Source organism: Rhizobium sp. BK602 (assembly GCF_014195095.1).
In the GTDB taxonomy this organism is placed as follows: Bacteria; Pseudomonadota; Alphaproteobacteria; order Rhizobiales; family Rhizobiaceae; genus Rhizobium.
This window is the reverse complement of sequence record NZ_JACIBC010000006.1, coordinates 1-53,797: the sequence shown is the minus strand read 5'-3', so window position 1 is coordinate 53,797 and position 53,797 is coordinate 1. Positions and strand designations below refer to the sequence as shown.

Sequence of the window (53,797 nt, the reverse complement as noted above, 5' to 3'; positions counted from 1 at the left end):
GCAACAGGAGGTCATTGATCAGCGTGTAACGCTTCGCGTCGACCTGCTCGACACAGTCGCAAAGATTATGCCCCATCTCGACGCTTCGAAGATGAGCGATGACGATATCCGGCGCGCTGTTGTCAGAGATCGGTTTGGCGCGGGCGCCGTCGAAGGCAAGCCGCAGGCGTATGTCGACGCCAGGTTCGACATCGTAGCCGACAGTCTCAAGATCGATCCGTTCCGCGAGGTTATGAGGGGTGGCTTGCGAACGCAGACCGACGGCAAGGCCGCAGCCGACAAGGCGTATGAGGACATGGTGCGGAGCCTGAACGACGCACACAAAACGAGACACTGAACTAGGCGGTCTGGCCTAGTCTTGGGTGGCGGGAAGAGGGCTTCTCCTTTCCTAGCTTCCCGCCACCCCAGCAAGAGGAACGAGACCATGCACCTTCAAGACCGGCTTACAATCGACGAGAAACGCCGCACGCGTGACGGCTACATGACCGTGAATGCACGTGTCGCCAAAGCCGGCAACGTCCAGCTTTACAGCGGCGCGGAAGTCGATCCGGACAATTCCCACGGTATGCGCGACAAGGCCGTCGTTCGCGTCTCGATGCTGCTCGCCGACGCTGGCGCCATTCAGGCTGTTGAAGACGGAACGCGCGAGCTTTCCATGGGTTACGATTGTCAGCTTGATTTCACGGCCGGCACCTCGCCATCAGGTGAAGCCTATGACGCCGTTCAGCGCAATATCCGATCCAACCATATCGCCGTTGTGCCCCGCGCTCGTGGTGGCTCTGATCTACGCATAGGCGACAGCATGCCGGATAAGACCTTGGAGACGATGAACGACGCGGAGATCACCGCCATGCGGGATAGCGTCCGTGGGATGCCGCTTTCCACGGCCAAGGATCTGCCGATCTACGACGCCTTCAAGGGATTTTGGACCGATGGCCGGCCGGCGAATGAGATGCGAGCTCTATACGACGGCGCCGTTGATGGTGTTTCGCCTGGTTCTGATCAGGTTAGCCGCGTCGAAGCCACTCGGGACCACATGATCGACAGCATGCGCAACGAGCATCGCCGGCCGGTGAATGACAATAATCCGCATGGCGATGTCGCCTGATCGGTAGCGATAAACGGGTTTCTCGGGAGCGAAACTATGACGACTGCTCAACTCGGTTTTGCCATCGATTCCTCACAAGCCGCCGGCGCCGCTTCTGATCTCGACAGGCTCATTGCGTCTTCTGGCAAGGCAGAACAGGCCGCGACTAAGGTCAGCCTCGCCGCCACCAAGGCAAGCCGTAGTTTCGCTGATGTTTCTCCGGCGCTCGACAAGATCGTCGCATCGCTGTCTCGACTGGAGGTGACGGCAAGCGCCATAGATCAGCGCCTTGCGGCTATGGCAAAGGGTGCCATGACCGCGGCATCCGCCAATCGCGCGCTAGCGGAATCCACAAACATCGTGCTGGCTGCTCAGTCAAAGGGAAACAGCGCTGCTGCCCAAGCGACTATCGCGATCGATCGCCAGCGTGCCGCCGTCGAGCGGCTGGCTACTGCCAATCAACGCGCCGCGCGTGCACCGTCTCCCGCCAATCAGAATCGCGGTGGCAACGGTTTTCAGACCGCAAACATTGCGGCGCAGTTCCAGGATATCGGCGTCACTGCTGCAATGGGCTCGTCTCCCCTACAAATCGCGCTCCAGCAGGGTACTCAGCTTTCCGCTGCCCTCGGCGGTGGTGGCATAAAGCAGACTGTTTCCTCCCTCGGAGCCGCATTTGCCGCGGTTTTCAACTGGCAGTCTCTATTGGTCACCGGCGCCGTCGCCGCCACAGCCGCCGGCATCCAGTATTTCATGAAGGCAAAAGACGGTGCGCTTTCGCTCGAGGACGCTCTGAAGGCCAATGCCGAAACACTTGACCTCATCAAAGACCGATATGGGGAATTGGCAAAGGTCTCCGCCAGTGTGACCAGCGTTGCAGGCGATTCATTTGTCCTTTCGGATGCGCGGACGCAGCAGATCGCGCTCAATGCGACCCTTCGCCAGCAGTTGGGCGGTTTCCTCGGCGCCACCAATGACACATCCCTGACTGGCTATGCGTTCAGCTCCAACAGCATGGAGAACGTCAAGAGCCTGCAGAACCTTTCTGGAAGCCTGAAGCAGTTTTCCGGCCCGGTCCAAGCTCTGCTCAACACCGTAAAGACCGGCACGACGCCGCTTGACGAGTTCAACCAGCAGGTCGAAGATCTCTATACCAATCTGGTGAAGACCTCGAGCGATCCTCAAGGATTGCGCGGCGCGGCCGATGCGGTCGAATCCTTGGCGGACGCTGCGTTTTCTGTCACCGGCAAATTCAAGCCTTTTCAGGATGCAATCAATGTCCTGAAAGTTCAGGGTGTTGATGGGCTCGCTGCATTCGCCGACCAGGTTCATCGTATCGGCGAAGAGAAGGGTATTTCCAAGCTCGCCGATGAACTGATCTCAAAGGGTGGCGATATCGTCAAGCTTGCCCAGCAAGCCGAAACGCTGCGCCGCACGCTGCAAGCGATTGATCGAGAAGATACTCGGCCGGGACTGCGAGACCGAAATGACCTCAATGCATATTTGAACCGTAGGAGCGCGTCTCTAAGCGTGACGAATGGGCAATTTTTGGCTGATCAACAGCTTGCGAGTGCCCGAACGTATGCTGAGCGTAATGCCGCGATCGAGGCTCAAGTTAGAGCTAGGGCGACGATCGACGGCGATAAAGATGGTGGCCTGCAAGCGCGTGTTGAGCGAGCTCTGGAAGCCGAGCGTAACCGACAAGCTATTGAACAACGAGACGCAAGTCTTCAGCGCTCGCAAGGCTTGGACAAGGCTCTTTCTGATCAGCAAAACGAAATTGACCTTATCGGCAAGACTGGCGGGGCTGCCACCGCGTTGCGTCGCGAGTACGAACTGACTTCTGAGATACGGCTGGAGGCGGCGCGCAATGGCACGACGGTAGACCAAACCGAGCTCAATCTCATTCAAGAAAAAACAAAAGCCCTGGCGCCGCTGTGTGAGCCCTACGACCAAGCGGCGTTTGCCACAGGTTTCGAAACCGAAAGAAAGGATTGACCTATGAGCGCTGTCGTATCTATCGAAACGCCCTCTGCAGTATTCATTGTGACCGATGGGGCGATTTATAACGCTGACAACGTACTGCTCTCTGTGAGACGCAAGGTGGATTTCTCCGAAAATGTGCCCGTTGCCGTCGCCACACGCGGCAATCAGGGTGTCGGAGACTACGCCGCGAAGCTGATCATTGATGCGGTCGAGCGTCTCGGCTTTGATGAAGCGATGACGAGCCTTGCGGAGGTTGCTCATAAGTTTGGTGGGTCGGACCGGCACACGAGACTCGAAGTAACAATTGCCGGCATTTCTGAACAGCATGGCCCGAGGCGCCTTGTTTTCCGGACCGATGCTGACCCGGTGGCGCTGGAATATCCCGGCGTTGCCAGTTCCTGCGCCACTTCATCGGCAGGCCTCTCAGAAATGGGAATTCGCCTGCGGGGCCAGTTCGAGGGATGGGAGAGCTATCTGCGCCAAATAGCCGTTCCGATGATGGAGCACTACCGCCGGACGGCGATCGATGCAAATGCTGGAGAGAAGTTCGGACAGCCCGCGCACTTGGTCGGCGGCCAGGTCGATTTCACCATCTTGAGTCATGAAGGTGTCACGGTGGAAACAATTCACCGCTGGGACGACAAGATCGGCGAGCGCATCGATCCATTCACCGAGCGCCGGACAGTCCAACAATTCCCCAGATTGAATCGCCAGCAGCGGCGGGCCGCCCAGCGCGAACAGCGTCGGGGGGCTGCATGAGCATTCATCATCAACTGATACTGCAGCGATATGGTCTGGGACGGTCGTTCTCGTTGCCCGCGGCCGTGAACCACGATCCAATCTTTACGACCGTCTTCACGTCCATGTTTGCCTCCCTTGGGCTTAGCACCGGGGCGGCTGCAACGGCCGGCTCGATCGCCAGCGCGCTTACCGTCACCAGCTTCACCGCAGGAGTGCAGTATCTTGACCGCGATTAATATCCTCGTCCGGCCAGACAGCGTGTCTATCATTACGGACACAAAGGCCATGACGCCCGACGGTCATTTCCATGTCGTGAAATTTCAGGCCATCCCTCACCAGCGCATTGTCGTCGCCACCCAGGGCGACATGAAAGCGCTCGGGATAGTCGTGACGGCCCTTGCGGTTTCCGCCGTCGATTACGACAGCGCACGCGCCTATCTGGCGGATCATTTTGCGGACCTCGGTCTGTCGGAGGTGGATGTCTACGTCGCCGGATGGTCGGGACGCGGTCCCGCAGCTTTCCACGTTTCCGACGTGAAGACGGATGGTCAGGTGCGCGACATCGAGCACGTCTCCATCACGCCGCCTGTATCGGACGAGGCATTAAGGCGCCTCCAATGGGATGGACCGACCAACGGTATGCTCGCGCTCATGAAGGAGCAAGCCATGTCGGGAACCGTCGGCGGTTTCATGAATGTGGCGCAAGTTCATCATGATCATATTGCGGTCTACACGGCCGGCATCATTGATGATGTGGTCGAAGCGCGGCCGCGGGTAACAGCGGAGCTTTGAACGATGGCTAGCGATAACGGGATTTCTCAACAGCAGAAATGGCCCGGAAAATCGGGCGTTTTTCGGGGTCTAGGCGCCATCGGCATGAGAGGAAATGAGCGGATTCTCGTTGATCTCATCAGTTGCAGAGAGGCTCGGCAACCGCACGATATACGGACATCGCAACGGACGAGGCGGATTTGACAACGGACAGTGATAACGGTTCGCGCGACCGCAAAGGCAGGTTCACGAAGGGCAATCCCGGCAAGCCCAAGGGTGCCAGATCCCAAACAACGCTGGCGATCGAAAAGTTGCTTGGCGATGAAGCGACCAAGTTGACGCGCAAAGCCATCAAGGCAGCACTTGCTGGCGACAGCACGGCGCTTAAGCTCTGCATGGAGCGGATCGCGCCGGTGCGCCGGGGAAGGGTCGTCACCGTGGAGAACTTCCCGAAGGTCGCCAGCGCCGCCGACGTTCCAGGTGCACTCTCAGCGCTCCTCCAGGCCGTCGCCAGGGGCGATCTCACCACTGACGAAGCAGACGCTATCGCCAGCCTTTGCAGCCGCTACGTGACAGCAGTAGAGGCTGTGGAACACGAGGTACGATTGAAGGCTCTTGAGGAGAGGATTGGCAAATGAAGAACGCGCACGCACGGCTTTCTCGATTGGAGCTTTCGATAAAGCGGGCCACGCCTGAGGTCGATTGGACAGCGACCCCGGCTTACCTAGCCCTCTCAGATGAAGATAGGCGAGCACTGCATAGTTATGTCGATCGGTTCCACGCTAACGGTCTACAGCCTTTCACAGACGACGAGCTGCAAGACTTCGAGCGCATTCTAATACCGCTGGCACAAGAGGAAAAAGGCGATGTCGCGCGCCTTTGATACTCGCTCGCCAAATAGCTGCAGGCAAAGGACTCCGGCGAAAGCGATCTATAACAGAACAAAAATAGATGGGATTGCCTGAATTCATCAATATCGTTTATACATTCCAATGCGACCACGGATGAACTGGCGCGAAGGATCGGCCGGCCTTTCGAGGTTCGGCCTTTTCTTTTTCCAGGAGTTTTCGAATGGTTTCAGAGATAGAAGTCACGGTGCGGGCGATCTGCGCCGAATACGAGGTCGAAATCGTTCCCGGCAATGTTTTCCCCATGCCTGGTCAGACACGCGCTATCGCGACGATGTGTCAAATCCTGGCCAAGCATGGCGAAGGCCATTTCCGGCTCGTCATGACGACGCTGAGCGAAACTAGGGGCAACAACGCGCTGATAGATCAAGCGAGCCTGTGGGCCGTCTCCGACCTCATACGGGCGTGTCCGGAATGGGTGGATCAGCGCACGTCGGAATGGTTGGAATGGTGGGACCGGATACCTCTCGGGCCGATTATGGCAACCATCAACCAGCTCCGCGGTTTCAGCCACCAGCGTCATGCTCTTGCCGGCGCGATCTATTATCGGCTTTGCACCTTCAGCGATGAACGGCTGGCAGCACAGGACACGGCTAGCACGATCAAAAACAAGGTTCCAGAGGTTGGACAAGCTCGCCGGCGCGCCAATGCCGAGCGAGCGATCGAACTCGGCAAGCAGCTGATTGCGATAAGAGACGAACTCCCGCACGGGCACTGGCTGCCATGGGTGGAAAAATCCGGGCTGAGCTATGGCACCGTTCAACGGTATATGAAGATGGCGAGAGCAGCATGACCATTTATTCCCGCTCTAAGCCCCTCCGCGCCTGGCTGGTATCGATCGACGATGCCGCAAAGGCTCTTGGCCTCACTGTTGCCGCCGTGCACCGCCTACGCGATGAAGGTTATCTCCGGCCAGCTGCTCGGAAAGGCTTCTTCCGGCTTGGCAATCTGATCGACGACTACGGTGCCGCAATCCAGGCTGGTGTAATTGATCCCCGACCATCGACGGCGGCCGAAGATTAACGGCACTTGCCGCCTACGCGAGTTCATGGTTGTCTCTTGCAATCATAGTAAGGGGATCTCCGGGGGGCAAATGAAGCGAATTTTGATGGGCGCACTCATGGTCACCTTGGCCGGATGTTCAAACAACCCAGACAGCCTCGCGCAGAACAAGTCCAGCGCGACCACTGCAAAATCCTTCCCAGAAAACTATCAGGCCCTGTATCGAAAGATCCATGACCCGGCTTCTCGCTGCCTAGTCGGAAGCCCTGGTGTGGCAACGCAGCTCATTTTGGACGCTCAACTCTATCCCGATCTCGGTTTCGGCGAAATCTCGTATTCGATGAGCAGCATCTACGGCCGCCATTTCTTTTGGAAAGCCAAGATTGAGCGCCAAGGCACCGGCAGCAAGATCAGCGTCGTGTCTGGGAATTCCTTATCCAGGGACAAGGATATTCGCAGCGTCCTTCGTTGGGCCGGTGGCGACACGAGTTGCTGATAGAGCCTGCGGTCCTACTTCTCGCCAGTGGCTAATCGCTAGCGAGAAAAACGGTTATCGCTGTGGGTAACTCTCGCGACCTTGCCGAATCAGGCGCGTGCATGCTCCGCTTGATACTCAACCATAAGGGCGCTATCAGCGGAGTGAAGAAATGCATGGTGGAGCAGTGAATAGGCATCATCTCGAACTTTCAGCGGAAGAGCAGGCGCTTGTTGAGAAAATCGATCTGCGACTCGATATTCCTTATCAAGAAGATGGACACGCAATCTATTTGTCTAATCAGGAGCCCATCATGGCGCTCCTCAGACTGCTTACCGATCGATCAGCTATCCCAGCACACCGCCTGGCTTATTGGACCGATCCGAAGTACCAGTCAGGTCGCATGAAAGGCTCCCATCGGGATATTTTTGCCAGAAACGGATCGCGCGGCAGAGATGCTTATACCCATCCCCATTTCATTCCTTTTCTCCGCTATTTCCTTTTCGGCGCAGATCTTCCGGCTGCGGTGATCAAGGAATTCGAGGACAAGATCGGCGATCCACGATGGTTTAGCGGCAGTGATATCCTCGGGCTCACCAAAGAGACGCGCGCGATCGTGAGACGGTATAATCTCAAGGACTATCGTTATTCTAACGAGTTTCACAAATTGGCGATAGACAATGGACTCAATCATTATAATGCTGAATCGGTCAGGAAGGCCGCCGTTGAGGCAGCAAGAAGATAGTCTCTATCATTGATGATGTCGGCCAATCACAGAAAACCATCGCCAGCGTGATCCTTAAACCGATCGGCGCGTCGGACATAGGTCTCGACCGTCCTCGGATCTCGATGCCTCGTCACCTCCATGATGCGCGATATGCTGGCCCTGTTCTCCGCTGCCGACGTGACGAACCCGGCGCGTAGCGAGTGGCCGGACAGCTTCTCTACATCGAGGCCTGCCGCATCGGCATACTTCTTCACGATCAGCGCCACCGATTGGGCCGATAGCGGATCGTCCGTCAGATGGTCGCCACGGTTGATGCGCAGGAAGATCGGCCCGGATGATATGCCGGCGGCTGAAAGCCACTCCTGGAGCCTGTCTGCCGGCCGCAGTGCCTTTCCATTAAGCACCGCGACCGATTGGCCCTTCGCCTCCTGGTCGGTCTTGGACTTCGGCAGGAAGACGTCCACGCCCTTATCGGAGAAGGTCAGATCCTCGACGGTGATCGCTACCAGCTCGGAGCGGCGGAACGCGCCGGCAAACCCCAGCAGCAACAGTGCCCGGTCGCGCTTCCCCTGCAGCGTACGGGCATCGACGTGGGCAAGAAGCGCATGGATCACGTCGACGGTCGCGGGCGCCTTCTGACGGCTTGCTGTGCCCACGGTGCGCCGGATGCCCTTGAGGATGGCGGCCACGCCGGCGTTATCCGTCGGATTGTCCTCACCGGCGCCGCGGTGGAAGAACCGAATAGCGGCAAGCTTGCGGGCGATGGTCGGAACCTTCTTCCCTGCCGATGCAAGAGAGGAAGCATAGTTCGCCACGGTCGCAGGCGAGGCCGGTAGCGAGCTTTTGCCCCTTACCGCTGTCCATGACTGGAAATCATCCCAATCGCTCCTGTAGGCCCGCATGGTGTTTTCTGACAGGGCTGCACGGCCATAGTCCAACGCATCGGCGCTGAGATCGGAACCAGCCTCTAAGCCAGGCTGCGGGCTCACCAACGTCAATGCGGACATACTCTGATCCTCGGTTGATAGGTAGTGATAAGAGTTCTTCTCGTGACTCAAATTTTGCTTTTGATGATCAGTCGCTTTGGTTTTTTTCTACCGAAGATGTGAAGATCCAGGCAGAGATTGCGCCCCTTTTGGACCTTCCATCCCCACTCGAATTGATCCTCACCGCCGAACAAGAGAGTGTGCGAAGAATGTCCGTCGATCTTGAAGCCACCGACCTTGTACCGCTCCGGGGTTACATCCTTCCGTTTGGTCTTCCAGCGAAAGACCTTCGGTTCGTAAGCCAGCGTCCATGACGATACCTGCACTGGAACGGAAGACAGATTCGCCACCGTAATCTCGTGCTCGCCGCCGGTCTCACCCGTCAGCAGGTAGCTCTTGTCCAAGCGAAGCCGGTCTTTGAAGAACGTTTCCCAGATCTTGATTACTGCTAATCCACTGGAGATAAAGGCTCCCCACATAGCGAGCAGAACTGTCACAGTCATTTGCCCATAGTCACGCCTGGGCCGCCGGTGATTTCCGTCATCGCCAAGCGAAGGGCGACCACGGCTGTCTCTGGCGGAACCTTGAACCATTCGCCGAAAACGCGTGCGCCCTTCAGAAGCTCCATAGTTCGAGCCTTGACCTTGTTGGCAGTGGCAAGGGGAACTTTCACCGTCTCGACTACGGTGAGGGCATAGTCGCTCGAAGACTGGAGGCTATTCAATTGCGCTCCTGGACCCGTCGAGGCGCTCACGCGGCAGATGCCGGCTTCGCTCGCCATCACGTAAAGGTATCGCTTGCCGTAGATTCCCATCGGTCAGTCCTTCTTCAGCTTCAGACGAGCGCCCGTATATTCGCCGTTGGTGATCTCGACGTTATGAGCTGCGTAAGCCGCCTTGATCTTCTCTTTGGTGGCCTCGGTTGCCGTCCCGCTGTTTTCGAAACGGTGGACGGTGGAGAAGGCGATTCCGGCATTATCAGCGAGATCGCGCACCGACCATTTCAGGATCGCTCGCGCTGCTCTGTTCGCCTCCGGAGTAAGCTCAGCCATGAAAATCCTCAATTTTGAATACAAGTGTATCGAACGCGTTTGACAATGCCTACGCTTGTAGTTATGAATACACCTGTAAGCAAAACACAGCAAGGGAAAAAGGCAATGACACAGAACATCGTTAATGCTGCTCCGGCTCGCCTCTCAAGCCTCTTCACCGACCCAGCCGTTAAGGTAGCTTTCGAGCGTGCCGAGCGCGACAATGGCGCTGCCTTGGTGGTACCGGCTCAGCGTCCGCCCCGTTTTGTCGGTGGCGCGGGCGCATCATTGCAGTGGCGCCGCAACCTCGAAGCTCTTGAGCTGGCTTGAGGCTCAACCGATGGCAACCGACCATACCCCAATCCTCACGCCTACGGGGCGCGGTAGCTATGTCGATGTCAGTCAAGTCAGCCTCGACGATATCCTGTTTTCCTATGACCGTTGCCCGACTGAATTTATCGATCAGCCGCGCGACTCCGTAATTGCCGCCTACCACGAGGCATGGCGGCAAATCGAAGATTGGTTGAACTCCTAAGCAACCCGAAAATTTGGAGATCCATCATGCCGAATACGACCGTTCCGGCCACCGGCGGAGCCATGCCGAATCCACAAGGGCCCAAACTCGACGAGAGCCGAGATCCGACGCTTCTCGTTCTGGATGCCCAAAACCTCCTCTCGGAGATCAAACACCTCAACGAGGCGATTTTTCTCGCTGCGCACGGGCTTGGTGTTCGTCACCACATGAACGCGATAACGACGGTCGCGGACATCATTGAAGATAAGCTTCTGAAAGTCGAGGAAATCCTCGACGCGGCACGTGCGGCGCGGGAGGTATCGCTATGAACCTGTCTCGCAGACAATCACTTGGGCTCCTCGCCGGCTCGGTTATCTCCACGACAGGGGTCGCCGGCGCCGCACCCTTGGTCGTTGCCGCCACGAAGATGACGGTCCAAGAGCGTTATGACTTCCACCTCGCGGAACTGCAGAAGGCTGCGGCCGAAATCAACCCGATGATAAGCTACTGGCGCGTCGACCAGCCGGATGAAGATAGCCAAAATCGCGCAATTGTTTTGATCGCTTATCAGGATACAGGCCGGTACGATGGCGACGGCCGATACGAGGCCGCAAATCCCAATTGGAACGGCAAACGCTCGATCTACAACGTAAAACTGATGGATTACCGCATCGACGGCGAGCGCGTTTTCCATGTCTCAACGCCCATGGAAAGTAGATGGCTTACCGAACCTTGCTTTAAGACGTTCGTGGGCAGGAAAATTGGAGGATTGCTATGACTCGACGTCAATTCGACCTCCATCCCGATGAACTTCCCGATACCTACGTCATGACCGGCGACGGCACCTGCATGGAGCCGGAAATCATGGACGGCACTAAACTGTTGTTTAGCCGTACTGAACGCTATAAGCATGGCGATGCCGTTGCATTGTTCCGGCGCCGGGAGTTTACGGCCCCCGGCGAGCATCAGATCCTCATCAAAAAGCTGATCTATGCGCCCAGGTCCGAATATTGGACCGATCCAGCGAATTTTCGTGGTGGGAATATCGTGCCTATGGTCCTCGTGGAAATGCTCAACCCGCGAGCAATCCTGCAGTTTCATCCGGATTCCCTGCTCGGCATTCACAAGTGCCTCGGGCCGGTGCCGGTAGGGCATAAAACCCATAAGATCAGCGATGACGAGCTGCGGCAATTGGCAGCGGGGAAACGCAACCGCATCCATGAACCATCCCTGTGAAAATCTTGGAAAACCGGATTTGTGATTCGCTCCCGCTCTCCTCTTGAGGCCCAATGCCGCCAGGAGGTGCGCCATGTCGCTTGCCTATTACGCCCGAAATGCCGCCACGGCGGAACGAAACCGACGTCGGATGCGAAGGGAAGGTGTTAATATGAGAGGGGACAGGCTCTGGACTGAGGAGGAACGCCAAATCATCCTAGCAATTGGACCCGATTTCGATGCGATCCGTAAGAAACTCCCAAACCGAACACGGATCGCAATCGCAAGTCAGTGCCGTAAGATGGGGCTGAAGCAGCAGCAACAGCATATCTGGTCTGCGGCTGAGATTTCAAAGCTTCGAAAGCTATACCCTTCCGCTTCTCGGGAAGAAATCTGCCAGGAATTCACGCACTCCACCTGGGTCAACATAATGCAAACCGCGAGATATCACGGCTTCCGACGCAAGAAACGTCCATTTAAGCCCATAGGAAATCCATCCGTGGACGAGATGTTGGTGAAGCTCTTCGAATCAAATTTCAGCTTTCCGGATCTGGATAAGGAATGCCGCACCAAGCGTTACTTTCAGAAGGCTAAGTGGCGCTACATGCGCCCGAACTACAATCATATCGCCCGAGCGTTGGACGTTCTCGACGGGGAGTTCCGCGTAGAATGGCACAATGACTAAAATCGTTCGTGCGCGCCGGACTAGGAAGTCGCCTGATTTAGAGATTCGATAATGTCTTTAGCAGGCAGAATAAGACGCCGCTCCATATTCCTAGTTTCTTGAAAATGAAACTTTTTGTAAAAGGACATGGCATCATCGTCGAGTGCGTTTACTACGACCCCACGGAAAGCTACTAATTGGGCGGCCGACACTATGCTTATCAGAGCATTTTTTAGGAGCGCTTTGCCCAAGCCGTTTCCCTGATGTTCAGTTGCAACAGCCAGACGCGCCAAAACTGCTACTGGAATTTCCGTTGGAGCTTTGGCCCCCTTAACCGAACGGGAAACGTCATTTCGATGTATCATGCCGGCGCAGACAGAATGATAGCCAACAACTCGATAAGCCTCGTCTGTAATAACAAACGTTCGAGTATATCCCTGCTCTTGGTTATAGAGCGCCATTTCTTTGAGCCAGTCATCCAACGAGGGCTTCCCTGATGAGAAACCCTCGAGGATATGCTGACTGCTAATTGGGCAAGGCTTTCTATAAGGCAAAAGTCAATCCATCCATTCCATTTTGGTCTGGAACAGTTTGACAAGGTTGTCCCTGGCGACGCCCGGCGCTGCAAGCTGATCGCTCACAGCCTCAAAAACATCTGCAGATACCCCTATGAATCGTTGATCCAGCAGCTCTTCTTGAGCGGAGTATACAGATGCCTCAGTCATAAACGCAGTAATGCTCTTTCCGCAAACTTCAGCAGCTCGCGCAATGAGGTCATGCGTCTCCGGCTCAATCCGTAGATTGACGGTTTTGGTTTTCTTAAGGGCGGACATCTCATTTCTCCATTCAATCGCACGTTCACTGATTTGTGCGACGTACTCTTACTAGCGATCGAATACGACCATGTGTTGGCAATGTAAATACGCCGGAATAAATTTCAATTAACAAAAAGGTTACATCTCGACTAATGCTCTGAAACCATTTCAGGATTTTTTTAGTCATAAAATCATGTCGCATCGCATGTCGCATGGATTTGCCGACATCTGCGGGAAATGCCTGAAAATCAAGGGAAACAGTGCGCAACAAGGCGCAACACGAAATGACAAAAATTTGTTACGCTAGAAAGAACTAAATATCTGATTTTATTGATGATTGCGATGGTGCCCAGAGCCGGAATCGAACCAGCGACACGCGGATTTTCAATCCGCTGCTCTACCAACTGAGCTATCTGGGCATCCGTGCTTCGCGTAAGACAAAAGGCCTTGGAAGACCCTGGGCGGTTGGTTCGCCCCGGAAGCGAGCGGGGTTATAGCATCTTGTTCGCCCATGTCCAGCCGCAAATGACTCTTTTTTGACAGGAAATGGATTTTTGATAATTCGCAAACAAAATGAAGGGCTTCACCCACTCGAAGGTGGGGATGGGCACGCGGCTACTCCTCTTCGGAGCCGTCGGCCTTGGTCTCGTCATCGGCAACGGGAATGGCGTAGGAGCCCTTGAGCCAGCGCGACAGATCGACCGAGCGGCACCGATCCGAGCAAAAGGGATAATGTTCGCGCACCGAAGGCCGGCCGCATTCGGCGCAAGGCCGCGTCTTGCGCAGCGGCTCCACCTTCGCCCCGAGCTTGATCTTGTCGTCGTCCGCCATCGCGCTCAGCCTTCCTGCCAGGCGGCATGGACGTCGAAGCCCTCGCCGGCGAGCAGAAGCATGGTTTCATAAAGCGGCAATCCGACGACATTGGTGTAGGAGCCGATCAGCTTCTGCGCGAAGGAGCCGGCAAGCCCCTGGATGCCATAGGCGCCGGCCTTGCCGCGCCACTGGCCGGAAGCAAGGTACATATCGATATCCTTGCCCGACAGGCGCTTGAAGCGGACCTTGGTCTCCACCACCTTCTGGCGCAGCTTGCGGTCGGGCGTGATCAGGCAGACGCCGGTATAGACGACATGGCTGCGGCCGGAGAGCAGATGCAGCGCCGACGACGCCTCGTCGACGAATTCCGCCTTCGGCAGGATGCGCCGGCCGACGGCCACGACCGTATCGGCGGACAGAATATAGCTTCCCTGCCAGGCGACATCGCCCTTCAGCGCAGCAAAGGCCGCCTCGCCCTTTTCCGTCGAAAGCCGGCGCGCCAGCGAGCGCGGATGTTCCGACTTCTTCGGCGTCTCGTCGATGTCCATGGGCATCAGACGCGCCGGCTCGATGCCTGCCTGATGCAGGAGCTCGACGCGACGCGGCGATCCCGACGCCAGTATCAACTTGTGTTTCAGCGCCATAAGACCTCGACCATCAGGCGGGAGACGGAACGCCGGCTCGTAGCGAGCTGCGGACTACTTGAAACGATAGGTGATACGGCCCTTGGTAAGGTCATAAGGGGTCATTTCCACCAGCACCTTGTCGCCGGCGAGAACGCGGATGCGGTTCTTGCGCATGCGGCCGGCGGTGTGGGCGATGATCTCGTGCTCGTTTTCCAGCTTCACGCGGAAGGTCGCGTTCGGCAGCAATTCGGTGACGACACCCGGAAATTCAAGGACTTCTTCTTTCGGCATTAAAGCTTCTTTTCCTGTAGGTTGAGGCCGGCGCCCATGGCAAAATGCGGGGGTCACCGGAAATTTGCGCGGAAACTACACAATCGCCGCGGTTTTGTGAACCTCGTTGATAAGGCTTTCTGCATTTGTTTCACGCAAGCCGTCAAAGCGAGCCGCTATGCTCCACCAGCCGGGTCTCGATCAGACCGAGAAGATGGTCCCGCACCTCGCGATAGGCACTGAGGATCTGCTCGCGCGTATCGCCCGCCACGGTGGGATCCATGGTCGGCCAGTAGATGACCTCGACCGCATTGGCCCGCGTCAGCTCCAGCGCCGCGTGATGCGCTTCCGGAGACAGGGTGATGATGACATCGAAGAAATCATCCTCCAGGTCCTCCAGCGTCTGCGGCTGCCGGCGCCCGAGCGAAAGGCCGATCTCCTCGAGCACGGCATCGACGAAGGCGTTGCGCTCGCCGGCGCGCACCCCGGCCGAGGCGATATAGGTGCCCTGCGGCAGCATGTGGCGCGCGATCACTTCGGCCATCGGTGAACGGATGGCATTGAGCCCGCACATGAAGAGGATGGCGCCGGGCGCTTTGCCGCTATGCTCGATCGCCGACCCCTGCTCCATGGCCGTCACCCGCGCCAATAGAGCACGCAGACGAGCGTGAACAGCCGCCGCGCCGTGTCGAAATCCACGACGATCTTGCCCTGCAGCCGCTCCATCAGCGTCCGCGAGCCCTCGTTGTGGATGCCACGGCGGCCCATGTCGATCGCCTCGATGCGGCTGGGCGTGGCCGAGCGGATCGCCTCGTAATAGCTCTCGCAGATCATGAAATAGTCCTTCACGATCCGGCGAAACGGCGTCAGCGACAGGATATGGGTGGCAACGATGCCGCCCTCTTCCGTCCGGATGTCGAAGACAAGCTTGTGATCGACCAGCGACAGGTTGAGCCGGTAGGGTCCGCCGCCATGCCCCACGGGCTCGAAGCAGTTCTCCTCGATGAGATCGAAGATGGCGACGGCGCGCTCGTGCTCGACATCGGGCGTCGAACGGCCGATCGTGTCGTCCAGGACCACATCGCTCAGCCGGAAGACGCCCACAGCCATGCCTTACCTCTCGAGATTGAGACGGATCGCCACCGATCGCGCATGGGCGTCGAGCCCCTCGGATTCGGCAAGGGCGATCGCCGCCGGGCCGAGGGCACGGAGCTGTTCCGGACCGAGCCGCAGGATCGACGTGCGCTTGACGAAATCGAGCACCGACAGGCCGGAGGAGAACCGGGCCGAGCGCGCCGTCGGCAGCACGTGATTGGAGCCGCCAACATAATCGCCGATCACTTCCGGCGTATGACGGCCGACGAAGATGGCGCCGGCATTGCGGATGCCCGAAAGCAGCACGTCGGGATCATCGACCGCGAGCTCGACATGCTCGGCGGCGATGCGGTTGGCAAGCGGGATCGCCTGCTTCAGGTCGGAGACCAGGATGATGGCGCCGAAATCCCGCCAGCTTGCTGCGGCCGTCTGCGCGCGGCTGAGCCGCTTGAGCTGACGCTCGACGGCACCTTCGACAGCCTTGCCGAAGTCGGCGTCGTCGGTGATCAGGATCGACTGCGCGCCCTCGTCATGCTCGGCCTGCGCCAGCAGATCGGCGGCCAGCCAGTCCGGATCGTTGTTCTTGTCGGCTATGACGAGCACTTCCGACGGACCGGCGATCATGTCGATGCCGACCGTGCCGAAGACCTGGCGCTTGGCGGCGGCGACATAGGCATTGCCGGGGCCGGTGATCTTGGCGACCGGAGCGATCGTCTCGGTGCCGTAGGCGAGGGCTGCGATCGCCTGCGCGCCGCCGATGCGGTAGATTTCCTCGACGCCGGCCATGCGGGCGGCGGCCAGGACGGCCGGATTGACGGCGCCCTTCATTGTCGGAACGGCGATGACGACCCGGTCGACGCCGGCGACCTTGGCCGGCACGGCATTCATCAGCACCGAGCTCGGATAGCTCGCCGTGCCGCCGGGCACATAGAGACCGACCGCCTCGATCGCCGTCCAGCGCGAGCCGAGACCGACGCCGAGATCGTCCTCGTAGAGATCGTCCTTCGGCAATTGCCGGCGGTGATGCGATTCGATACGGGTGGCGGCAACCTTGAGCGCACCCAGCACTTCGGCCGGAACGGCGGCGACCGCCGCGTCGATCTCCGCCTCGCTGACGCGCATCGGCGTCGTGGCGAAATCGATTCCCTCGAATTTTTTGGAATAGTCTGATAGAGCCGCGTCACCGCGCGCGCGCACGTCATCGATGATGCCTCGCACGACGGCATTCACGTCCTCGGACACTTCCCGCTTGGTCGTGAGAAACGCGGCGAACTGCTCTTCGAACCCTTTCGACGCCTGATCCAGCCAGATAGCCAAAACCGATAATCCTTTTACATCTCACATCGAGGCCGCCGCCGGCGGTCGAAACCCGTATCCGCCCGGCTAGCGGGCTTCATCCGGATGATTGGGCCTGTTAGCCGTTTCCCACGCGCCGCCGATATCCGCAAGCTGAACTTCGATACATTCGACATCGAGCGCGATCGTCGCCTTGCCTGCCAGCGTCAGCTCGATGGTGCCATCCGGCCCCTCGCCCTTCTGCTCGAAGCGGATGGCGAGCAGCGACAGCACCTCGTCGCGACGGCGTTGGTCGATGCCGCTGGAGCGCACCGCCTGCACCCGCTTGAACACCAGCGCGGCGCGGCGGCGCTCGAAGGCCTTGCTCTTCCTGTCCGACGATTCCCAGACGAAGCGGTTGGCGGCAAGCGAAAATTGCCCGATCTTCGGCGCATAGGACAGGTCGCCGACCTTGAAGACGCTGTCCTGCATATGGGCGGAGACAACGCCCAGATCTTCGTTGTCGAGTGCCAGTAGCTTGAGATTGGTCATTCGCCTGCTATCCCCGGTCGCCACGGACATGCCGGTGGCGCCATGTCCTCACGATGGAAATAAGGCGCGGCCGCGAAAGACGCAACCGGAGAAAACGGGCTTCTCCGGTCTGTTCACGGCTACAGCGGGAATTAGTCGCTGATGCGCTCGACGATCGCGCCGCAGCGCGTCAGCTTGTCTTCCAGCCGCTCGAAGCCGCGGTCGAGGTGATAGATGCGCGACACCAGCGTTTCGCCCTCGGCGGCAAGGCCAGCGATGACGAGCGAGACGGAAGCGCGCAGGTCCGTCGCCATGACGGGGGCGCCCTTCAGCCGCTCGACGCCCTCGATCTTGGCCGTCTGGCCGGAGAGCGAGATCTTCGCGCCGAGGCGGGCCAGCTCCTGCACATGCATGAAGCGGTTTTCGAAGATGGTTTCGGTGATATGGGCGGTGCCGGTCGAGCGCGTCATCAGCGCCATGAACTGCGCCTGCAGGTCGGTCGGGAAGCCGGGGAAGGGATCGGTGACGATATCGACCGGCTGGATGCCGCCGCCGTTGCGGCGGATGCGGATGCCGTTATTGGTCCCCGAGACGTCGGCGCCGGCGCGGCGCAGGCTTTCCAGCGCCGTGTCGAGCAGCGCCATGTCGGTGTTCTCAAGCGTGACGTCGCCGCCGGCCATGGCGACGGCCATGGCATAGGTGCCGGTCTCGATACGATCAGGCAGGACGCGATGGCGGGCGCCGGAGAGCGAGGTGACGCCCTCGATGGTGATCGTGCTGGTACCGGCGCCGGAGATCTTGGCGCCCATGGCGATGAGGCAATTGGCGAGATCGACCACTTCCGGCTCGCGCGCCGCATTGCCGATGACCGTCGTGCCGCGGGCGAGCGTCGCCGCCATCATCAGCACATGCGTCGCGCCGACCGAAACCTTCGGGAAAACGTAGCGCGCGCCGATGAGGCCGCCCTTGGGCGCGGTGGCGTTGATATAGCCGCCGTCGATCTCCATGGTGGCGCCGAGCGCCGTCAGGCCCTCGATGAACAGATCGACCGGACGCGTGCCGATGGCGCAGCCGCCGGGCAGCGACACGCGCGCCTGGCCCTCGCGGGCGAGCAGCGGGCCGATGACCCAGAAGCTGGCGCGCATCTTGGCGACCAGCTCATAGGGCGCGGTCGTGTCGACGATGGTGCGGCAGGTGAAATGGATGGTGCGGGAATAGCCGTCTTCCTGGCGCTCGCGCCGGCCATTGACGGCGACGTCGACGCCGTGATTGCCGAGAATGCGCATCAGGAGCTCGACATCGGCCAGATGCGGCACGTTTTCGAGCGTCAGCGTATCGCTTGTCAGCAGCGATGCGATCATCAGAGGCAGGGCGGCATTCTTGGCGCCGGAGATCGGTATGATACCGTTGAGCTCGTTGCCGCCGACAATCCTGATACGATCCATATATGATTACGGGCCGAGCCCGCCTTTCCTGAAGTTCCGTGCCACCTGGGAGAAGGCGCTCTTTAGACGAAATAGATCAAAGCTTCAATTCGTTTGATGGCTGTTTGATGATGGGCGACATGAATCATTACGATTCGTCCATTTTTGCGGCGGCATCTCAGCCCCGTCGCCTCAGTCCCCGCTTTTTTCCGGCGTCGAAGCATTGGCCGCCGGCAGGCCATCGGTCTCGTCAGCCTGTCCGGCGCGGCGCGCCCTGACCTGCTGCTTGCGGCGACCGAGATTTTCCCGCAGCTTCTGCGCCGCCCGCTCGCGCCGCCGCTCCGCCTCGGTGACCTGCCTCGCAGCCACGCCCTCTTGCGCCCCGCCGGCGCTCAAACCGCCTTGCGAGAGAGGCTCCTCACCCGTTTTCGTCTTGTCCGCATCCATGCGCTTCCCATAGCCGAAATAGCCCGACTTCAAAAGGCCGACGCAATTTTTCCCGCGATCTTTTCACCGAAGTTGAAATTTGCGGCTTGCACTTACCGCCGACCTATGGCAATAGCCGCCTCGCCCAACAACGGCGCACCCACCGCGCCACGGTTTGCTGCTATAGCTCAGGGGTAGAGCACTCCCTTGGTAAGGGAGAGGCCGAGAGTTCAAATCTCTCTAGCAGCACCAGTTTTTTTCTCACGTAACTATAGCCGTGTTAAGTTTATAATTACAGCGGCTAGGCAGTATACGTGCATTGCTCCCTATGAGGGCTTCCTCCATTTTATGGATAAATGAGCAGAAACTTAAAACTTTCCACTCCACACATAGAGCTAATACAATTTTGGGGTGAGAGTTCTGCGCATTTTGCCTCTATTGCCGTCAAGCAAGCACCTTCCCACAAGAACACCTAAAGCAGGTAATTTACCTACAATTAATCCTTGAGTTGTATCAATGACTCGATCATTGGAGGTATTCATTTTGGCTAAATTTATAAGCATTTTCAACAACAAAGGTGGCGTAGGGAAAACCACATTAACCTGGAACATCGCAGACATGCTTGCGGAAATGGAAAAACGTGTTCTGCTCATTGACTTTGACCCGCAATGCAACCTTTCAATCGCTGTGCTCGGCGGCGATGAATTTAAGAGGCTGGTATCGAATACAGCATCACCCCAAACTGTCAGGGCCTTTCTACAAGGTTATTTACAAAACACAGGCCCAGGACCAGCGACCGTTCATAGTGGTGAATTCACCAATGCGAACGTCAAACTTTTGGCCGGAGACTTCTGGCTAAACGTCTACTCCGATTCATTAAGTGTTGGTAATGATTTGCTGACAGGCAATGGCATTGCGAAATTTACCGCTCTCCGAACATTGGAAGCCAAGTTAAGCGAACAAGGAGAACAGTTCGACTACGTTCTAATCGATCTGCCACCATCATTTGGCGGATTGGTACGATCTGCGTTGTACTCATCAGATTATTTGCTTGTACCATGCACATCAGATACTTTTAGTGAATACTGTATCGGCCTTATTTCTCAGATGCTGCCGCAGTTCGTTGCCGATTGGGACAACGGGCTTCAGCGCTTCAAGCAAAACAACTATGGTTCCAAAGAGTATGATGGCTTGGGAAAACCTCAGTATGCCGGTTGGATATTCAATGGATTCGACACTCGCTCAAACAAGATGCTCAGAGCAGACCAAGCCCACTACAAGAGCATTGAATCGGCAAATTTGGCCCTTGTATCGGATCTGAAGAACAATATCGGAACTTATAATGCCGTCTTGGACTTCGACCTCTCCGGCTACAATATTGGAAAGGTTGAAGATATGAATGTGATAATCCAGAATAGCCTTTGGCAAAGCATTCCTGCCCACAGAATGGATAGCCACCTACAAGTAAAAAACCTCACTGGCGACAAGCAGAAATGGTCTAAATCTCAAATGAAGCTGATCGGTGAAGTTCGCACTCAAATCCAAGGCATCGCAAAAAGCATTGTTGACAATTTATAATTATATTTTTCCGTTATCATTTAAAGACTGTCGATATTTTGATCGACAGTCTTTCTCGAAGGTTAAACGCAATACACCGGCGGCTTCATCGCCCACCCAAATCAAACCTCCTCCTTCTTCCTAACCTTCTTCTCCCCCACCCCCTCCGGCCCCGGCGCCAACAGCTTCCGCAGTGCCCCAATCTTGTCCTTCACCAGCGGGCGGAAGCGGCTGGCGCGGTAGGGCATGTCGGCGGCGCCGTAGCCTTCGGGGCCGTCGTCGTTGCCACGGTGGATCTCCGCGAGCTTCACGCCGATGAAGGTTCCGTCGACATAGTGGGTATATTCGCCGACCCAGCGGATGGTGTAGATCGTGCCCTTGCGGATCAGCTGGTCGATGCTGACATGCTTGAATTTGTCGTCGATGCAGACGACCTTCTGGCCCACATGGAAATCGTAGCTCACTCTCATCTCCTCGCGGCGGCGGTCCCCGCATCGCCCGATCATTGGACGGCCAGCATAGTCGCATAGGAGCCGGCTCGTAAATGCGGCGGCCGATTGCGCCGCCATCCGCCGTTACAGCTGCAAATGAAAGAGGCCCCGCCGGCGCTGGTCCGGCGAGGCCTCCGATCAACGAGCTGAGAAAGTCTTAGAACTTCACGCCGACGCCGACGGACAGGACGTGCTGGTCGAGATCGGTCTTGATGCCGAGAACGTCCTTGTCGCTGTAGTCGTTGAAGCGGTATTCGAGACGGCCGAAGATGTTGTTGGTGAAGGCGTAGTCGACGCCGCCACCGACGGTCCAGCCGTTGAAGGTTTCGGTTTCCTTCTCGCCCAGCGCCTTGATGTAGCCGCGCTGCGCCGTCCAGCCGGCGGTTGCGAAGATGAGGGCGCGGTCGACGGCATAGCCGACGCGGCCGCGAACGGAGCCGGCGACATCCGTGCCGACCTTCACGTCGGTGCCGAGAACGTCGTATTTATTGTCGTTCCAGTTGTAGTTGATATCGCCTTCGATGCCGAACACGACGTTGTTCACCTGGTAGTTCAGGCCGGCGAAGCCGCCGATGAAGGCGCCGTTGAAGTTGTCGGAGGCGCTGGCGCCCGGAACGCTGAAATCGCCCTTCAGCCAGCCGGCGCCGCCCTGCAGACCGACATAACCGCCTGTCCAGGAAAAGCTTTCCGCCGGCGGAGCAACAGGGGCGGCCTCAGCGGCAAGATCAGCAGCATGGGCGGAAACCGCGAATGTCGACGCAATCATCGCGACGGATAGGAACAGGGACTTCATGAGGGATTCTCCTTGCATCAGATTTCACTACGCTGAATCGCAGTAGCCATCTCCTACAACCTAAAGACAAACAATGCTGTGTTGATTTTGTCACATTCCCGTCACAATTAACGCGAGCACCCGCGCACTCCCTTATGTCCCCGCCCCTTTCGCCCGTTCCATCTCCGGTCGCAAGAAATTTTTCCACACCCCTGTCGGCCTTGCCCCTCTCCATCCGTCCTTCGAGCATCCCAACCGACGAGAGGAGCACCCCATGACCAAGATCGCCCCATGCCTGTGGTTCGAAAACGAGGCCGAGGAAGCGGCCAATTTCTACGTGTCGCTGTTTCCCGGCTCGCGCATCGAGCATGTGCAGAAGAATGTCGTCGAAACGCCCTCGGGGCCGGAAGGCAGCGTGCTGGTGGTGAGCTTCACGCTCGCCGGCCAGCGCTTCATGGCGCTGAATGGCGGTAGCCGTTTCGAATATACCCACGCGATCTCGCTGGAGGTGGATTGCGACGACCAGGCCGAGGTGGACCGGCTCTGGGACGGGCTTTCCGCCGGCGGCGGCATCGAGCAATGCGGCTGGCTGAAGGACCGCTACGGCGTGTCCTGGCAGATCGTCCCGAAAGTGGTCGCGCAGATGCTCGCCGATCCCGACGCGGCCAAAGCCGGCCGCGTGCTGCAGGCGATCATGGAGATGGTGAAGCTCGATATTGCCGGCCTGCAGGCGGCCTATGACGAGTAGCCGGCAGAGGGGAATCGCATGTGAGCACGCTGGCGCCGTAAACTCCTTCTCCCCTCGGGGAGAAGGTGGCCCGAAGGGTCGGATGAGGGGGTCTTCCCCCACAGCAAAAGTAACCTTTTGCTTGCGCTCAAGGTGCTCGTCGTTCCACTCCTCGCCCCCCTCATCCGCCTGTCGGCACCTTCTCCCCGCTGGGGAGAAGGGGTTGCGCGGCAACCACCTCATCTCATATGCAATTGCCCCGCTCCGGCGGGCGAGAGCACCGTGACGGCATCCGAGTCCCCAAATAGCCCTCAGCCCCGCTCCCCGCGCAGCCGCGCGATCGCCTGAAGCTGCAGCGCCTTTTCGCCGAGCTGCATCAGCTCGATGCGGTTGCCTTCGGGATCGGCTATCCAGGCCTGGAAATTATGGTCGACGCCGAGCGTCTTTCCGGAGGTGAGCGCGACGCCCTTGCCGGTGAGCTCGGCGATCGCGCCGTCGATATCGTCGACCTCAAGGCAGAGATGGTTGAAGCCGACATTGGCGAAGGGCGGCGCGCCGTCGCCGACGGCGTCGGGAAACAGCTCGAGATATTGCGTATCGGTGATGCGCAGATAGACGATCCAGAGGCGGTCGTCCCGCTCCAACCGGAACATTTCCTCGAATCCCAGCTTGTTGACGTAGAAATCGAGCGAACGCTCGATATCCTTGACGCTGAGCGCCACATGGCCGATCGATTTCACATGCTTCACGACAATCCCTCCGCTTTCGGTCGTCTCCTCCGCCGGAGCCATCGGCGGCCGGCACTCGCTTGCCCGCCATCGGGAGCAGAAGGCTATGAGAAGGTCAAGGCCGCCAAGCGCCGCGCATGGCCGGCGACAAGGCCCGCCGACAATCGCACAGGCCGGATTGACACAGGGCGACATGTATTGTCCGCCGTTTCTTGACCCTGAGCGCGCCTCGTCCGCCGATGCGCTTGCGCGGGGCCACAGGCTGAATTACCGTCGCGCTAACCATACGGAATTATTGGTATATTTTGAAAGCAATCGCGCCGCCGTCGCGGCGCTTGCGGATGTCGATGATGGAACTATTGTATCGGCTGTTCAGCAGCAGAACGGCAAAGCCCATGCAGCAGCCCCCGCGCATCCGTCTCGATCTCCCGGCGCAGGCCTATGCGGCCATCTATGCGCTCAGCGACATCCACGGCTGCCACCGCGCGCTGCTGGAGGCTGAAAAATACATCATCGAGGACGCGGCCAGGATTCCCGGCCGCAAACTCCTGATGCATCTCGGCGATTATGTCGATCGCGGGCCACGGTCGAGCGAGGTGCTGCAGCATCTCTGCGAACCGCCGCCCGACGGCTTCGACCGCTATTGCCTGCTCGGCAATCACGACGACGCCTTCCTGAAATTCCTGGACGATCCGCGCGCCAACGGCGGCTGGCTGGACTTCGGTGCCGGCCCGACACTCGCCTCCTACGGCATCGACATGACCTATCTGCTGCGGGAGGAAGGCAGGAGCGTCGAGGAACTCGGCGAGGCGGTGCGCGCCGCCATGCCGCCGGCGCATATCGAGCTGCTGCGGTCGCTGCCCGTCGCGGTCACCGTCGACTCGATCGTCTTCGTTCATGCCGGCCTCCGGCCGGGCATCGCGCTTGCCGAACAGACGGATGAGGATCTGATCTGGATTCGCGAACCCTTCCTCTCCGAGGGTCCGCGATTGCCCCTGCTGGTGATCCATGGCCACACGCCTGTCTCGCGCCCTTCCTTCGTCGACGGTCGCATCGGCATCGACACCGCCGTCTCCATGGGTGGCTATCTGACGGTCCTCAAGATCGCCGGCGGCCGGCCGACCATCCTGGCGACGGTTCCCGCCGACCCCTGAGCCGAGACGAAAAAGCCCCGGCGCGAACCGGGGCCTCGCCTCGTCATCTCCGTATGCTTCACTCCGCCGCCATGGCCGGCGGCAGATGATCGGCGGCATCGTTGCTTTCCGGCTGCGTGGCCGACGGCTCCGCCGCCTTCCGCTTCGGCTCGCGGCCGAAGAACAGGGCATAGCCGGCGGGCAGCACGAAGATGGTCAGCACGGTGGCCACCAGGATGCCGCCCATCATGGCATAGGCGAGCGGCCCCCAGAAGACGCCGCGCGAGATCGGAATCAGCGCCAGGACCGCCGTCAGCGCCGTCAGCGTGATCGGCCGGAAACGCCGGACGGCCGCGCCGATGATCGCCTCGCGCCGCTCCATGCCGGCCGCGATATCCTGGTCGATCTGGTCGACGAGGATGATCGAGTTGCGGATGATGATGCCCAGCAGCGCGATGACGCCGAGGATCGCCACGAAGCCGAAGGGCGCGCCGCTGATCAGGAGGGCGCCCGCCGCGCCGATGATGCCGAGCGGGCCGGTGGACAGGACCAGCATCGCCTTGCCGAAATGCTGCAGCTGCGCCATCAAGAGCACGACGATGATGATCAGCATGATCGGCGCCTTGGCGGCGATCGAGGCCTGGCTCTCGGCGCTGTCTTCGGCGCCGCCCTGGATCTCGATCTTGTAGCCGGCCGGCAGGCTGTTCCGCAGATCGGCCATGTCGTTATAGAGCTTGGCGGTCACGTCGTTCGACTGCACGTTGTCGGGCAGCGTCGCCCGGACCGTGATGGTCGGCAGGCGGTCGCGGCGCCACTCGATGCTCTGCTCCATCACCGGTTCGACCTTGGCGACCTGCGACAGCGGCACGAAACCGCCGGAATCGGTCGGGATATAGATCGAGTTGACCGAGGTCAGCAGATGACGGCTGGCCTCCGGCTCGCGGGCAACGATGCCGACGGTTTCCTCGCCCTCGCGATAATTGTCGAGCGTGGCGCCGGACATGGTGGCCTGTAGCATCTGGCGGATACGCTGCGAGGTGACGCCGAGCGCGCGGGCGCGGTCCTGATCGATCACCAGCTTCATCGCCGGCACCGGCTCCAGCCAGTCGTCATGGATGGCGCCCAGCAGCGGGTTCTGCGTGAAGCGTGCCTTTACCTCATCGGCGATATGGCGAACCTCCTGCCGGTCGGGACCCATGACGCGCAACTGCACCGGCCAGCCCGTGGGAGGGCCGAGGAACAGGCGGTCGACCTTGCCGCGCACGGCGGGGAAATCGGCCGCAAGGATACCGCGCAGCTTGACGATCAGCCGCTCGCGCGCCGGCTCGTCCTTCGCCATGATCAGCATCTGGGCGTAGTTCGGATTGGTGAGCTGCTGGTCGAGCGGCAGGAAGAAGCGCGGCGCGCCCTGGCCGACATAGGTGGCGACGAAGCGCTTGTCCTGATCGTCGGCGACGCGCGCCTGCAGCGCCTGCGCCTGCCGTTCCACTTCCTTGATGCTGGTGCCTTCCGGCAGCCAGAGATCGACCAGGATTTCCGGGCGTGACGACTGCGGGAAGAAGTTCTGCGGAATGAACTGGAAGGACCACAGGCTACCGACGAAGGCGGCGAGCGTCAGCAGCAGCACGATGACGCGATGGCGCACGGCCCAGGTGACCGAGGCGCGCAGGCGGCGGTAGAAGCGCGTGTCGAAGACATCGTGATGCTCGCCGGCGTGATGGCGCTGCTTGAGGATCATGTAGCCGAGCCAGGGCGTGAAATAGACCGCGACGAACCACGAGATCACCAGCGCGATGCCGACGACATAGAACAGCGTGCGGACATATTCGCCCGCCGTCGAGGCGGCAAAGCCGACCGGGATGAAGCCGGCGGTGGTGATCAGCGTGCCGGTCAGCATCGGGAAGGCGGTCGAGGAATAGGCGAAGCTCGCGGCATCGAGCTTGACCAGCCCCTCCTCCAGCTTGCGCTCCATCAGCTCGACCACGATCATCGCATCGTCGACCAGCAGACCGAGCGCGATGATCAGCGCGCCGAGCGAGATGCGCTGCAGGTCGATGCCGAGCTCGTACATGATGGCGAAGGTCGCGGCCAGCACCAGCGGGATGGCGATGGCGATCACCAGGCCGGAACGCCAGCCGATCGACAGGAAGGACACGATCAGCACGATTACCAGCGCTTCGCCGAGCGCATGCATGAACTCGCTGATCGCGTCGGTCACCACTTCGGGCTGGTTGGAAATCTGGTCCACCTGCACGCCCACAGGCAGCGAGGCGGCAAAGCGCTTGTAGGTCTCCTCGACCGCATGGCCGACATCGGTCACCTTGTTGCCATTGGCCATGACGACGCCGAGCTGGACGCTCTCGTGACCATTATAGAGGAACTTGGCCGTATAGGGGTCCTGCAGCCCGGCGGTGACGGTGGCGATATCGCCGAGACGGGTGATCTGACCGCCGGCCTTCAGCCGGAGGTTCTTGATATCCTCGATCCTGTTGACGTCGCCCTCGACCGAGATGCGCACCGAGCGCGTGCTGGTATCGACGTTGCCGGCCGCATCGACCTTGTTCTGGCCGACGATGGCATTCTGCAGGTCGGTCAGCGTCAGGCCGCGCTCGGCCAGCACCTTGGAGGAGACATCGATATAGATCTGCTCCGGCTGGTCGCCGATGATCACGGCCTTTTCCACGCCGGGCGTCGCCAGCAGCATGTCGCGGGCCTGGATCGCGAATTTCTTCAGTTCCGGATAGCTATAGCCGTTGCCGCTGATCGAATGCAGGGTGATGTAGGTATCGCCGAATTCATCGTTGAAATAAGGCCCCTGCAGACCAGACGGCAAGGTGCCGGCGATATCGCCGACCTTCTTGCGCACCTGATAGAAGGCATCCTTCACCTGTTCGGTGTTGGTGTCGCCCTTGATCTGGACGGTGGTGATGGCAAAACCGGCGCGGGTATAGGACTTGACCCAGTCGAGATGCGGCGTTTCCTGCAGCTTGCGCTCGATCTTGTTGACCACCTGGTCTTCCATGTCCTGCAGCGAGGCGCCAGGCCAGATGGTCTGCACGACCATGACGCGGAAGGTGAAATCCGGATCTTCCTTCTGACCCATATGGGTGAGGCCGAACGCGCCGGCGATGATGGTCAGCGCAAACAGGAAGCGCGCGATGCTCGGATGAGCGATCGCCCATCGCGACAGGTTGAAGGGCTTCTTGTCTTCGGACGTGCTGGTGCTGGACATGATATCCGTCCCCCTCGTTGCGATCAGCGCACGATATCGGCCGCCGGGGCGGCATTGGCGGCGGCCTGCTGCCCGACGGTATCCGGCAGCTTGACCTTCATGTTTTCGCTCATGAACTGCGTGCCGGCGGCAACGACGACGTCACCTGCCTTGAGGCCCTCGGCGACGCGAACTCCGTCATCGGCGAAATCGGCGACCTTGATGCCGCGGGCATGCACGGTGGCGGCGCCGCGGTCGACCAGCCAGACGATCTGCTGGCCGTCCTTCTGGGCAAGTGCGCTCAGCGGAATGGAAACATAGGGCTGGGTGTTGTCGGCCAAGGCCTCGATGGTCGCGGTCATGCCGAGCAGCACGCGCGGATCGTTCGGTACGCTGACGCGGACGGCAAAGGTGCGCGACTGCGTATCGGCGCTGCCCGAGACCTCGCGGACCTTGCCGTCGAGCACCAGGGCCGCGTCGGACCAGAAGCGCGCCTTGACGTCCTTGCCGACCTTGAATTGCGCGATATCCATTTCCGGCACGGCGATCAGCACTTCCTTCTCGCCGTCGACGGCGACCGTGATGACGGGTGTGCCGGAGCTGACCACCTGGCCGACATCGGCATTGACCGTCGTCACGATGCCGTTCATGTCCGACGTCAGGTCGGCATAGGCCACCTGGTTCTTGGCTTCCGCCAGGGCGGAGATCGCGGAATCCCGCGTCGCGACCGCCTGATCGTTGGACAGTTCGGCCTGTTCGAGCTGCGACTTCGATCCGACATTCTTGTCGAAGAGCTGCTGGGCGCGCGTACGGGCGAGCGCCGTCGTCTGCACCTGCTTCTCGGCCGAGTCGAGATCCGCCTGCGAGCGGCGCACCGCCAGCACATAGTCAGTCGCATCGATGCGGGAGAGCACGTCGCCGGGCTTGACCTTCTGGCCGATATCCACCTTGCGCTCGACGATCTTGCCGCTGACGCGGAAGCCGAGATTCATCTCGGTGCGTGCCCGGACCGCCCCGGAATAGTCGAGCTTGCGCGTCGTATCCGCCTGGGCGATCTCGACCACCTTGACCGGCCGGATCACTTCGGCCGTCTCTTCCTTTTTCTCGTTGCAACCGGAAAGCGTGAAGCCGATGGCGGCGAGGATCGCGGCGCCGGCAATGGATCGTATCGTGGTGGTCTTCAGCGAAACCATGTCGCTCTCCTCGGTCAAAACGGATGCACTGCGCGCCGGTCATTCGACGCGCGGACTGCTATTTCTTCAGCGCCCTGATGACGAATTCGATCAGATCCTCTGGCTCGGCACGGTTCGGCTTGGCAAGACACTGCGCCACCATCTGCGGATGACAGAGGTTGAGCGTCGCCGCGCCGAAGCATTTCGAGGCAACATAGGGATCTTGCTCCAGAAATTCTCCGGCAGCGATGCCCTCAGCGATAATCTCGGCAATCAAATCGTGAATGCGATCGATAAATTTCTCTATGACATGCCAGTCATCCTGGATGGCGACGACGACCATCTCATGCACCGTCTGCTGAACGAGCATGGTTTCGGTCGTCCGCTGATACTGGGCATGGAGATAGATACGCAGCCGCTCGGAAGCACTGATCGGGCGACGGGAAATCTCGAGCGCCATCTGATAGCTGGCCTCGAGCATCCGGCCGCAAACCGCCTGACGAATCTCGGTTTTCGACGCGAAGAAACGATAGATATTCGCCGTCGACATGCCGAGATCGCGGGCAATATCGGCCACCGTCGTCTTGCTGTAGCCGTAGTGGCGAAACAGCTTTTCAGCCGAATCGAGGATTTTCGTGATGTTTTCCTGACGCGCCGGATCGACGCTGACGTCGGAAAGAGCGAGCATGGCTTGCTTTCGGTTTACGAGTGACGATTTTCAATTTTCGTCACTCGTAAACCGAAAGCGGTCCTCTGTCAAGAAATTGTCCCAATCTGAAGCAATCGGAAACCGTGGATAGCGATCGCTCGCCGACGGCGGTCAACAGTCAGGCGCCGAGGATGTTCGGGCGGAAGCGGCGCAGGCTCAGCAAGCCGACGATCAGGAATGCGACGAGCAGAACGACCTGAACCGCCAGAAGCGACGGCTCGTTGCCGAGCGGCGCGATCGCATTGAGAGCCGGGATCTTCTGAAAGGACTGCACGACCAGCACGACGCAATTCAGGTAGAGCATGAACAGGCTGCCGGCGATGAAGACGAGCCGCCAGACGCCGGCCATCCGCAATCCATAGCGCGCAATCGCGGTCGGAATGAACACCAGGACGGTGACGATCCCGAACACGATACCCGGCGTCACGCCGTTGAAGGGAAAGAGAAATCCGGTCAGGCTCGTCAGCAGGATCGTGACCATGTAGACGAGCGTCGAGCGCGCATGACGGCGAACGGTAATCAATCCATGTATGACGACGATACCGGCAAGGATTGCAATCAGGCTGATGATGACGTGAATCAAGGTCAGTGTGGACATGCGAACAATCTCCCTCTGGCAGGACATGTTTCGCGGCGAGCCCCGTTCGGCGCCACCTTGAGGGATTGAAAATTCGCGCGCAAACCCGGCCCTTTGCGCGATCCCGCAGCCCCTCTTTATGGCCTGCATTATAGCCAATTCTTATGAGGTCGCCAGCCATTTGAATTGGCGCCCGGATGGCAGCCTCCCTACTCATTCAAGCGAGAATGGCCGGAATCGCGAGACGAATGTCGAGAGCGCAGTCCGTGACAGGACTGATGATCAGCCTGCGGCCCATCATCGGCCTTCGTCAGGTTTTTCGACGCACCTATTTGCCTTTCCGAGCCTTCCCGAGGAGGAGCATACCTGCGCCCGCAATCGCGCGGCCGCGCCGGAAATCGAGGCGGACGAACAGGGAGGAACATCGCGCATGAGCACCAATTACAGCAATATCAGCCGGAATGCGGGCCTGGGAACGAGCCGCGCCGATGGACCGGCCATCGCCTCGATCATAAAAGCAGGCCTGATCGGAGGAATTGCCGGCGGCGTCCTGATCTGGATATACGAAGCGATCGTCTGGGTCGGCATTCAGCATCTGATGCCGCTTGCCGGCATCCCCCGCAACGCGACCGGCCTCGTTTTCGGCAAGGGCGTTCAGGAATCCCTGGGATTGACGGCCTATTTTCTCGGCACGGCAATCCATTTCTTCTTCGTCTTCGTCTGGGGCATCGCCTTCGCCTACCTCTGGCCCTATTTCCGGCGCCGAGGCTATGAGGCGACCTTCGTGGCGCTTTTCTATGCCGTCCTGATCTGGGTCGTCATGCATGCGGCCATCATGGTCGCCACCACGGATCATCCGAACTATTTCGATCCGCTGGTCGTCATCGGCGGCTTCATGTCGCACTTTTTCTATACGGTGCCGCTCGCCCTGATCGTCAAGCGACGCCTCGAACCGGAAATCGCCGGCTCCTGAGGCGGCAAAGCATCCCTCGCCACGACATCCCGGCCTCAGCGCCTCCGGTATCAGGGAGGCGCTGAGCGCACCTGGCGCGATCAATGGCCTGGATCGATCTAAGCCAGACGAACGTCCAGCGAAATCGGCACCGAGGCCAGCGCCTTGGAGACCGGGCAGCCGGCCTTGGCCTTGTTGGCAAGCTCGGTGAACTTGGCTGCGTCGGCGCCGGGAACCTTGCCCGTCAACGTCAGGTGGATCGCGCTGATGGCGAAGCCGCCTTCGACGCTTTCGAGCGTCACCTTGGCCGTCGTCTCCATGCTCTCGGCGGTGAAGCCGGCCTCATTCAGGATCAGCGACAACGCCATGGTGAAGCAGCCGGCATGGGCCGCGCCGATCAATTCCTCTGGATTGGTGCCCGCAACGCCTTCGAAGCGGCTGGCGAAGCCGTAAGGATAATGGTTGAGCGCGCCGCTCTGGGTCGAGATCTGGCCCTTGCCATCCTTCAGACCGCCGGACCATTGGGCCGAACCTGTGCGATTGATCTGCATGTCGTCCTCCTCATTGTTAATTGGGGTTGATTGGGCACGGGAAAAGGCTTGCCTCCCGCAAGCATCGCTTGAGGCGCCGCCGGGCGGCCTCGAGCGGCAATATAGCGCTTTACCCGACGAAGGCGACAAGGCCGTTACAGTGGCTACCGCCGATCCGGGAAAAGAGGCGAAATTCCGCGATCACCACGGCAGCGCCCCTCACAACATTCACGCAACGGCAAATCATCATACCAAGGAATTGCCATTGTATGATGATTGTAGTAATATCCTTTTGAGCTTGAAACTGCGGCCAGCCGCACGAAGGCCTGCGCATGCTCCGAAAAGACATGCCGGATAGAGCGGGAAGAGAAACCCATTGGAAGCGCTTGAACGACAGGAGCACGGCTCGACCGGTCAGCCCGAACGCCGCCCGCGCGTGCGCCGAAACGTGACCGCATCGATCGCCCAAGACATCTGCTCCGAGCGCTATCCCGCCGGCTCGGCCCTGCCGCGCGAAAACGACCTCTGCGAAATCTATGGCGTCAGCCGCACCGTCATCCGCGAATCCCTGAAGATCCTGGAATCGAAGGGCCTGGTGCGCGGCAAGCCCCGCATCGGCACTACCGTCTGCGACAAGGACGACTGGAACATCCTCGATCAGGACGTGCTCGAATGGATGGGTCCCTATATCGCCGAATTCGATATTCTCGGCAGCATCCTCGAGGCACGGCGCACCATCGAGCCGGTGGCGGCCGAATATGCCGCCGAGCGCGCCACCGCGCAGGAAATCGCCGATCTCGACCAGGCCTGGCGGCAGATGCGCGACAGCGCCGACGATCCGGAAGGCTTCACCGAGGCTGACGTGCTGTTTCATACGTTGCTGTTGAGCGCCAGCCACAACCAGGTGTTCCGCCGCCTGTCGAGTGCCATCCATGCCGGCCTCAAATATGCCCTGCACGCCTCGAACGTCGCCGCCGACAGCCGTGACGAGGCGATTGCGGTGCATGGCCAACTGGTGGAGGCACTGCGCCTGCGCAACCGCGCCGCCGCCCGCGACTGCGCCCACCGCCTGCTCGATCTCGCCGCCCGCGACCTCGCCGCGGAAACGGCGGGCGGGCGAAAGGAAAAACATCGAACCTGAACCCCGAAATCCGCGGCCTGCCGCCGCTGATGTGACCAAAGCCGAAACGGAAGCATTCCCATGAAAATCACCAAACTGACGACCTATATCGTGCCGCCGCGCTGGATGTTCCTGAAGATCGAAACCGACGAGGGCATCACCGGCTGGGGTGAACCCGTGGTCGAGGGCCGCGCGCTCACCGTGCAGGCAGCCGTGCATGAGCTGGAAGACTATCTGATCGGCAAGGACCCCTTCCTGATCGAAGACCACTGGAATGTGATGTACCGCGCCGGCTTCTATCGCGGCGGCGCCGTCCACATGAGCGCTATCGCCGGCATCGACCAGGCGCTGTGGGACATCAAGGGCAAGGCGCTCGGCCAGTCGATCCATTCGCTGCTCGGCGGCCAGGTGCGCGATAAGATCAAGGTCTATTCCTGGATCGGCGGCGATCGCCCCTCCGACGTCGCCAACAATGCCAAGGACGTCGTCGCCCGCGGCTTCAAGGCGATCAAGCTCAATGGCTGCGAGGAAATGCAGATCGTCGACACCTATGACAAGGTGGAAAAGGCGGTCGAGACCATCGCCACCATCCGCGAGGCAATCGGCCCCTATGTCGGCATCGGCGTCGATTTCCACGGCCGCGTCCACCGCCCGATGGCCAAGGTTCTCGCCAAGGAACTGGAGCCCTACAAGCTGCTGTTCATCGAGGAGCCGGTACTCTCCGAAAACCGCGAGGCGCTGAAGGAAATCGCCAACCATTGCTCGACGCCGATTGCCTTGGGTGAACGCCTCTATTCGCGCTGGGACTTCAAGTCGGTGCTGTCGGACGGCTATGTCGACATTCTCCAGCCCGACCTCAGCCATGCCGGCGGCATCACCGAATGCCGCAAGATCGCGGCCATGGCCGAAGCCTATGACGTGGCGCTGGCCCCGCATTGCCCGCTCGGACCGATCGCGCTCGCCGCCTGCCTGCAGGTTGATGCCGTCAGCTACAACGCCTTCATCCAGGAACAGAGCCTCGGCATCCACTACAACAAGGGCAACGACATCCTCGACTACATCTCCAACAAGGAGGTCTTCCACTATGCCGACGGCTTCGTCTCGATCCCGCAAGGGCCCGGCCTCGGCATCGAAGTGGACGAAGCCTATGTCATCGAGCGCGCCAAGGAAGGCCATCGCTGGCGCAACCCGGTCTGGCGCCATGAGGATGGCAGCGTCGCCGAGTGGTAATATTTGATCGCCTCTCCAACGGAGCAGGGCAATCGCATATGAGCTGGATCAGCACCGAAAACCCTTCTCCCCAGCGGGGAGAAGGTGGCCCGAAGGATCGGATGAGGGGGATCGAAGCAAAGCTTCGAATGGCTTGAGCGCGAGCGAAAGGCAAATGTCCCGATGCCGCGCCACCCCCTCATCTGCCCTCCTGAGCTTGTCGAAGGGCGGGCATCTTCTCCCCGAGGGGAGAAGAAGGAACCAAGCCATCGACCATGAGCCGTTCCTTATGTGCGATCACCCTGCCTGCGGAGGGAGACGATCGCTGCGAAGGATGATCGATATTACGGCGCACCTTGCCGGCCGTTTCCGTTCTAGGATCAACGACCGCGAGAGCGCGGCCCATATCCTCAAAAAGGTTGCGCCCGCGGTATCGGCGCAGATACCGCAGGCGCTTCATGCGTCCCGACAAACCCCCAGGGGGACGCATTCCCGGAGCATGATCCCCGAAAGAGTGGAGTAACTTTCGGGGGATAGCATCATGTCCAAGCCGTGTTGACTGTTACTCCCGCTCGCCCGTGAAGTTCAGGAGGAGCTGGAAGATGTTGACGAAGTTCAGGTAGAGCGACAAGGCGCCGAAGACGGCGAGCTTCTGCGAGGTCTCCTGATCGTGGTTCTCGGCATACTGTTCCTTGATGTTCTGCGTATCCCAGGCAGTCAGGCCGACGAAGACCACGATGCCGATGATCGAGATGGCAAATTGCAGCGCGCTGGAACCGAGGAAGATGTTGACGACGCTGGCGATGATCACGCCGAACAGGCCCATCATCAGGAACGAGCCGATATTGGCAAGGTCACGCTTGGTCGTATAGCCGTAAAGGCTGGTCGCGCCGAACATGGTCGCGGCGATGAAGAAGGTCCGCGTGATGCTGGTGCCGGTGAAGACCAGGAACACCGAGGCAAGCGACAGGCCCATGACGGCGCAGAAGGCCCAGAACATCGTCTGTGCGCCGCTTGCCGACATCGACTGGATGCGGAACGAGAAGAACAGCACGAAGGCGAGCGGCGCCAGCATGACGACCCACTTCAGCGGCGACTGGAAGATCGGTACATACAGCGCCGGCGTCGTGCCGACGATCATCGCGACGATGCCGGTCACTACCAGGCCGATGCCCATGTAGTTGTAGACGCGCAGCATGTGCTTGCGCAGACCTTCGTCGAAGAGCGCCTGCGAGCCGGCGTCGGCGCCGTAGCCGTATCGCGGATTGGTCGGATTCATGGTCGTTCTCCTGTGATTCAGAACTAGTAAAGAGTACGGGCGAGCTTTTCGGCCTCGCCATCAAGTTGGGCCGCCTTGCCGTTGCCGATCAGCGCATAGGCAACCTCGCCGATCTGCCAATAGGCAGCCTGGACGTCGTCGCGCTTGACATGGCTGACCTTCTGGACGGCGAAACTGCCCGGACGGACCGCAAACAGCGACAAATGCCCGCCCTCGCCGGCATCGACTGTCATTTCGACGCTCGGACCGAATTCGGACGGATAGACCTGCGCATCGGTGACGCGCCAGCCTTCCGGCAGTTCCGGCAGGACGATCGCGGTTGCGGCGCGGATCTCTTCCGGATTGTAGCCCGCCTGCAGCGGCTGCGAGGTCATCGTTCCGCGCACCGTGGTTGCCTGATAGGCGCGCACCGCGTCGTCGATGAAGGCCGGCGCCGGGACCGAAGCATTGACCTCGCGCGCCGTGAAGGCGCCGAAGGACGTATGCGCGACCCAGCCGGTCGCCATCAGCATGGCGACGGCCGCGACCCTTTGAAAGGAACTCAGCACGCGGCCATAGGCGAGCCCCCGCTCGAGCCGGCGGGCCGCTTCCCGCGTTTCCGCCTTCGCCGCCAGTCCCTCGCCGGCCAGCGCCATGCGCAGCTCGCCGCGGATGCACATGTCGGCCATCACCTTGGCGGCGATCTCCGGATGCTCCGACAGATAGGATTCCACCTCGACGCGGCGGGCAACCGTCAGTTCGCCATCGACATAGGCATCCAGATCGCCATCGATGATCGGATCAATTGTTTTCATTGCCGCCTCCTTCGATGAGCCGAAGATGCGAAATCTTGGGCGCCGCCTCGAAATTGCGGAGGCTGGCGCGGGCCCGCGCAATGCGCGACATCAGCGTGCCCAGAGGAATACCAAGCGCGGCGGCCGCTTCCTGATAGGAAAGATCCTCGATCGCCACCAGATGCAGCGCCTCGCGCTGCTCTTCCGGCAGGCTGAAGAAAGCTTCACGAACCTGGCTCAAGCGCACCACATGATCCTGCGAGGCCGGAAGCGCGGGTTCGAACTCGGCGGCCGCCTCTTCATGGCGCCGGTCCAGCGAGCGCTTGTGGCGCAGGCGGTCGATATGGGCATTGTGCAGGATGGATAGCAGCCAGGTGCGCAGATTGGCGCCGCGCCGGAAGGACGCCTTGCGCTCATAGGCCCTGACCAGCGCATCATGCACCAGATCCTCGGCATCATCCGCATTGCGGACGAGCGAACGGGCGTAGCGTCTCAGCGAACCGAGCTGCCCCAAAACGTCGAATGTCCGTCCTTTGCGTTCCATACCCCAATATACGGACGCCGGGCCGATCTTATTCCATCGCCCCGAAAATTTTTTTGCCGGCCGCTCAGTAGTGCGGCGGCTTGGTGATGGCCGGCGCGTCGAGCGTCTGTTCTTCCAGCGTCAGAAAGCGTTCGGTCAGCCGGTCGAGCTTCTGCTGTGTCTGCTCGATCACCTTCCACTGCTCCGCCACCTGATCGGACAGTTCCTCGATTGTCTTTGCCTGATGGGCCACCATCTCCTCGAGCGCGATGATGCGGTTTTGTTCGTCTGACATCCTTGTTCCTTATCGGCAGCGATCCATATCACCGGCGCCGCGTGCCTATCACGTCCTGACCGGATATATAACAACCATCGACGTCATTTGACGATGATGTGACAAAACTGAAAAACAGCTGAAAAGACCCGTTACCTAACTGACATGGCCGCCTTCTAAAGAGAGCGCAGAGACGCGCCGGCTTTGGAGGCAATCCCTTTGCAGGCGCACCCTTCTGAAGACCTCGGAGACGCGCCTTGAAGATCATCCAGATCACCGACACCCATTTGAGCCCCAGCAAGCCGCATTTCAACGGCAATTGGGAGCCGCTGGCGAAATGGATCGAGGCAAGCGGCGCCGATCTTGTTGTTCACACTGGCGATCTTAGCATCGACGGCGCCGACAAGGACGCGGATCTCATCTTTTCCATGGAGCTGATGCGGCAGGTCTCCCTGCCGATGCTCATCGTGCCCGGCAATCACGATGTCGGCCACCTGCCCGGCTCCTATCAACCCGTCAATCCCGAGCGGCTGGAGCGCTGGCGCCGTCTCGTCGGTCCCGATTATTGGGCGAAGGACGTCGGCAACTGGCGGCTGCTCGGCCTCAACAGCCTGCTGATGGGCTTCGAGGACGCCGAGGAGCAGAAACAGTTCGACTGGTTGCGGGAGAAGCTCGAAAGCCGTGGCGAGCGCCGCATTGCCCTCTTTGCCCATAAGCCGCTCTTCGTCGATGCGCCGGATGAGGGCGATACCGGCTACTGGAGCGTGCGACCGGCACAGCGCCGCCGGCTCTACGATCTGATCGCGGCCCATGACGTCGCCCTGTTCGGCAGCGGCCACCTGCACTGGACCTGGGAAGGCCGCTTCAACGACACGAACCTGGTCTGGGCACCGCCCGGCGCCTTCATCCTCGACACGATGGAACGCGAAATGCCCGGCGAGCGGCTGATCGGCGCGGCCATCCACGAGCTTGGCGAGACCGTATCGACCGAACTCGTCGCCGTTCCCGGCATGACCGCCTATTTCCTCGACGACGTCGTCATGGAAGTCTATCCGCAGGCAGCTCCCAAGGCGAAGGAGCCGACCGAATGAGCGCGCTTTCGCTTCGCGGCATCGCCAAATCCTTCGGTGGCAACGCCATCCTCAAGGGCGTCGATCTCGACGTTCAGCCCGGCGAGTTCATCGCCCTCGTCGGCCCGTCCGGCTGCGGCAAGAGCACGCTGCTGCGCATTCTCGCCGGCCTCGACCACGCCGATAGCGGCGAAATCATCCTTGGCGGCAGCGACGTCTCGGGCGTTGCCGCGGCCGACCGCAATATCGCCATGGTCTTCCAGTCCTACGCGCTTTACCCGCACCTGACGGCCTCGGAAAACATTGCAGTGCCGCTCGCCATGCGCCGCCTGTCGCGCGTCCAGCGCCTGCCCTTCGTCGGCTCGCTCGTCCCCGGCCAGCGCGCCGCCCGCGCCGGCATCATCCGCGATGTTCGCGACATGGCCGTCTCGCTGAAGATCGACCATCTGCTCGACCGCAAGCCCGGCCAGATGTCCGGCGGCCAACGCCAGCGCGTGGCGCTCGCCCGCGCCATGGTCCGCCGTCCCGCCGTCTTCCTCATGGACGAGCCGCTCTCCAATCTCGACGCCAACCTGCGCGTCCACGCCCGCGGCGAAATCGTCGACCTGCATCGCCGCGCCGGTGTGCCGACAGTCTATGTCACCCACGACCAGGCCGAGGCGCTGTCGATGGCCGACCGCGTCGCCGTCATGATCGGCGGGCAGTTGCTACAGCTCGCTTCTCCTCAGACGATCTATGACGACCCCGCCCATGTCGAAGTCGCCCGCTTCGTCGGCCAGCCGCGCATCAACCTTTTGCCGGCACTGGCCGAAAACGGCATCGTCGCCTTCGGCGGCATCCGGCTGGCGCTCGAAGACGGCAGCGTTGCCGGCCACAACGTCACGCTCGGTATCCGCCCGGAATTCGTGCGTCTTACTCAAAATCGGCAGGATTCACTCGCCGCCCATATCGAACGCATGGAATTCCTTGGCTCCGAAGTCATCCTCTACGCCAAACTCGACGCCATCGGCGAAACCATGGTCGTCAAGCTCGCGCCGGTCGAGGTCGCCGGTCTTTCGGTCGGCATGCCGGTTGCGCTGACGCTCACGGCCGAACAGGCCCTGGTCTTCGCCGAAGACGGCCGCCGCCTGCGCGCGAGGCCCGCGACCGTCGACGCCACGCGGGAGAAGGCGCATGGCTAGCATTGCCGCCACCTCCCTGCCACTACAGCCGGCAGCGGCACGCGAACGCAGCGAGGCCCGTACGGCGTTGCTGTTCGCCCTGCCCGCCATCATCCTGATCGTGCTCTTCATCCTGGTGCCGATCGTCGCCGTCGTCGTGCTCGGCTTCACGGATTTCCAGCTCGGCGACAAGAGCCTGCGCTTCGTCGCTTTTGAGAACTACGCACATCTGCTGCGCGACCGCGCCTTCATAAAATCGCTGTGGAACACGGCGACCTATACGGCCATCGTCGCGCCGGTCTCGATCGTCCTCGGCCTCGGCGTCGCCTTGCTGATCGAGAGCGAAGGCATCGGCCGCAGCTTCTTCCGCACGGCCTATTTCCTGCCCGTCGCCTCGCTGATCGTCGCGATGGCGACCGTCTGGCAATATCTCTTCCATCCCACCATCGGCCCGATCAACGCGCTTCTGACCGAGATCGGCCTCAGCGGCCCGAACTGGCTCGGCTCCTCGGCGACCGCGCTCTACAGCCTGTCGATCATCGGCGTCTGGCAATCGGTCGGCTTCAACATGGTGCTGTTTCTCGCCGGCCTCACCGCCATCCCGCGCGAGCTCTATGCCGCGGCCGAAGTCGATGGCGCAAAGTCGTCCTTCGACCGCTTCTGGCTCGTCACCTGGCCGATGCTCGGACCGACGACGCTTTTCGTCACCACGATCAGCATCATCAACGCCGTGAAGGTCTTCGACACAGTGAAGGCCCTGACCGACGGCGGCCCGAACCATGCCTCCGAAGTGCTGCTCTTCACCATCTACCAGGAAGGCTTCGTCTATCTCCGCGTCGGCTATGCCTCGGCGATGACGACGGTCTTTCTCGCCATCCTCGTGCTGCTGACTTTCCTGCAATATCGCGTCCAAGACCGGCAGGTGCATTACACATGACCTCGACAGGCTTCACCCCCGGCCGCATCCTGCGCCTCGCAATCCTGATCCTCGGCTCGCTCGTCTTCCTGGCGCCCTACATCTTCATGATCTCGACCGCCGGCAAGGCGCAGGACGATATCTTCACCTCGGCGCTGAGGCTGATCCCGACGCATTTCTTCTACATCGAGAACATCACCAAGGCGCTGAGCAAGGTTGATATGGGCAGGCTGCTGATGAACGGCGTCCTCGTCTGCGGCCTGATCTTCTTCTTCCAGGTGCTGATTGCCATCCCCTGCGCCTATGCCATGGCGAAGTTGAAGTTTCCGGCGGCGCGCACCATGATGGTGCTGGTCATGCTCGGCCTGCTGATCCCGATCCATGCAACGGCGCTGCCGCTCTATGTCGGCTTCAACAGCCTGTCGCTCTTGAACAGCTATACGGCTCTCGTCGCACCCTTCTCGATCTCGGTCTTCGCGATCTTCATGTTCCTGCAGTTCTTCCGCGCCATGCCCGATGATCTGATCCACGCCGCCCGTCTCGACGGCATGTCGGAACTTGGGATCGTCGCCCGCGTCATCGTGCCGAATGCCTGGCCGGCGGTCACAGCCTTTGCGATCTTCTCGGTCGTCGCGCACTGGAACGACCTCTACTGGCCGCTGATCGTCATCAGCAAGCAGGATTACGCCACGCCGCCGCTCGGCCTCATGTATTTCCGTGCCGCCGAAGCCGGCGACGATTACGGCGCGCTGATGGCGGCGACCCTCATCATCACCCTTCCCCTCGTCGCGGCATTCCTTCTCGCGCAGAAGCGTTTCGTCGAGGGTATCACCATGACCGGTCTCAAGGGCTGACCGGTTCGAAATTCGAAAACGGAGAACGAGCGATGAAGCATATCACCCAGATTCTCGCCGCCGCGGCCATTTCCATGGTCGTGTCGGTCCCGGCCTACGCCGAAACCACCTTGACGGTTCACTATCCCATGCCCGGCTTCTTCAAGAACGTGATGGACACGATCTCGAAGAAGTTCATGGAAGAAAATCCTGATATCAAGATCCAGTTCGCCGCGCCTTCGGCCACCTATGAGGAAGGCATCCAGACCATCCTGCGCCAGGCCGGCACGAGCGAAATGCCCGATGTCACCTTCATCGGCCTCAACCGCCTGCGCATGATGGACGAGCGCAACGTCGCCGTCGATCTCGGCCCCCTCGTCAAGAAAGAGGGCAACATGGCCGAGCAGGGCTTTTCGGACACGATCCTGAAGCTCGCCCAGGTCAAGGGCAAGCAGGTCGGCCTCGCCTTCGCGACCTCCAACCCGATTATGTACTACAATGCCGACCTGGTGAAGGCTGCCGGCGGCAACCCGGACAACCCGCCGAAGACCTGGGATGAGGTCATCGCGCTCGCCGGCAAGATCAAGGCGCTCGGCAACGGCGTCGACGGCATGGACTTCCGCTGGCAGGGCGACGACTGGATGTTCTCCGCCCTCCTCTTCGGCGCCGGCGGCAAGATGCTGAGCGACGACGAGAGCAAGGTCGCCTTCAACGGTCCCGAGGGCCAGAAGGCCGTCGAGATGATCCAGCGCTTCGTCAGGGAAGGCGGCATGCCCGTCTTCACCAAGGCTGCAGGCGAACAGGCCTTCGCGGCCGGCAAGGTCGGCTTCGAATTCCAGACCACCGGCGCGCTCGTCAACACCATCAAGAACGTCGGCGCGAAATTCGACCTGCGCACCGCCAAGCTGCCGCTGATCGATCCGGTCAACGGCCGCCTGCCGACGGGCGGCAATGCCGTCGTCATCCTGACCCATGATCCGGTCAAGGAAGAAGCCGCCTGGAAGTTCGCCAAGTTCGCCGCCGGCCCCTATGGCGCCTCGGTCGTCGTTCCCGGCACCGGCTATGTTCCGAACAACGAACTCGCCGCCAAGTCGGCCGACTATCTCGGCGACTTCTACAAGAAGAACCCGCTGTTCCAGGCAGGCCTCAGCCAGATGCCCGTCATGATCCCCTGGTACGCCTTCCCCGGCTCCAACGGCGTCAAGGTCACCCAGACCATCGTCGACAACCTCTCGCGCATCGTCGATGGCTCCGCCGAACCGAAGGAAGCACTCGACGACGCCGCTTCCGACGTCGAAGGCCTGCTGCCGCGCAGCTGATTGCTCCGATCTCGTTTGAAGATTGCGCCGCCTCTCTTCGGGAGGCGGCGTTTTCATAAGCGGCTATTTGCTCACGACCGAAGGGTGAGATCCCGCACCGTCCCGCCCGCGCGCAACCGGTAGGGCACGGTCAGATGCCGCGGCGGCGCGGCGTTTTCCGCCATGTCGAGCAGCAACGAGGCGGCTGCCGCCCCCATGGTACCATCCGGTATCTCCACCGTCGTCAGCGAAGCCTCCGTCAGCAGGCCAAGCGAAATCCCGTCGAAGCCCGCCACCGAGATGTCGCGCGGGATGGAGAGGCCCTGGCGCCGCAGCGCGCCCATTACCCCGAGCGCCAGAAGATCGTTGGAGGCGATGATCGCCGTCGGGCGCAGACGCGAGACGGCATCGGAGAGATCGAGCTGCTCCAGGCTGCTGATGAAAGAGATTTCCAGGGCATCGAGAGGCTGCTGCCCAGCCGCCGACATCGCCCTGAGATAGCCGAGATAGCGCAGCTTGGCCCGGTCCGATGCCGTAAAATGACCGGAGATGAACAGGATGCGGCGATGCCCCTTGTTCAGCAGATGATCGGTCAGATCCCGGCCGGCACCGAAATTGTCGGTGGCGACGGCGGCGGTGAAGCGGGCCGTCGGCAGATTGCCAAGCAAGACGGTCGGTGGCAGGGCAGAGGACAGCGCCGGGCTGTGCTCGGGATCGCAGACGGTCAGGATCAGGCCGGTCGGCTGCTGCTGAAGCAGCGAGGCCACGGCATCGGCCTCCTGCGCCGGATCATAATTCGACTGCGCGATCAGCACGCTATGGCCGGCATGCATGGCCCTGTTCTGGATGCTGGACAGCGACGCCGCGAATACCGGATTGGTGATGCTCGGGATCAGCACGCCGATCGCCGGCCGCCCATTGCCGGTGCGGCCACCGGCGCGGTAGCCAAGCTCTGCCGCCGCCCGGCGCACCCGCCGCACCATCTCATCGCTGGCCGGACCGCTGCGGTTCAGCACCCGGCTGGCGGTCGCGATCGAACAGCCGGCCCTGAAGGCGATTTGCTGGAGCGTCGACATGATCTCATGCACCTCAGGCGTCAGATCCCTGCCTCGAGGCAGGCATCCCCAAGGAATGGCGGGGATTTATATCAGACCGATGACAGTTATTTGACGGTGCCTCGTCCCGGCCGCGACATCTGCGCCCTTGATATTTGCTGCGGCGCAACAGATGGTCCTCATGATCGCCGCGACGAATGATGCTGTCATCGATCGATGCCATGATTGCCGCGCTGTGATCCGCAGATCCGACCCTTTGAAAGGATGCTCTCATGTCTGAAGCAGAAGCACGGACGCCTGCCACTTCCACCGACACGACCGAAAGGCTGTTCTTCCTCGATATCAACGACGGCCGAATTCTTTCCTCCGCCATCGACGGCACCGATCTGAAACTCATCGTCCAGCGGCCGGGCCGCAGCCCGGACGGCATCCTCGTCGACAGCGAGAACGGCTGGATCTACTGGACCGAGATGGGCACCGACTACAACGCCCATGACGGCTCCATCGAGCGCATGGACCTCGACGGCGGCAACCACATCACCCTGATCCCGCCAGGCAGCACGCTGGTCACGCCGAAGCAGATTCAGATGGACCGCGACAACGGCAAGCTCTACTGGTGCGACCGCGAAGGCATGCGTGTCATGCGCGCCAACATCGACGGCAGTGACATCGAGACCCTGGTGCAGAACGGCGACAGCCCGGAAGATAGCGCCGATATCGAACGCTGGTGCGTCGGCATCGCGCTGGACCTGCCGCTCGGACAGATCTACTGGACGCAGAAAGGCCCGCCGGATGCCGGCCTCGGTCGCATCTTCCGCGCCGGCATCAATATCCCCGTGGGTGAAACCGCCACGAACCGCAGCGATATCGAAGTCCTGCTGGACAAGTTGCCGGAGCCGATCGACCTTGAGCTCGATCTCGCCACCCGCGCGATCTACTGGACCGATCGCGGCAACCTTCCGCGTGGCAATACCGTCAACCGCGCAGAGATGGATAATATCGCCGCAACGTCCGAGGTCGTTCTCGAAGGTCTGGACGAAGGCATCGGCCTCTCGCTCGACCTGCCGAACAACCGCATGTTCTTCACCGACATCGGCGGCAATCTCTATTCCGCCAGCCTCGACGGCTCGGGCGAGCGCGAACTGCTGCATCACGCGGGCTCGTTCACGGGGATTGTTTATGCCGAAATCTGAACGCTGAAAATACGAAGCGTGCGGACAAATGCGCGCCTAGGATGCATCCTCCTCGGCAACCATCCGATCCAGATTCTCGTTCAGGCGCCGCATCAATTGAAGCAGCGTTTGAACCTCGTCCCTGCTGAAGCCTTCGAGAACCGCCTCGCGCCTTTCCTCCAGGGCTTGGCGCGCGGCCGGAAGCTTGGCGATCGCCGCATCGGTTAACGATATGAAGCTGCTGCGACCATCAGTCGGATCGGGCGCGCGCCGGATCAATCCGTCCCGCTCCATGCGCGCCAGCATCTGGGCCATGGACGGCTGCTCGATCTTGGCAAACTTCGCCAGCTCTTTCTGCGACATCTGCGCTCCATCCCTTAAAAGATAAAGTACCGGCAACTGACCGATGTTGAAGCCCAGCGCCTTCACTCGGCGCTCGCCAAGACGCGAAAAGGCGCGCGACGCCATGTTGATCAGCGGCCCTGGCGTATCGAACAAATCCCAATCTGTCATTTCCGAACCACTTGCATAGGTGCCTATGTTAATTTATATAGGTACCTATGTACGAAATTGTGAGAAACTTGTCCATGACATCCTATCCCCGCATCGCCATTGTCGGCGCCGGCCCTGGAGGGCTGACGCTGGCTCGCATCCTCCATCAGGGCGGTGTCTCTGTCACCGTCTTCGAACGTGAAGAACATGCCCTCGCCCGGCCACAGGGCGGAACGCTCGACCTGCATCTGGAATCCGGCCAACTCGCGCTCCGCCGTGCCGGCCTCTACGACGAATTCCTGACGATCGCCCGCTACGAGGACCAAGGAAACCGGATCTATGACAAGGACGGCACGCTGCTTTTTGCTGACGACGACGCCGGTGATTCCGAAAGACCGGAGGTAGACCGTACGGCGCTACGACAAATCCTGCTCGCCTCCCTGCCAAAAGAAATCATCTGCTGGAACCACAGCCTGCGCGAGGTGCTCCCGCGTGACGACGGCACATACGATCTGGTCTTCGAAAACGCAACAATCGGTCCCTTCGATCTCGTCATCGGCGCCGATGGCAGCTGGTCCAAGGTCAGATCGTTGGTATCATCATACCGCCCGCAATACAGCGGTATCACCTTCATCGAATTTGGCATCGACGATGTCGACACCCGCCATCCTGACCTCGCTGCATTTGTCGGACACGGGAAGATTGACATCAAGGCAGCCGGAAAAGGCCTTACCATTCAACGCAACGGCAACGCCCATCTCCGAGGCTACGCGATCTTCCGCGTACCGACCGACTGGGCCGACGAGACGTTCGACTTTGCCTCACCGGCGAAAGCCCGCACACGTCTCGCCGCGGAATTCCAGGGCTGGGCACCAAGTATCGTAAAGCTTGTCGAAGCCAGCAACGACCATATCGTCTCGCGACCGATCTATGCTCTGCCGGTCGGCCACCACTGGCAGAACCGCATTGGCATAACACTCCTCGGCGACGCCGCGCATGTCATGTCGCCTTTTGGCGGCGACGGCGTGAACGTTGCGATGTTGGACGCGGCGGAACTCGCCCGCCACCTTCTCGAAAGCGACGACTGGGAAAAGGCCGTCAGGACCTATGAAGCCGACATGTTCGAACGCGTCATCGAGCCAGCCGAACATGCTGCAGAGGCCGTCGCCACCGAGCTGTCCCACCTCGAAGCGGAGCCCTTGCTCCAGTTCTACAGAGCGCATCTCGAAGTCCGCCAGCAAGGTTCGACGGCATAACATCCGACAAAAAAGAAGCGGGCCAATGGCCCGCCTCCAAAAGTCCAGCTTCGTTTAATAGCCCCCGCGCACGCCATCCAGCAGATGCGGCAGACCCTTGACGCCATCATCGCGCAGCTCAACCGGCAGCAAGCCGTCCGGAATATCCTGATAGGAAACCGGGCGCAGGAAGCGGCGGATGGCGAGCGTGCCGACCGAGGTCGTGCGGCTGTCCGAGGTCGCCGGGAACGGCCCGCCATGCACCATGGCGTGGGAGACCTCGACGCCGGTCGGCCAGCCATTGGCGAGGATACGGCCGGCCTTGCGCTCCAGCACCGGCACCAGCTTGGCGGCAACGGCATGGTCGCCGGCCTCGATCTGAAGCGTGGCGGTGAGCTGGCCTTCCAGCTTCTCGGCGACGGCGATCATCTGGTCGATATCCTTGCAACGCACCAGCAGGCTCGCGGCACCGAAAACCTCGTGGCCAAGACGTTCGTCGGCGAGGAAATGCGCGACATCGGTCTCGAAGAAGATGCCAGGGCTGCGGTTGACGCCTTCGGCCGGCGCACCATGGGCAACGGTCTTGACCGCCTCATGCTCCGCCAACGCGGCGACGCCCTTGTCGAAGGCAGCGTGGATGCCGGGTGTCAGCATCGGTGCCGGCGCCCGGCCGGTCAGCGCCGTGCTGGCGGCATCGACGAAGCGGTCGAGGTCGGGGCTGTCGATGGCGAAGACCAGGCCGGGATTGGTGCAGAACTGGCCGGCTCCCAGCGTCAGCGAATCGATGAAGCCGGTCCCGATCGCCTCGGCACGCGCCGCCAGCGCCGCCGGGAACAGGAAGACCGGATTGACGCTGCTCATCTCGGCATAGACAGGGATCGGCTCCGGACGGGCCGCGGCAATGGCACCGAGCGCCAGACCGCCGCCGCGCGAGCCGGTGAAGCCGACCGCCTTGATGCGGGGATCGCGCACCAGCGCGGCACCTGTCTCATTGGCGCCCGTCAGCAGCGAGAAGGTGCCTTCCGGCAGGCCGCAGGCGGCGACGGCAGCCTGGATGGCGCGGCCGACAAGCTCGCCCGTGCCGGGATGGGCAAGGTGTCCCTTGACGACGACCGGGCAGCCGGCGGCAAGCGCCGAAGCGGTGTCCCCACCGGCGACCGAGAAGGCGAGCGGAAAATTACTGGCGCCAAAGACGGCGACCGGGCCGAGCGGGATCTGGCGCAGGCGCAGATCCGCGCGCGGCAGCGGCTTGCGCTCCGGCAAGGCCGGATCGACGCGCAGGTCGAGCCATTCGCCGGAGCGAACGACTTGCGCGAAGAGCCTGAGCTGGCCGACGGTGCGGGCGCGCTCGCCCTGCAGGCGGGCGACCGGCAGGCCGGTCTCTTCGGTGGCACGCTCGATCAGCGCGTCACCGATCTCCATGATCTTGTCGGCAATGGTTTCAAGAAAGATCGCGCGCGCTTCCGGCGTGGTGGCGCGATAGGTGTCGAAGGACCGTTCCGCCAGGGCGCAGGCGCGCGAAACTTCGCTTTCGCCGGCAACCGCGAAAGCCGGTTCCAGATTCGCGCCGGTCGCCGGGTTGATGGCACGGATGGATTTGTTGTCGCCGGTCGAATCCGCGCCGATCAGCAAATCGCCGCTAATCACAAAAGACTGTGTCATGGGTATTCCTTGAATGATGCCGGGACGCTGGGAGGTGCGCCCGTTGCAAGCAGATAGCAGGATGGAATGACAGATGTAAGATGATAATCGTCATCTAAATATCAAGTCCTGCCCAACGAGATGGATCTCGGCAGCCATGCCCGAGATCGGCAAGCCTGGACAGACGGAGCCAGTCATCGCCATATGGCATTGCGCGCCGGTTCGTGCCAATTTACCGGCCATCCGAATGACTGACCACGGCCCCTCATGTCCATTGCGCTTCTTGCGGATCCCATCGTCCAGTTCTGCATTCTGGTGGTCGTCGGCACCGTCTTCAGCCGCGTCCTGCTGCGCCATCATCGCGCCGGGCGGCTGATCGGGCAGATCGCCTTCTTCTTCAGCCTGACCGCGCTGCTGCTCTACCACGGCATCGTACCCTATGAGCCCGGCCCGCCGCAGGATACGGTGGCGCTGCGGATTTTCACCGGCTTCGCCAAGATGGTCTGGTGGATCAACGCCGCCTGGGTGCTGATCGCCTCTGTGCGCCTCTTCCTCATCTTCGAGCGCAAGCCGCGCGAGGGCCGGCTGCTGCAGGATCTCGTCGTCGGCATCATCTATCTCGGCGCCATCCTCTCCATTATCGGCAATGTCTTCAGCGTCCCGATCGGCACGCTGATCGCCACCTCCGGCGTCTTCGCCATCATTCTCGGCCTGGCGCTGCAAAGCACGCTCAGCGACGTCTTCTCCGGCATCGCGCTCAACCTCGGCAGGCCTTACTCGGTCGGCGACTGGGTAGTGCTGGAAAACGATGTCCAAGGCCGCGTCGTCGAGACCAATTGGCGGGCTACGCATCTGCTCAACGGTAGCAACGATCTCGTGGTGATCCCGAACAGCACGCTCGCCAAGACGCGAATCACCAATCTGTCGAGCCCCGACGAGAGCCATGGCGTCACCATCACTGTCCGCGTCCAGCCGACCACACAGCCCAACGTCATCGCCGAGGTGATGCGCAACGTGCTGATCAGCTGCAATACGATCCAGAAGACGCCCGAACCCAGCGTGACGGTGGAGGCAATGGACGGCCAGGCCGTGGAACTGCAACTGAGCTTCCGCGTCCGCGACCTATCGCAAACCGCCGCCGCCAAGAACGAGATCTATGACCTCATCTATCGCCATTCGAAAGCGGGGGGCCTGAAGCTTGCCGGTCGTCCCGACTCGATCATGGCGGTGCCGGAGGTGCAAACGGAAGCGGCGGAAGTCGCCCGGCATCCGGGCACGCCCTGGCGGCTGCTCAACAACATCCCGCTGTTCTCGTCGCTGACCGAGGACGAAAAGGAGCATCTGGCCTCGCATATGCAACGCCGCACCTATCACAAGGATACCGTGATTGCCGAACAGGGCACGCGCCTGAATGCCCTGACCATCGTGCGCTCCGGCGTCGTCAGCGTCAGCCGCCGCGAAGGGCAGCGGCAGATCGAGCTGACACGGCTTGCTCCCGGCGATTATTTCGGCGAAGGCGGCCTGCTGATGGGCGCCGGCGAGGTCGGCACGATCAAGGCCTTGACCTTCGTCGTCACCTACGAGATCGGCGAGAGCTGTCTGGCGCCGCTGCTGCGCGATCGCCCCTCGCTGGCGGAGGAGCTGGGCGCCATCATGTCGAAACGCATCGAAGCCGAGCGCCATCTCTTCGGCGCCGGCGACATGCTGGTCAACGGCGCTCCCGTCAGCTCACTGAGCGCCCGCATCAAGCATCTGTTCCAGATCTAGCACGATTAGACGCTGTTCGATGCCACGGCCGTCACGCCGCCTCGGCCGGCCGAGGCGACCTGAAAAGATCATGGCCGATGGCGCGTGCCGTATCCAGATGCGTGTCCTGGAATGACGCGCCCGGCTCGAGCAGAAGCTCGGAGGTTACGACCTGCGCCCCGCAATAGCCGAAAATCCCGTGATCGATCTGCGTCTTCATCGCGCCGAAATAGCCATGCCGCGCATAGGTCCGCATGCTGGCCCCGCCGATGGCGATCAGATGAACCCGGAGATGGCCAAGCCTTTTCACCGATTTGCCGTCCGATCCTTCGTCATAGGCCCAGCCATTGGTGAACACCCTGTCGATCCATCCCTTCAGAAGCCCCGGCATCGACCACCAGTAGACGGGGTAGACCAGCACGAGCGCATCGGCGCGATCGATCCGCGCCTGCTCGGCAGCGACATCGGGCGCGGCGGCAGCCTCCCGCAAATGGAGAGCGATGTCGGCTGCCGTAAATCTCGGGTCGAAGCCTTCCGCCGCCAGGTCGGCGATCTCGAAGGAATGCCCGTCGCCGGACAGCGACACACCTTCGGCCGCCTGCGCGGCGACGCTGTGGCTAAGCGACTGGCGATCGGGATGCGCAACAACGATGAGCGCGTGCATGGCAAAACTCCTGAAAGATGATTGCGAACAAGGGGAACATCTTATATACTTTTAGTAAGTTACTTTTGGTATATAAGAATGTCAAGCGCTGAAGACAGAGAACAATCCGCCGCCTCACCCCCGCGCCGCCGGCTGACGCGGGAAGAGCGCCATCGCCAGCTTCTGGACGTCGCATGGCGGATCGTCCGGGAAGAAGGCACGGAAGCCCTGACGCTCGGCCGCCTCGCCGAATGCGCCAGCATCACCAAACCCGTGGTTTACGATCATTTCAGCACTAGGCCCGGCCTGCTCGCCGCGCTCTATCAGGATTTCGACATCCGGCAGACGACGGTCATGGATGCGGCACTTCAGGCAAGTGAACCAACCCTCGCCGGCAGGGCAACGGTGATTGCAACGGCCTATGTCGAATGCGTGCTTGTACAGGGGCGGGAAATCCCCGGCGTGATCGCGGCTCTGGCCGGTTCGCCGGAGCTTGAAAAGCTCAAGCGCGACTATGAAGTGGTGTTCATCGGGAAATGCCGGGCCGCCCTTGCCCCATTCGCCGAGGCAGGCACCGTTGCTTCCGCAGGCCTTTGGGCGATGCTTGGGGCTGCCGAAGCCCTCTCCTATGCCGCCGCGACCGGTGACATCACCGCCGCCGAGGCAAAGCAGGAATTGTTCGAAACGATCCTCGCGATGGTCGCCAGGAATGCTTGAGCGTAGAAACGCCGGACGGCAGACCTAATTTGATTGCTCGGCCGGTGCCGCTGCCTGCGGCCTCGTCGTGAAGAATGTCTTGGCATCGCTGGTGAATGCCGCGCGGGAAGCCGGCCGCGTATAGAACATGTGCCCGCCCCGATAGAGCTTCAGCGCCACGCGGTCGGCAAAGGCCGCCGGCATATGATCGAGGACATATTTGTTGACGCCGAAGGGTGTGACGATATCGCTGTAGCCTTGCGCCACGAGGAGCCTGAAGGACGGCACCAGCGCCAGCGTTTCCTTGAGATCGTCCGTTGCGCTGGCCGTGAGCCGCGATCCGCCGTTGCGCCCGCCCCAGTTCCATTGCTCGTTCACGGAACGCGACAGCAGCGCATAGGTCATATCGGTGCGAAAGCCGAGTTCATCACGCGCATAAGCCGAAAAAGCACCGCCATAGGCGCGCACGAAACCATCGAGGATGGGATCGCCGCCATGCGCCGCCTCCGATTCGGGATAGGGGTCCGGCGCCAGGAAGGAAGCATCATAGGAACTGACGACGTCCGCGCCGTCGCCATCGGAATGTTTGCGATAGGCCCCGCCGATAAGGCCCTGGTTCTTCGCGACCACATCTTCGGGAATGCCGGTCAGGCTGGCCACGCGCCCATAGAAGGCGCGGCCGGCCTCGCCCGACGGCGGCGGCCCCGCAAGAGCGGGCAGATAGTCTTTCAACGCAAACTCCTGCGCCTCCCTGACCCCCTCTTCGCTGAAGACATCGCGCCGCTCCATCTCGGCGGCGACCAGCGACGGCAATGCGAGCGCAGCGCCAAGCGCGAATTCGCTCGCGCCGAAGACCAGCCGTCCCTCGATCAGCGGCGACAGCATGACAATGCCGGAGATAAGGATTCCCTGATCCTCCCTCAGGCTGGTGGCGACCTTGGCCGCCCGCAGCCCGCCATAGCTTTCGCCGAGAATATATTTCGGCGAGGCGCCGCGGCCATTATGGGCGACATAAAGCGCGACGACTTTTGCGAGGCTCTCGGCATCCGAACGCATATTGTAGAACTCGTTGGCGCCATCCGGCTTGACCGTGCGACTCCAGCCGGTGCCGACCGGATCGATCAGCACGAGATCGGTGAAATCCAGCCAGCTTTGCGGATTGTCGATGAGCCTGGCATTGGCGCCGTCGCGGCCGTCCGGGCCGAAATCCAGAACGCGCGGACCGACAAGGCCGAGGCTGAGAAAAGCCGAAGCCGCCCCCGGCCCACCATTGAAGACGAAGGTGATCGGCCGATCATTGCCCCGGTCCTTGGCGACATAGGCGGTATAGAAGATTGCCGCGTTGCGCTCGCCGTCCTGGCCGAAAAGATCGAGTGTGCCGGCCGTCGCGGTATAGGAAATGCTCCCACCCGCGGCATTCAGCACATGATCGCTGACCGCGTCGGCCGGCAGCAGCGAGAGGACGCCCGCGCGTCCACTGCCGCCGCTATTGCCGCCACCAGCCCCCGGCTCCGGCGGCGCTGCCATGGCGAACGTCGAGACGAGGGAAACAGCCAGCGCCAGGGCCGGAACCGTTCGGCGAAACGACATGGAACGCATCCTCCCTCGACAGGTGGCATCGATACCCAGCCTCTAATACTAGCCTACCGGCCACGGAGGCGGGAGTTCAAGAGATGTTGATCGCCGGTGCGCCCACCCTGTCGCTTTCACGGGAAGGTGCTATTGAGCACCGCCGAACCATTTGCAAGACTGCCCGCAAGCCGGGGGCACAATATTCCGACCATGATCGCAAGGAACCCGACGATGAAACAGGATATCGAAATCACGACCGAAGATGGTGTCGCCAGGGCCTCCCTCTTCCGCCCCGGCAATGGTATCGACGCCCGAAGCGGCATCATTTTCTACATGGACGCCATGGGACCGCGCCCATCGCTGTACGGCATGGCGCAGCGGCTTGCGGACGCCGGTTACATCGTGCTCCTGCCCGATCTCTTCTATCGCTTCGGCGAATACGGCCCGTTCAGCGGTACAGCCTTCGGTGATCCTGCATCCCGCGAGGCGATCATGACGATGCTGCGCGCCACGACGCAAGGAATGACCAAGCAAGACAGCGCTATCTTCCTCGATACGCTGACCGCCGCCGGCGCGACAGGCCCGGTCGGCGTCGTCGGCTACTGCATGGGCGGCGCCCGCGCGCTGACGGCGGCCGCATCCTATCCCGGCCGCATCGCCGCGGCCGCCAGCTTCCATGGCGGCAATCTCGCCGGTGACGCCGAGGACAGCCCGCATCGCATCGCCGCCGACATCAAGGCCCGCGTCTATATCGGCGTCGCCGGCGTCGATACCAGCTTCCCGCCGGAACAATCCGCCCGCCTTGCCGAAGCGCTACGCATCGGCGGTGTCGACCATGCGATCGAAAACTATGTCGGCATGGGTCACGGCTGGACCGTTCCCGACCACGGCGCCTACAACGAGGTCGGCGCCGAGCGGCACTGGAAGCGGCTGCTGACCTTGCTTGGGGAGACGCTGGCCTAGAGTAATTCCAGGAAAAGTGCGAAGCGGTTTTCCGTCCGGAATTGCGTAAAAACAAAAAGTTAGAGCGTTTCGGCGATTCTCCGAAGCGCTGAAACGCTCTAGGCTGTGGTGACGAATTAAGGGTTTGGGATTTCCAAGAAGGAGCAAATCAGATTCAAGGCTGACTTTTGGAGTTCGGTCATGGATATCG

General features: G+C 60.9%; 65 protein-coding genes and 2 tRNA genes (1 of these 67 cut by a window edge). 34 read left to right on the top strand and 33 right to left on the bottom strand.

All coding sequences use genetic code 11. The features are described 5' to 3' along the window. The 11 genes from FHX11_RS19410 to FHX11_RS19360 all read left to right on the top strand — a co-directional run. Nucleotides 1-337, top strand: partial view of a hypothetical protein gene (locus FHX11_RS19410; RefSeq protein ID WP_184359602.1) — the 3' portion only. The gene continues 347 nt to the left of window position 1, outside the view; only the last 337 of its 684 coding nucleotides appear in the window; its start codon lies off the left edge, out of view; it ends in the stop codon at nt 335-337. 21 nt (nt 338-358) lie between these two features. Further along, complete coding sequence (locus tag FHX11_RS19405; RefSeq protein ID WP_246781091.1) at nt 359-1,108, top strand: DUF2213 domain-containing protein; 750 nt, start codon at nt 359-361, stop codon at nt 1,106-1,108. A gap of 36 nt (nt 1,109-1,144) precedes the next feature. After that, complete coding sequence (locus FHX11_RS19400) at nt 1,145-3,082, top strand: phage tail length tape measure family protein (protein ID WP_184359600.1); 1,938 nt, start codon at nt 1,145-1,147, stop codon at nt 3,080-3,082. 3 nt (nt 3,083-3,085) lie between these two features. Continuing rightward, complete coding sequence (locus tag FHX11_RS19395; RefSeq protein WP_184359598.1) at nt 3,086-3,829, top strand: hypothetical protein; 744 nt, start codon at nt 3,086-3,088, stop codon at nt 3,827-3,829. After that, nucleotides 3,826-4,047: a hypothetical protein gene (locus FHX11_RS19390; RefSeq protein WP_184359596.1), complete on the top strand. Its 222-nt coding sequence runs from the start codon at nt 3,826-3,828 to the stop codon at nt 4,045-4,047. The genes FHX11_RS19395 and FHX11_RS19390 overlap by 4 nt, the downstream gene beginning before the upstream one ends. A 49-nt stretch (nt 4,048-4,096) precedes the next feature. Beyond that, the gene (locus FHX11_RS19385) at nt 4,097-4,603 is read left to right on the top strand and encodes a hypothetical protein (protein ID WP_184359594.1); all 507 of its coding nucleotides are present in this window, start codon (nt 4,097-4,099) and stop codon (nt 4,601-4,603) included. 179 nt (nt 4,604-4,782) lie between these two features. Then, a complete protein-coding gene (locus FHX11_RS19380; protein ID WP_184359592.1) occupies nt 4,783-5,220 on the top strand; it encodes a DUF5681 domain-containing protein in 438 nt (145 codons plus the stop codon). A gap of 433 nt (nt 5,221-5,653) precedes the next feature. Next, nucleotides 5,654-6,283, top strand: a complete 630-nt coding sequence (locus FHX11_RS19375; protein WP_184359590.1) for a DUF3102 domain-containing protein — start codon at nt 5,654-5,656, stop codon at nt 6,281-6,283. After that, nucleotides 6,280-6,513 (top strand): hypothetical protein, encoded by a 234-nt coding sequence (locus FHX11_RS19370; protein ID WP_184359588.1) that lies wholly within the window; start codon nt 6,280-6,282, stop codon nt 6,511-6,513. Before FHX11_RS19375 ends, FHX11_RS19370 begins: the two co-directional genes overlap by 4 nt. Before the next feature lie 70 nt (nt 6,514-6,583). Then, entirely contained in the window at nt 6,584-6,988 is a 405-nt protein-coding gene (locus FHX11_RS19365; protein ID WP_184359586.1) for a hypothetical protein, read from the top strand. Nucleotides 6,989-7,139: 151 nt separating this feature from the next. Beyond that, entirely contained in the window at nt 7,140-7,712 is a 573-nt protein-coding gene (locus tag FHX11_RS19360) for a hypothetical protein (protein ID WP_210292527.1), read from the top strand. 26 nt (nt 7,713-7,738) lie between these two features. On the opposite strand, the gene FHX11_RS19355 is transcribed toward FHX11_RS19360, so the two are convergent. From FHX11_RS19355 to FHX11_RS19340, 4 genes are read right to left on the bottom strand one after another with little or no spacing between them, the layout of a single operon-like run. After that, entirely contained in the window at nt 7,739-8,701 is a 963-nt protein-coding gene (locus FHX11_RS19355; protein ID WP_184359584.1) for a site-specific integrase, read from the bottom strand. A gap of 47 nt (nt 8,702-8,748) precedes the next feature. Continuing rightward, the gene (locus FHX11_RS19350) at nt 8,749-9,177 is read right to left on the bottom strand and encodes a hypothetical protein (protein ID WP_184359582.1); all 429 of its coding nucleotides are present in this window, start codon (nt 9,175-9,177) and stop codon (nt 8,749-8,751) included. A 2-nt stretch (nt 9,178-9,179) separates the two neighbouring features. Further along, nucleotides 9,180-9,494: a hypothetical protein gene (locus FHX11_RS19345; RefSeq protein ID WP_184359580.1), complete on the bottom strand. Its 315-nt coding sequence runs from the start codon at nt 9,492-9,494 to the stop codon at nt 9,180-9,182. A 3-nt stretch (nt 9,495-9,497) separates the two neighbouring features. Continuing rightward, on the bottom strand, nt 9,498-9,731 hold the full coding sequence (locus FHX11_RS19340; protein ID WP_184359578.1) for a helix-turn-helix transcriptional regulator: 234 nt from the start codon (nt 9,729-9,731) through the stop codon (nt 9,498-9,500). Between the two features lie 105 nt (nt 9,732-9,836). Here FHX11_RS19340 and FHX11_RS19335 point away from each other — a divergent pair, with 105 nt between their 5' ends. From FHX11_RS19335 to FHX11_RS19310, 6 genes are all read left to right on the top strand, one after another. Next, nucleotides 9,837-10,040 (top strand): hypothetical protein, encoded by a 204-nt coding sequence (locus FHX11_RS19335; protein WP_184359576.1) that lies wholly within the window; start codon nt 9,837-9,839, stop codon nt 10,038-10,040. Between the two features lie 10 nt (nt 10,041-10,050). Next, nucleotides 10,051-10,245 (top strand): hypothetical protein, encoded by a 195-nt coding sequence (locus tag FHX11_RS19330; protein WP_184359574.1) that lies wholly within the window; start codon nt 10,051-10,053, stop codon nt 10,243-10,245. Nucleotides 10,246-10,271: 26 nt separating this feature from the next. Beyond that, complete coding sequence (locus FHX11_RS19325; RefSeq protein ID WP_184359572.1) at nt 10,272-10,553, top strand: hypothetical protein; 282 nt, start codon at nt 10,272-10,274, stop codon at nt 10,551-10,553. Continuing rightward, nucleotides 10,550-11,002, top strand: coding sequence for a hypothetical protein (locus FHX11_RS19320; RefSeq protein ID WP_184359569.1), 453 nt, complete (start codon nt 10,550-10,552; stop codon nt 11,000-11,002). Before FHX11_RS19325 ends, FHX11_RS19320 begins: the two co-directional genes overlap by 4 nt. After that, nucleotides 10,999-11,460, top strand: coding sequence for a S24 family peptidase (locus tag FHX11_RS19315; protein WP_184359567.1), 462 nt, complete (start codon nt 10,999-11,001; stop codon nt 11,458-11,460). Before FHX11_RS19320 ends, FHX11_RS19315 begins: the two co-directional genes overlap by 4 nt. 73 nt (nt 11,461-11,533) lie before the next feature. Beyond that, complete coding sequence (locus FHX11_RS19310; RefSeq protein WP_184359565.1) at nt 11,534-12,124, top strand: hypothetical protein; 591 nt, start codon at nt 11,534-11,536, stop codon at nt 12,122-12,124. Nucleotides 12,125-12,144: 20 nt separating this feature from the next. On the opposite strand, the gene FHX11_RS19305 is transcribed toward FHX11_RS19310, so the two are convergent. The 12 genes from FHX11_RS19305 to FHX11_RS19250 form a co-directional block, all read right to left on the bottom strand. Beyond that, the gene (locus tag FHX11_RS19305) at nt 12,145-12,585 is read right to left on the bottom strand and encodes a GNAT family N-acetyltransferase (RefSeq protein WP_246781090.1); all 441 of its coding nucleotides are present in this window, start codon (nt 12,583-12,585) and stop codon (nt 12,145-12,147) included. Between the two features lie 75 nt (nt 12,586-12,660). Beyond that, nucleotides 12,661-12,936 carry a DUF1778 domain-containing protein gene (locus tag FHX11_RS19300; RefSeq protein WP_184359563.1) on the bottom strand — a complete coding sequence of 92 codons (276 nt, stop codon included), beginning with the start codon at nt 12,934-12,936 and terminating at the stop codon, nt 12,661-12,663. A gap of 325 nt (nt 12,937-13,261) precedes the next feature. Then, nucleotides 13,262-13,337, bottom strand: a tRNA-Phe gene (locus tag FHX11_RS19295). Nucleotides 13,338-13,533: 196 nt separating this feature from the next. Further along, nucleotides 13,534-13,749, bottom strand: coding sequence for a DNA gyrase inhibitor YacG (yacG, locus tag FHX11_RS19290; RefSeq protein WP_184359561.1), 216 nt, complete (start codon nt 13,747-13,749; stop codon nt 13,534-13,536). A gap of 5 nt (nt 13,750-13,754) precedes the next feature. Further along, nucleotides 13,755-14,375 (bottom strand): Maf-like protein, encoded by a 621-nt coding sequence (locus FHX11_RS19285; RefSeq protein WP_184359559.1) that lies wholly within the window; start codon nt 14,373-14,375, stop codon nt 13,755-13,757. A gap of 54 nt (nt 14,376-14,429) precedes the next feature. Next, on the bottom strand, nt 14,430-14,648 hold the full coding sequence (infA, locus tag FHX11_RS19280; protein ID WP_004117876.1) for a translation initiation factor IF-1: 219 nt from the start codon (nt 14,646-14,648) through the stop codon (nt 14,430-14,432). Between the two features lie 142 nt (nt 14,649-14,790). Beyond that, entirely contained in the window at nt 14,791-15,258 is a 468-nt protein-coding gene (locus FHX11_RS19275; RefSeq protein ID WP_184359557.1) for a low molecular weight phosphatase family protein, read from the bottom strand. Nucleotides 15,259-15,263: 5 nt separating this feature from the next. Continuing rightward, complete coding sequence (locus tag FHX11_RS19270; protein WP_184359555.1) at nt 15,264-15,737, bottom strand: UPF0262 family protein; 474 nt, start codon at nt 15,735-15,737, stop codon at nt 15,264-15,266. Between the two features lie 3 nt (nt 15,738-15,740). Further along, nucleotides 15,741-17,039 carry a histidinol dehydrogenase gene (gene hisD / locus FHX11_RS19265; protein WP_184359553.1) on the bottom strand — a complete coding sequence of 433 codons (1,299 nt, stop codon included), beginning with the start codon at nt 17,037-17,039 and terminating at the stop codon, nt 15,741-15,743. A gap of 66 nt (nt 17,040-17,105) precedes the next feature. Then, entirely contained in the window at nt 17,106-17,549 is a 444-nt protein-coding gene (locus tag FHX11_RS19260) for a DUF2948 family protein (RefSeq protein ID WP_184359551.1), read from the bottom strand. Nucleotides 17,550-17,680: 131 nt separating this feature from the next. Beyond that, complete coding sequence (murA, locus tag FHX11_RS19255) at nt 17,681-18,973, bottom strand: UDP-N-acetylglucosamine 1-carboxyvinyltransferase (RefSeq protein ID WP_184359549.1); 1,293 nt, start codon at nt 18,971-18,973, stop codon at nt 17,681-17,683. Nucleotides 18,974-19,144: 171 nt separating this feature from the next. Further along, entirely contained in the window at nt 19,145-19,399 is a 255-nt protein-coding gene (locus FHX11_RS19250) for a hypothetical protein (RefSeq protein ID WP_348649724.1), read from the bottom strand. Nucleotides 19,400-19,555: 156 nt separating this feature from the next. Between FHX11_RS19250 and FHX11_RS19245 the strand changes: the two genes are divergently transcribed. Beyond that, nucleotides 19,556-19,630: transfer RNA gene (locus tag FHX11_RS19245), tRNA-Thr, on the top strand. A 291-nt stretch (nt 19,631-19,921) separates the two neighbouring features. Beyond that, nucleotides 19,922-20,956, top strand: coding sequence for an AAA family ATPase (locus FHX11_RS19240; RefSeq protein WP_184359547.1), 1,035 nt, complete (start codon nt 19,922-19,924; stop codon nt 20,954-20,956). 101 nt (nt 20,957-21,057) lie between these two features. Here the strand turns inward: FHX11_RS19240 and FHX11_RS19235 are convergent, their stop codons facing one another. Next, a complete protein-coding gene (locus FHX11_RS19235) occupies nt 21,058-21,399 on the bottom strand; it encodes a CAP-Gly domain protein (protein WP_184359545.1) in 342 nt (113 codons plus the stop codon). Between the two features lie 184 nt (nt 21,400-21,583). After that, nucleotides 21,584-22,219: an outer membrane protein gene (locus FHX11_RS19230; RefSeq protein ID WP_184359543.1), complete on the bottom strand. Its 636-nt coding sequence runs from the start codon at nt 22,217-22,219 to the stop codon at nt 21,584-21,586. A 253-nt stretch (nt 22,220-22,472) separates the two neighbouring features. Between FHX11_RS19230 and FHX11_RS19225 the strand changes: the two genes are divergently transcribed. Next, entirely contained in the window at nt 22,473-22,946 is a 474-nt protein-coding gene (locus FHX11_RS19225; RefSeq protein ID WP_184359541.1) for a VOC family protein, read from the top strand. Nucleotides 22,947-23,236: 290 nt separating this feature from the next. On the opposite strand, the gene FHX11_RS19220 is transcribed toward FHX11_RS19225, so the two are convergent. Next, entirely contained in the window at nt 23,237-23,674 is a 438-nt protein-coding gene (locus FHX11_RS19220; protein ID WP_184359539.1) for a VOC family protein, read from the bottom strand. A 374-nt stretch (nt 23,675-24,048) separates the two neighbouring features. On the opposite strand from FHX11_RS19220, the gene FHX11_RS19215 reads away from it, so the two are divergent. Beyond that, nucleotides 24,049-24,807, top strand: coding sequence for a metallophosphoesterase family protein (locus tag FHX11_RS19215; protein WP_184359537.1), 759 nt, complete (start codon nt 24,049-24,051; stop codon nt 24,805-24,807). A 58-nt stretch (nt 24,808-24,865) separates the two neighbouring features. Here FHX11_RS19215 and FHX11_RS19210 read toward each other — a convergent pair whose 3' ends face one another. From FHX11_RS19210 to FHX11_RS19195, 4 genes are all read right to left on the bottom strand, one after another. Then, nucleotides 24,866-28,018 carry an efflux RND transporter permease subunit gene (locus FHX11_RS19210; RefSeq protein WP_184359535.1) on the bottom strand — a complete coding sequence of 1,051 codons (3,153 nt, stop codon included), beginning with the start codon at nt 28,016-28,018 and terminating at the stop codon, nt 24,866-24,868. 23 nt (nt 28,019-28,041) lie between these two features. After that, nucleotides 28,042-29,190 (bottom strand): efflux RND transporter periplasmic adaptor subunit, encoded by a 1,149-nt coding sequence (locus FHX11_RS19205; RefSeq protein ID WP_184359533.1) that lies wholly within the window; start codon nt 29,188-29,190, stop codon nt 28,042-28,044. A 58-nt stretch (nt 29,191-29,248) separates the two neighbouring features. After that, nucleotides 29,249-29,857, bottom strand: coding sequence for a TetR family transcriptional regulator (locus FHX11_RS19200; RefSeq protein ID WP_184359531.1), 609 nt, complete (start codon nt 29,855-29,857; stop codon nt 29,249-29,251). A 139-nt stretch (nt 29,858-29,996) separates the two neighbouring features. Then, on the bottom strand, nt 29,997-30,476 hold the full coding sequence (locus tag FHX11_RS19195) for a hypothetical protein (RefSeq protein ID WP_184359529.1): 480 nt from the start codon (nt 30,474-30,476) through the stop codon (nt 29,997-29,999). 409 nt (nt 30,477-30,885) lie between these two features. Between FHX11_RS19195 and FHX11_RS19190 the strand changes: the two genes are divergently transcribed. Next, entirely contained in the window at nt 30,886-31,428 is a 543-nt protein-coding gene (locus FHX11_RS19190; RefSeq protein WP_184359527.1) for a hypothetical protein, read from the top strand. A 98-nt stretch (nt 31,429-31,526) separates the two neighbouring features. Here FHX11_RS19190 and FHX11_RS19185 read toward each other — a convergent pair whose 3' ends face one another. Further along, nucleotides 31,527-31,958 carry an OsmC family protein gene (locus FHX11_RS19185; RefSeq protein ID WP_184359525.1) on the bottom strand — a complete coding sequence of 144 codons (432 nt, stop codon included), beginning with the start codon at nt 31,956-31,958 and terminating at the stop codon, nt 31,527-31,529. Between the two features lie 355 nt (nt 31,959-32,313). Between FHX11_RS19185 and FHX11_RS19180 the strand changes: the two genes are divergently transcribed. Together FHX11_RS19180 and dgoD are read left to right on the top strand one after the other, a co-directional pair. Further along, on the top strand, nt 32,314-33,078 hold the full coding sequence (locus tag FHX11_RS19180) for a FadR/GntR family transcriptional regulator (RefSeq protein WP_184359523.1): 765 nt from the start codon (nt 32,314-32,316) through the stop codon (nt 33,076-33,078). A 60-nt stretch (nt 33,079-33,138) separates the two neighbouring features. After that, on the top strand, nt 33,139-34,287 hold the full coding sequence (gene dgoD / locus FHX11_RS19175) for a galactonate dehydratase (RefSeq protein ID WP_184359520.1): 1,149 nt from the start codon (nt 33,139-33,141) through the stop codon (nt 34,285-34,287). A 541-nt stretch (nt 34,288-34,828) separates the two neighbouring features. Here the strand turns inward: dgoD and FHX11_RS19170 are convergent. The 4 genes from FHX11_RS19170 to FHX11_RS19155 all read right to left on the bottom strand — a co-directional run bounded on the left by FHX11_RS19170 (nt 34,829) and on the right by FHX11_RS19155 (nt 37,136). Beyond that, on the bottom strand, nt 34,829-35,545 hold the full coding sequence (locus tag FHX11_RS19170) for a Bax inhibitor-1/YccA family protein (RefSeq protein ID WP_184359518.1): 717 nt from the start codon (nt 35,543-35,545) through the stop codon (nt 34,829-34,831). 23 nt (nt 35,546-35,568) lie between these two features. After that, nucleotides 35,569-36,339: an anti-sigma factor gene (locus tag FHX11_RS19165; RefSeq protein WP_184359516.1), complete on the bottom strand. Its 771-nt coding sequence runs from the start codon at nt 36,337-36,339 to the stop codon at nt 35,569-35,571. After that, the gene (locus tag FHX11_RS19160; RefSeq protein ID WP_184359515.1) at nt 36,326-36,862 is read right to left on the bottom strand and encodes a sigma-70 family RNA polymerase sigma factor; all 537 of its coding nucleotides are present in this window, start codon (nt 36,860-36,862) and stop codon (nt 36,326-36,328) included. The genes FHX11_RS19165 and FHX11_RS19160 overlap by 14 nt, the downstream gene beginning before the upstream one ends. Nucleotides 36,863-36,926: 64 nt before the next feature. After that, nucleotides 36,927-37,136, bottom strand: coding sequence for a SlyX family protein (locus FHX11_RS19155; protein ID WP_184359513.1), 210 nt, complete (start codon nt 37,134-37,136; stop codon nt 36,927-36,929). 236 nt (nt 37,137-37,372) lie between these two features. Between FHX11_RS19155 and FHX11_RS19150 the strand changes: the two genes are divergently transcribed. From FHX11_RS19150 to FHX11_RS19130, 5 genes are read left to right on the top strand one after another with little or no spacing between them, the layout of a single operon-like run. Continuing rightward, nucleotides 37,373-38,206, top strand: a complete 834-nt coding sequence (locus FHX11_RS19150; protein WP_184359511.1) for a metallophosphoesterase — start codon at nt 37,373-37,375, stop codon at nt 38,204-38,206. Further along, nucleotides 38,203-39,366 carry an ABC transporter ATP-binding protein gene (locus tag FHX11_RS19145; RefSeq protein WP_184359509.1) on the top strand — a complete coding sequence of 388 codons (1,164 nt, stop codon included), beginning with the start codon at nt 38,203-38,205 and terminating at the stop codon, nt 39,364-39,366. Before FHX11_RS19150 ends, FHX11_RS19145 begins: the two co-directional genes overlap by 4 nt. Further along, the gene (locus FHX11_RS19140; RefSeq protein ID WP_184359507.1) at nt 39,359-40,282 is read left to right on the top strand and encodes a sugar ABC transporter permease; all 924 of its coding nucleotides are present in this window, start codon (nt 39,359-39,361) and stop codon (nt 40,280-40,282) included. Before FHX11_RS19145 ends, FHX11_RS19140 begins: the two co-directional genes overlap by 8 nt. Then, nucleotides 40,279-41,115 (top strand): carbohydrate ABC transporter permease, encoded by an 837-nt coding sequence (locus FHX11_RS19135; RefSeq protein ID WP_184359505.1) that lies wholly within the window; start codon nt 40,279-40,281, stop codon nt 41,113-41,115. The genes FHX11_RS19140 and FHX11_RS19135 overlap by 4 nt, the downstream gene beginning before the upstream one ends. A 32-nt stretch (nt 41,116-41,147) precedes the next feature. Then, entirely contained in the window at nt 41,148-42,413 is a 1,266-nt protein-coding gene (locus tag FHX11_RS19130; RefSeq protein ID WP_184359503.1) for an ABC transporter substrate-binding protein, read from the top strand. A gap of 71 nt (nt 42,414-42,484) precedes the next feature. Here the strand turns inward: FHX11_RS19130 and FHX11_RS19125 are convergent, their stop codons facing one another. Beyond that, nucleotides 42,485-43,468, bottom strand: a complete 984-nt coding sequence (locus FHX11_RS19125) for a substrate-binding domain-containing protein (RefSeq protein WP_184359501.1) — start codon at nt 43,466-43,468, stop codon at nt 42,485-42,487. Between the two features lie 251 nt (nt 43,469-43,719). Between FHX11_RS19125 and FHX11_RS19120 the strand changes: the two genes are divergently transcribed. Next, nucleotides 43,720-44,640 (top strand): 3-hydroxyacyl-CoA dehydrogenase, encoded by a 921-nt coding sequence (locus FHX11_RS19120; RefSeq protein WP_184359499.1) that lies wholly within the window; start codon nt 43,720-43,722, stop codon nt 44,638-44,640. A gap of 36 nt (nt 44,641-44,676) precedes the next feature. Here the strand turns inward: FHX11_RS19120 and FHX11_RS19115 are convergent, their stop codons facing one another. Next, entirely contained in the window at nt 44,677-45,132 is a 456-nt protein-coding gene (locus tag FHX11_RS19115) for a MarR family transcriptional regulator (protein WP_184359497.1), read from the bottom strand. A gap of 74 nt (nt 45,133-45,206) precedes the next feature. On the opposite strand from FHX11_RS19115, the gene FHX11_RS19110 reads away from it, so the two are divergent. After that, nucleotides 45,207-46,367: an NAD(P)/FAD-dependent oxidoreductase gene (locus FHX11_RS19110; RefSeq protein WP_184360620.1), complete on the top strand. Its 1,161-nt coding sequence runs from the start codon at nt 45,207-45,209 to the stop codon at nt 46,365-46,367. Nucleotides 46,368-46,421: 54 nt separating this feature from the next. On the opposite strand, the gene FHX11_RS19105 is transcribed toward FHX11_RS19110, so the two are convergent. Beyond that, the gene (locus FHX11_RS19105) at nt 46,422-48,008 is read right to left on the bottom strand and encodes an aldehyde dehydrogenase (NADP(+)) (protein ID WP_184359495.1); all 1,587 of its coding nucleotides are present in this window, start codon (nt 48,006-48,008) and stop codon (nt 46,422-46,424) included. A 246-nt stretch (nt 48,009-48,254) separates the two neighbouring features. On the opposite strand from FHX11_RS19105, the gene FHX11_RS19100 reads away from it, so the two are divergent. After that, nucleotides 48,255-49,754 (top strand): mechanosensitive ion channel family protein, encoded by a 1,500-nt coding sequence (locus tag FHX11_RS19100; RefSeq protein ID WP_184359493.1) that lies wholly within the window; start codon nt 48,255-48,257, stop codon nt 49,752-49,754. Between the two features lie 31 nt (nt 49,755-49,785). Here FHX11_RS19100 and FHX11_RS19095 read toward each other — a convergent pair whose 3' ends face one another. Further along, nucleotides 49,786-50,397 carry an NAD(P)H-dependent oxidoreductase gene (locus FHX11_RS19095; protein ID WP_184359491.1) on the bottom strand — a complete coding sequence of 204 codons (612 nt, stop codon included), beginning with the start codon at nt 50,395-50,397 and terminating at the stop codon, nt 49,786-49,788. A gap of 78 nt (nt 50,398-50,475) precedes the next feature. Here FHX11_RS19095 and FHX11_RS19090 point away from each other — a divergent pair, with 78 nt between their 5' ends. Beyond that, entirely contained in the window at nt 50,476-51,093 is a 618-nt protein-coding gene (locus FHX11_RS19090; RefSeq protein WP_184359488.1) for a helix-turn-helix domain-containing protein, read from the top strand. Nucleotides 51,094-51,117: 24 nt separating this feature from the next. Here FHX11_RS19090 and FHX11_RS19085 read toward each other — a convergent pair whose 3' ends face one another. Beyond that, nucleotides 51,118-52,662 carry a carboxypeptidase gene (locus tag FHX11_RS19085; protein WP_184359486.1) on the bottom strand — a complete coding sequence of 515 codons (1,545 nt, stop codon included), beginning with the start codon at nt 52,660-52,662 and terminating at the stop codon, nt 51,118-51,120. Between the two features lie 213 nt (nt 52,663-52,875). On the opposite strand from FHX11_RS19085, the gene FHX11_RS19080 reads away from it, so the two are divergent. Then, nucleotides 52,876-53,607, top strand: a complete 732-nt coding sequence (locus FHX11_RS19080) for a dienelactone hydrolase family protein (RefSeq protein WP_184359484.1) — start codon at nt 52,876-52,878, stop codon at nt 53,605-53,607. Nucleotides 53,608-53,797: the final 190 nt, after the last annotated feature.

Excerpts from the sequence above, each read along its gene's own strand:
- FHX11_RS19400 (WP_184359600.1), top strand. The coding sequence starts at position 1,145 with ATGACGACTGCTCAACTCGGTTTTGCCATCGATTCCTCACAAGCCGCC.
- FHX11_RS19395 (WP_184359598.1), top strand. The coding sequence starts at position 3,086 with ATGAGCGCTGTCGTATCTATCGAAACGCCCTCTGCAGTATTCATTGTG.
- FHX11_RS19390 (WP_184359596.1), top strand. The coding sequence starts at position 3,826 with ATGAGCATTCATCATCAACTGATACTGCAGCGATATGGTCTGGGACGG.
- FHX11_RS19385 (WP_184359594.1), top strand. The coding sequence starts at position 4,097 with ATGACGCCCGACGGTCATTTCCATGTCGTGAAATTTCAGGCCATCCCT.
- FHX11_RS19375 (WP_184359590.1), top strand. The coding sequence starts at position 5,654 with ATGGTTTCAGAGATAGAAGTCACGGTGCGGGCGATCTGCGCCGAATAC.
- FHX11_RS19370 (WP_184359588.1), top strand. The coding sequence starts at position 6,280 with ATGACCATTTATTCCCGCTCTAAGCCCCTCCGCGCCTGGCTGGTATCG.
- FHX11_RS19365 (WP_184359586.1), top strand. The coding sequence starts at position 6,584 with ATGAAGCGAATTTTGATGGGCGCACTCATGGTCACCTTGGCCGGATGT.
- FHX11_RS19360 (WP_210292527.1), top strand. The coding sequence starts at position 7,140 with ATGCATGGTGGAGCAGTGAATAGGCATCATCTCGAACTTTCAGCGGAA.
- FHX11_RS19355 (WP_184359584.1), bottom strand. The coding sequence starts at position 8,701 with ATGTCCGCATTGACGTTGGTGAGCCCGCAGCCTGGCTTAGAGGCTGGT.
- FHX11_RS19345 (WP_184359580.1), bottom strand. The coding sequence starts at position 9,494 with ATGGGAATCTACGGCAAGCGATACCTTTACGTGATGGCGAGCGAAGCC.
- FHX11_RS19340 (WP_184359578.1), bottom strand. The coding sequence starts at position 9,731 with ATGGCTGAGCTTACTCCGGAGGCGAACAGAGCAGCGCGAGCGATCCTG.
- FHX11_RS19335 (WP_184359576.1), top strand. The coding sequence starts at position 9,837 with ATGACACAGAACATCGTTAATGCTGCTCCGGCTCGCCTCTCAAGCCTC.
- FHX11_RS19330 (WP_184359574.1), top strand. The coding sequence starts at position 10,051 with ATGGCAACCGACCATACCCCAATCCTCACGCCTACGGGGCGCGGTAGC.
- FHX11_RS19325 (WP_184359572.1), top strand. The coding sequence starts at position 10,272 with ATGCCGAATACGACCGTTCCGGCCACCGGCGGAGCCATGCCGAATCCA.
- FHX11_RS19320 (WP_184359569.1), top strand. The coding sequence starts at position 10,550 with ATGAACCTGTCTCGCAGACAATCACTTGGGCTCCTCGCCGGCTCGGTT.
- FHX11_RS19315 (WP_184359567.1), top strand. The coding sequence starts at position 10,999 with ATGACTCGACGTCAATTCGACCTCCATCCCGATGAACTTCCCGATACC.
- FHX11_RS19310 (WP_184359565.1), top strand. The coding sequence starts at position 11,534 with ATGTCGCTTGCCTATTACGCCCGAAATGCCGCCACGGCGGAACGAAAC.
- FHX11_RS19300 (WP_184359563.1), bottom strand. The coding sequence starts at position 12,936 with ATGTCCGCCCTTAAGAAAACCAAAACCGTCAATCTACGGATTGAGCCG.
- yacG (WP_184359561.1), bottom strand. The coding sequence starts at position 13,749 with ATGGCGGACGACGACAAGATCAAGCTCGGGGCGAAGGTGGAGCCGCTG.
- FHX11_RS19285 (WP_184359559.1), bottom strand. The coding sequence starts at position 14,375 with ATGGCGCTGAAACACAAGTTGATACTGGCGTCGGGATCGCCGCGTCGC.
- infA (WP_004117876.1), bottom strand. The coding sequence starts at position 14,648 with ATGCCGAAAGAAGAAGTCCTTGAATTTCCGGGTGTCGTCACCGAATTG.
- FHX11_RS19275 (WP_184359557.1), bottom strand. The coding sequence starts at position 15,258 with ATGGAGCAGGGGTCGGCGATCGAGCATAGCGGCAAAGCGCCCGGCGCC.
- FHX11_RS19270 (WP_184359555.1), bottom strand. The coding sequence starts at position 15,737 with ATGGCTGTGGGCGTCTTCCGGCTGAGCGATGTGGTCCTGGACGACACG.
- FHX11_RS19260 (WP_184359551.1), bottom strand. The coding sequence starts at position 17,549 with ATGACCAATCTCAAGCTACTGGCACTCGACAACGAAGATCTGGGCGTT.
- murA (WP_184359549.1), bottom strand. The coding sequence starts at position 18,973 with ATGGATCGTATCAGGATTGTCGGCGGCAACGAGCTCAACGGTATCATA.
- FHX11_RS19250 (WP_348649724.1), bottom strand. The coding sequence starts at position 19,399 with ATGGATGCGGACAAGACGAAAACGGGTGAGGAGCCTCTCTCGCAAGGC.
- FHX11_RS19230 (WP_184359543.1), bottom strand. The coding sequence starts at position 22,219 with ATGAAGTCCCTGTTCCTATCCGTCGCGATGATTGCGTCGACATTCGCG.
- FHX11_RS19225 (WP_184359541.1), top strand. The coding sequence starts at position 22,473 with ATGACCAAGATCGCCCCATGCCTGTGGTTCGAAAACGAGGCCGAGGAA.
- FHX11_RS19215 (WP_184359537.1), top strand. The coding sequence starts at position 24,049 with ATGCAGCAGCCCCCGCGCATCCGTCTCGATCTCCCGGCGCAGGCCTAT.
- FHX11_RS19210 (WP_184359535.1), bottom strand. The coding sequence starts at position 28,018 with ATGTCCAGCACCAGCACGTCCGAAGACAAGAAGCCCTTCAACCTGTCG.
- FHX11_RS19205 (WP_184359533.1), bottom strand. The coding sequence starts at position 29,190 with ATGGTTTCGCTGAAGACCACCACGATACGATCCATTGCCGGCGCCGCG.
- FHX11_RS19200 (WP_184359531.1), bottom strand. The coding sequence starts at position 29,857 with ATGCTCGCTCTTTCCGACGTCAGCGTCGATCCGGCGCGTCAGGAAAAC.
- FHX11_RS19195 (WP_184359529.1), bottom strand. The coding sequence starts at position 30,476 with ATGTCCACACTGACCTTGATTCACGTCATCATCAGCCTGATTGCAATC.
- FHX11_RS19190 (WP_184359527.1), top strand. The coding sequence starts at position 30,886 with ATGAGCACCAATTACAGCAATATCAGCCGGAATGCGGGCCTGGGAACG.
- FHX11_RS19185 (WP_184359525.1), bottom strand. The coding sequence starts at position 31,958 with ATGCAGATCAATCGCACAGGTTCGGCCCAATGGTCCGGCGGTCTGAAG.
- dgoD (WP_184359520.1), top strand. The coding sequence starts at position 33,139 with ATGAAAATCACCAAACTGACGACCTATATCGTGCCGCCGCGCTGGATG.
- FHX11_RS19170 (WP_184359518.1), bottom strand. The coding sequence starts at position 35,545 with ATGAATCCGACCAATCCGCGATACGGCTACGGCGCCGACGCCGGCTCG.
- FHX11_RS19165 (WP_184359516.1), bottom strand. The coding sequence starts at position 36,339 with ATGAAAACAATTGATCCGATCATCGATGGCGATCTGGATGCCTATGTC.
- FHX11_RS19160 (WP_184359515.1), bottom strand. The coding sequence starts at position 36,862 with ATGGAACGCAAAGGACGGACATTCGACGTTTTGGGGCAGCTCGGTTCG.
- FHX11_RS19155 (WP_184359513.1), bottom strand. The coding sequence starts at position 37,136 with ATGTCAGACGAACAAAACCGCATCATCGCGCTCGAGGAGATGGTGGCC.
- FHX11_RS19145 (WP_184359509.1), top strand. The coding sequence starts at position 38,203 with ATGAGCGCGCTTTCGCTTCGCGGCATCGCCAAATCCTTCGGTGGCAAC.
- FHX11_RS19140 (WP_184359507.1), top strand. The coding sequence starts at position 39,359 with ATGGCTAGCATTGCCGCCACCTCCCTGCCACTACAGCCGGCAGCGGCA.
- FHX11_RS19135 (WP_184359505.1), top strand. The coding sequence starts at position 40,279 with ATGACCTCGACAGGCTTCACCCCCGGCCGCATCCTGCGCCTCGCAATC.
- FHX11_RS19130 (WP_184359503.1), top strand. The coding sequence starts at position 41,148 with ATGAAGCATATCACCCAGATTCTCGCCGCCGCGGCCATTTCCATGGTC.
- FHX11_RS19125 (WP_184359501.1), bottom strand. The coding sequence starts at position 43,468 with ATGTCGACGCTCCAGCAAATCGCCTTCAGGGCCGGCTGTTCGATCGCG.
- FHX11_RS19120 (WP_184359499.1), top strand. The coding sequence starts at position 43,720 with ATGTCTGAAGCAGAAGCACGGACGCCTGCCACTTCCACCGACACGACC.
- FHX11_RS19115 (WP_184359497.1), bottom strand. The coding sequence starts at position 45,132 with ATGACAGATTGGGATTTGTTCGATACGCCAGGGCCGCTGATCAACATG.
- FHX11_RS19110 (WP_184360620.1), top strand. The coding sequence starts at position 45,207 with ATGACATCCTATCCCCGCATCGCCATTGTCGGCGCCGGCCCTGGAGGG.
- FHX11_RS19105 (WP_184359495.1), bottom strand. The coding sequence starts at position 48,008 with ATGACACAGTCTTTTGTGATTAGCGGCGATTTGCTGATCGGCGCGGAT.
- FHX11_RS19100 (WP_184359493.1), top strand. The coding sequence starts at position 48,255 with ATGTCCATTGCGCTTCTTGCGGATCCCATCGTCCAGTTCTGCATTCTG.
- FHX11_RS19095 (WP_184359491.1), bottom strand. The coding sequence starts at position 50,397 with ATGCACGCGCTCATCGTTGTTGCGCATCCCGATCGCCAGTCGCTTAGC.
- FHX11_RS19090 (WP_184359488.1), top strand. The coding sequence starts at position 50,476 with ATGTCAAGCGCTGAAGACAGAGAACAATCCGCCGCCTCACCCCCGCGC.
- FHX11_RS19085 (WP_184359486.1), bottom strand. The coding sequence starts at position 52,662 with ATGTCGTTTCGCCGAACGGTTCCGGCCCTGGCGCTGGCTGTTTCCCTC.
- FHX11_RS19080 (WP_184359484.1), top strand. The coding sequence starts at position 52,876 with ATGAAACAGGATATCGAAATCACGACCGAAGATGGTGTCGCCAGGGCC.